This is a genomic window from Streptomyces sp. NPDC046308 (assembly GCF_055588065.1).
On sequence record NZ_JBVJFB010000011.1, the window covers coordinates 104,668 to 160,176 of the forward strand.

Here is a 55,509-nt window from a genome sequence, read left to right on the forward strand (position 1 = left end):
CGGACAGCCTCACCGTGGAGCGGCACACCCTCGAAGACGTGTTCCTGGAACTGACCGGTAAGGAGCTGCGCGCATGAGCGCCGGTACGTTCACCCCCAACCCGGGGGCCGCGCCCGTGTCCCGCATGATCCTCGCGCAGACGGCTCTGGAGACCCGGATGCTGCTGCGCAACGGGGAGCAGCTGCTGCTGACCGTGATCATTCCGGCGCTGCTGCTGACCCTCTTCTCCGCCGTCGACATCGTCAGCGTGCCCCTTCGGGAGGGGGGCGGCGAGAAGTCCGTGGACTTCCTCGCCCCCGGCGTCCTGGCGCTCGCCGTGATGTCCACCGCCTTCACCGGCCAGGCCATCGCCACCGGCTTCGACCGCCGCTACGGGGTCCTCAAGCGGCTCGGGGCCTCCCCGCTGCCGCGCTGGGCCCTGATGGCCGCCAAGACCCTGTCGGTGCTGGTCACCGAGGTGCTCCAGATCGCCCTGCTGACGGTGATCGCCCTCGCCCTGGGCTGGTCCCCGCACGGGAACCCGCTGTCGGTGGCCGCGCTGATACTGCTGGGCACCGCCGCCTTCTCCGGGCTGGGGCTGCTGATGGCGGGCACGCTCAAGGCCGAGATGACCCTGGCCGCCGCCAACCTGGTCTTCCTGCTGCTGCTGGTGGGCGGCGGGGTGATCGTGCCCCTGGAGAAGTTCCCCGAGGCCGCGCAGTCCGTCCTGGGCCTGCTGCCCATCGCGGCCCTGTCCGACGGCCTGCGCGAGGTGCTCCGGCACGGGGCCCCGCTGCCGTGGGGCGACGCGGCCGTGCTCGCCGGCTGGGCCGTACTCGGTCTGGGCGCCGCCGCGCGCCTCTTCCGCTGGGAATGAAACCCTTCCCCTCGCGCCGAGAATGCCGCGAGGATGGGCGCCTCCACACATGAAGCCGGGGGGCGGACATGGTGCAGCGGGAGGCCGTACTTCGGCTGGACGAGCAGTGGGCACAGGTGCGGTCGGGGGCGGCGCACGCGGAACCGGAGGAGCGCGAGCGGCTCCTCGACGAACTGATCGGCGCCCTGCGCCCCCTCGCGGACGACCCGCAGTGCGCCGCGCTGCTCGGGCTGCGCCTCGCCGACCGGGCCGCGCTGCGGTTCGCCGCGGGGGACCGCGCGGGAGCGCTGGCCACGATCGAGGAGGGGCTGCGCAGTTCCGAGCGCGCGGCCCGGTACTCCCCCGAGTTCGCCCGCTGGTACGCCCGCGGGCTGATCAACCACGGGGTGTGGCTGGCCTGGCCGCTGAGCGACGAGGCCCGGCTGCCGAAGCACCCGCTGGGTCCGGCCGGCGGTGAGGGGCCGAGCGCCATGGAGCGGGCGGCCGGTGAGCGCGCCCGCGACCTGACCCGGAGCGCGGTGGAGGTGTGGGCGGGCCTGGACCAGCGCGATCCGGTCAACCGGCGGGGCCTCGCCCAGGCCAAGGTGTTCCTCGGGGACCGCCTCGCCGAGCTGGGCTTCGCCGAGGACGCGGTGGCCTGGGCGGTGGACGCGGAGTCCGACTTCCGCCAGCTGCTGCTCGCGGATCCCGCCGCGGAGGCGTCGCAGGAGGCCGAGGAGGCCCTGGACCACATCGGGCGCCAGCTGGAACTGCGGCTGCGCTTCCTGACCTTCGAGTCCCTGGTCGGCCTGCGCGCGCGGGGGCTGATGCCCGAACGGCTGCTGCCGCAGGCCGTGGTGGCCGCCCGCATCCAGGGGGTGGAGGAATCCGAGGTGGCGGCCCGGCTGCGCCTCGATCCCGAACAGGTACGGACGATGCTGGAGGTCACGCCCTGGCTCGCGGTGTGGCGCGTCGAGGTGCGGGGCTCCGACGGGCTGTGGAACGTATTACCCCATCCCTGGCACAGCACGGCGGAAGTAAGGAATCGCACGGCCGAGGACGTAGCGGGCGAACTGCTGCGCGGGTTCGTCGGCTCGGCGGACTGCCCGGGCGACGGCGTCCCTTGGCGCATCCTCCTGTGGTGGCACGAGGAGGGCGAGCCCGCGGGAGCGAAGTACCGCCTGGTCGTCGGTCCCGACGCCGGCGTGGGCACCCCCTCGTGAAAGTTTGCACAAGGGGTCGCCTACGATATGGGGCGTGTTGAACCCCCTCGCCCACATCGCCAGCCGCTGGACCCCGTCACCCCGGACCGTCCAGCGGGCCGCACTCGCCGCGCTCGTCATGAGCGTGGTCATCGTCGTCACCGGCGGCGCGGTACGGCTGACCGGGTCCGGCCTCGGCTGCGACACCTGGCCCAAGTGCACCGACGACAGCCTGATCGTGACGCAGGAGCAGGGCTTCCACGGCGCCATCGAGTTCGGCAACCGCATGCTGACCTACGTGCTCAGCGCGGCCGTCGGCTGGGCGATCATCGCCGCCCGCTCGGCCAAGCCCTGGCGCCGCTCCCTCACGAAGCTCGGCTGGGTGCAGTTCTTCGTCGTGCTGGCGAACGCCGTGCTCGGCGGCATCACCGTCCTGACGGGGCTCAACCCGTACAGCGTGGCCGGGCACTTCCTGCTCGCCACCGCCCTGATCACCGTGACGACGCTCACCTGGCAGCGCACCCGCGAGGGCGACGGCTCCCCCAGGCCGCGCGTGCCCGGCCCGGTGCGCAAGCTGTCGTGGGCACTGCTCGCGACCGCCCTCGTCCTGATCGCGGCGGGCACCGTCGTGACCGGCTCCGGCCCGCACGCCGGTGACAGCAGCGAGATCCGGCGCATGCCCTTCGACTGGGAAGCCACCGCCCACGTGCACGCCGTCGCCGCCTGGCTGGTGTGCGCGCTCGCCGTCGCGATGTGGCTGGTCCTGCGGGTCGTCGACGCCCCGGCCGACACCCGGGCGCGCGCCCGCGACCTGCTGGTCGTGCTGCTCGCCCAGGGCGCCATCGGCTACGTGCAGTACGCCACCCAGGTCCCCGAGGCCCTGGTCGCCGCCCACATGCTGGGCTCCTGCCTGGTGTGGATCGCCGCGCTCCGGGTCGCGCTGAGCCTGCGCGAGCGGCCGGCCGAGGAGGCGGAGATCCCCTCCCAGGGCGACCCGCAGCTCTCCGCCGTCTGAGCCCCGGGCCCGTCAGAGCCCGTCAGAGCCCGCCGGGGCCGTCCAGCCGGTAGACGCGGCGGGCGTTGCCCGCCGCGACCAGGCCGGCCACCCGGTCCGCGTCCCGCCAGGACCAGGACCCCTCGGCGACCCAGCCGCCCAGCACCCGGCCCAGCGCCTCCCGGAACACCAGGGCGCCCACCGCGTGCAGTTCGGGCAGCTGCCGGCCGCCGCTGGAGAACAGCACCTTCCCGAACGGCGCCAGCTCCAGCAGTTCGGCCAGGACCGCCGCCGCCCGCGCCCCGGTCTGCCCGAGGGCCGCGCCGGCATCGGCGTAGACGTGGGGGAAGGCCGCGGCGAGCCGCGCCGTGTGCCGGTGGTGGGGGTATCCGCCGATCAGCACCAGCCGCGCGCCCAGGCCCGCGGTGGCCCGTACGAACTCCGTCAGCGGCGCGGGATCGGCGACGCCCGCGTGCAGCTGGAGCGGCAGCCCGGACGACACGGCGCTCCACAGCAGGTGCCGCAGGAGTACGGGGTCCCGTACGGCCGCGCCCCGGGGCCGCCCGGCCAGCCATCGTCCGGCCGCCCCGCGCACCTCCCCGGGACCGGGCGGATCGGGTACGAGAGCAGGGACGCCGACGCCGTCGAAGGCGGCCGCGCAGGTGAAGGCCGTGGCCCCGGCGGTGGCGTGGTGGACGGCCTCGGCGAGATTGGCGAGGAACGCGGACACCGTCCCGGAGGTGTCGGCGACCTGCTCGGCCAGTAACTCCAGCCGGACCGACTCGAAGGCCTCCGCGTCCCCGGCGAGCGCCAGCTCCTTGGGCCCGGTGACGTCCCCGCTCACCCCGGTGTCGACCAGGTACGCGGCGACCCCGGACCCCCTCAGCAGCCGCCGGGCCGACTCGGCGGCGCCCAGCTCGCGCCGCCGCGCCAGATAGCGGGCGGGGGCGGCGTGCGGCTCCAGCCCCAGCAGCGGCGGGCACCAGCGGCGCACCGCGAAACCGGTCTGGGTGTCGAAGAAGGTGGTGCCCGCGGCGGGCGGGCCGGCCGAGCGGATCAGCTTGGCCTCGAAGGTGCCCAGGCCCAGCTCCGTACGGAGTACTCCGTGGCAGTACTGGTCCACCAGGGGCGGCGTTTCGATCATCCGGGCATCCCGTTGCGGACGTGAGGAAGGGGCTTCCACACGTCCTAACGGGTGAGCGGGGTGTGAGGTGTTGCTCGCGCTGTTGACCGATCGCCCGGACAGGGTCTAGCTCTCGTGTCCGCCGAGCTGGATGCCGGCCATCCGCGTCCACTCGTACGGGCCGGTGCGCACCCGCGCGGCGAACTCGCCGTCGAACTCCTCGTGGAGGGTCAGCCCGGCCTTCTCGGCGGCCAGCTGCGCCGCCGCGAACGTCGGCGCGACCAGGTCGCCCCAGCCGCCGTCCGTTCCCACGAGCACGATCCGGGTGCCGGCCTGCCCGATGTGGGCGAGCTGGCCCTCGGCGCCTCCGTGCTTCTTGGCGAAGGCGCCGATCTGCTTGGCGAGCTTCGCCGCCGTACGGTCCTGCTTCTTGTCCGCGGCGCCTGCGGCGGCTGCGGTTTCTGCGGTTTCTGCGGTGTCTGCGGTGTCTCCCATGGAGGGCATGCTACCGGCGAGTAATCAGCGGAGGAAGGGATCCACGGCCACCGCCACGAACAGCAGCGACACGTAGGTGATCGACCAGTGGAACAGGCGCATCTCCTTGAGCTTCGCGCCCGTCACGCCCGCCTTGGCCCGCGCGTGCAGCGCGTGCGCCTCCCACAGCCACCAGCCGCCGGAGACCAGCGCGACCGAGGTGTAGAACCAGCCCGTGTACCCCATCGGGGTCAGCAGCAGCGAGACCGCCACCATCACCCAGCTGTAGAGGACGATCTGGCTCGCCACGGCCTTGTTGCCCGCCACGACGGGGAGCATCGGCACACCGGCGCGCGCGTAGTCGTCCTTCACCTTCATCGACAGCGGCCAGTAGTGCGGCGGCGTCCAGAAGAAGATGACGAGGAAGAGGACGACCGCGGCCCAGGAGACCTGGTTCGTGACCGACGACCAGCCGATGAGCACCGGCATGCAGCCCGCGATGCCGCCCCAGACGATGTTCTGGGCGGTGCGCCGCTTCAGCAGCATCGTGTAGACGACGACGTAGAAGAGGAGCGCGCCGAGCGACAGCGCCGCCGACAGCCAGTTGACGAGGAAACCGAAGAAGAGGGTGGAGACCACCGCGAGGGTGAGGCCGAAGGCCAGGCACTCGCGCGGGCTGACCATGCCGGTCACCAGCGGGCGCTGCGAGGTCCGGTCCATCAGCGCGTCGATGTCGCGGTCGATGTACATGTTCAGCGCGTTGGCGCCGCCCGCGGACAAGTAGCCGCCGAAGCAGGTCACGAGGACCAGCCACAGGGACGGCACGCCCTGCTCGGCCAGGAACATCACCGGCACTGTGGTGATCAGCAGAAGTTCGATGATCCGCGGCTTGGTCAATGCCACGAAAGCCATGACGCGGGCCCCGAACGGCCGGTGACCGGGGCTCGTCCCGAGCACCGCCGCTGGACGGGATTCGACGGCCGTCACGCACACCCCTGAGAGAGAATCCAGCAAGCCACGACCCGGGGCCGCCATCGACATGAGGGCCCGGTTGAGGCTTGCGCGTACCACGCCACTGTAGACGTTGCGCTTACGTCGCCCCGCGCCGGGGTCGCCTCGTGTTGGGCCGATCGGACCGTGCATACCTACGGGGGACGACGCGGTCGGAGCCCCCGCGGGCGGGTGAACACCGGTCGGCGGCGCGGTGACGGACTGAGTGCACTCGAATAGCTGCACGCCGTTGCGGGGGTAGGCTCGGAATCGCGCCGGTGCACCGTTCGTCACCGGGATTCATACATGTGGAGAGGAGCCCTGACCCACGGTGAGCACCAAGCCGACCACCACAGAGCTCGAGTGGACCGAACTGGACCAGCGGGCCGTCGACACCGCCCGCATCCTGGCCGCTGACGCGGTCCAGAAGGTCGGGAACGGCCACCCCGGTACGGCGATGAGCCTGGCCCCCGCCGCGTACACCCTCTTCCAGAAGGTGATGCGGCACGACCCGGCGGACCCCGAGTGGGTGGGCCGCGACCGCTTCGTGCTCTCCGCGGGGCACTCGTCCCTGACGCTCTACACCCAGCTGTACCTCGGCGGGTTCGGGCTCGAACTGGACGACCTCAAGGCGTTCCGCACGTGGGGTTCCAAGACCCCCGGCCACCCGGAGTACGGCCACACGGCCGGCGTGGAGACCACGACCGGCCCCCTCGGCCAGGGCGTCGCCAACGCGGTGGGCATGGCCATGGCGGCCCGCTACGAGCGCGGCCTGTTCGACCCGGAGGCCGCCCCGGGCACCTCCCCGTTCGACCACATGGTCTACGCGATCGCGGGCGACGGCTGCCTCCAGGAGGGCATCTCCCACGAGGCGTCCGCGCTGGCCGGCCACCAGAAGCTGGGCAACCTCGTCCTGCTGTGGGACGACAACCACATCTCCATCGAGGGCGACACGGAGACGGCCGTCTCCGAGGACACCCTCAAGCGCTACGAGGCCTACGGCTGGCACGTCCAGCGCGTCGCGCAGCAGGAGAACGGCGACCTCGACCCGAAGGCGCTCTTCGCCGCCCTCCAGGCCGCCAAGGCCGAGACCGGTCGCCCCTCCTTCATCGCGGCCCGCTCGATCATCGCCTGGCCCGCCCCGCACGCCCAGAACACCGAGGCCGCGCACGGCTCGGCGCTCGGCGACGACGAGGTCGCGGCCACCAAGCGCGTCCTCGGCTTCGACCCGGCGAAGAGCTTCGAGGTCTCCGACGAGGTCCTCGCGCACACCCGCGGCCTCGGCGACCGCGGCCGCGAGGCCAAGGCCGCCTGGGAGAAGGACTTCTCCGCCTGGCGCACGGCGAACCCGGAGCGCGCCGCCTCGTTCGACCGCATCAACGCCAACGAGCTGCCCGCGGGCTGGGAGGACGAGCTCCCCGTCTTCGAGGCCGGCAAGGACGTCGCCACCCGCGCCGCCTCCGGCAAGGTGCTCCAGGCCCTCGGCGCGGTCATCCCGGAGCTGTGGGGCGGCTCGGCCGACCTGGCCGGCTCCAACAACACCACCATCGACAAGAACTCCTCGTTCCTGCCGAAGGACAACCCGCTGCCGGAGGCCGACCCGTACGGCCGTACCGTCCACTTCGGCATCCGCGAGCACGCCATGGCCGCGACCATGAACGGCATCGCCCTGCACGGCCACACCCGTATCTACGGCGGCACCTTCCTGGTGTTCTCCGACTACATGCGCAACGCCGTGCGCCTGTCGTCCCTGATGCACCTGCCGGTGACCTACGTGTGGACGCACGACTCCATCGGTCTCGGCGAGGACGGCCCGACCCACCAGCCGGTCGAGCACCTCGCCTCGCTGCGCGCCATCCCGGGCCTGAACGTCGTCCGCCCGGCCGACGCCAACGAGACCGCGATCGCCTGGCGCGAGATCCTCAAGCGCCACACCAAGGTCTTCGGCAAGGGCGCCCCGCACGGTCTGGCGCTCACCCGCCAGGGCGTGCCGACCTACGAGCGCAACGAGGACGCCGCCAAGGGCGGGTACGTGCTCTTCGAGGCCGACGGCGGTCCCGCCCAGGTCGTGCTCATCGGCACCGGCTCCGAGGTCCACCTCGCCGTCGAGGCCCGCGAGCAGCTCCAGGCGCAGGGCGTCCCGACCCGGGTGGTCTCGATGCCGTCGGTCGAGTGGTTCGAGGAGCAGTCGCAGGAGTACAAGGACAGCGTCCTGCCGCCGTCGGTCAAGGCGCGCGTCGCGGTCGAGGCGGGCATCGGTCTGACCTGGCACCGCTACGTCGGCGACGCCGGCCGCATCGTCTCGCTGGAGCACTTCGGTGCCTCGGCCGACGCGAAGGTGCTGTTCCGCGAGTTCGGCTTCACCCCCGAGAACGTGGTGGCCGCCGCCAACGAATCCCTCGCCGCCGCCGCGCGCTGACGCCGCACGCAACCAAGTAGGAGATGTAATCACATGACAGACGCACTCAAGCGCCTCTCCGACGAAGGCGTGGCGATCTGGCTGGACGACCTGTCCCGCAAGCGCATCACGTCCGGCAACCTGGCCGAGCTCATCGACCAGTCGCACGTGGTCGGTGTCACCACCAACCCGGCGATCTTCCAGAAGGCGATCAGCGGCGGCGAGGGCTACGAGCAGCAGCTCACCGACCTCGCGACCCGCAGGGTCACCGTGGAAGAGGCCCTGCGCATGATCACCACGGCGGACGTCCGCGACGCCGCCGACATCCTGCGCCCGGTCTACGACCGCACCGACGGCCAGGACGGCCGCGTGTCCATCGAGGTCGACCCGCGCCTGGCGCACAGCACGCCGGCGACCATCGCCGAGGCCAAGCAGCTGGCCTGGCTGGTGGACCGTCCGAACACGCTCATCAAGATCCCGGCGACCAAGGCCGGCCTGCCGGCGATCACCGAGGTCATCGGCAAGGGCATCAGCGTCAACGTCACGCTGATCTTCTCGCTGCAGCGCTACCGCGAGGTCATGGACGCGTACCTGGCGGGCCTGGAGAAGGCCAAGGCCGCCGGCCTGGACCTGTCCCTGATCCACTCGGTCGCCTCCTTCTTCGTGTCCCGCGTGGACAGCGAGATCGACAAGCGCCTGGACGCGGTCGGCACCGACGAGGCGAAGGCCCTCAAGGGCAAGGCGGCGCTCGCCAACGCCCGTCTGGCCTACGAGGCCTACGAGGAGGTCTTCTCCTCGGACCGCTGGGCCGCCCTGGAGCGCGTCGGAGCCAACAAGCAGCGTCCGCTGTGGGCCTCGACGGGCGTCAAGGACCCGGCGTACAAGGACACCCTGTACGTGGACGACCTGGTCGCCCCGAACACGGTGAACACCATGCCGGAGGCCACCCTGGAGGCCACCGCCGACCACGGCCGGATCACGGGTGACACCGTGCGCGGCACCTACGAGCAGGCCCGTGCCGAGCTCGACGCGGTCGCGAAGCTGGGCATTTCGTACGACGATGTGGTGCAGCTGCTCGAGGACGAGGGCGTCGAGAAGTTCGAGGCGTCCTGGAACGACCTGCTCAAGTCGACCGAGGCGGAGCTTGAGCGCCTTGCCCCCACGGAGGCCTGAACACCTTGTCTGTGAACGGAGCGAACCCGCTTCGTGACGCACAGGACCGGCGGCTCCCGCGCATCGCGGGGCCGTCCGGCCTGGTCATTTTCGGCGTTACGGGTGACCTGTCGCGCAAGAAGCTGATGCCTGCCATCTACGACCTGGCCAATCGCGGCCTGCTCCCTCCGGGCTTCTCGCTGATCGGGTTCGCCCGCCGCGAGTGGGAGCACGAGGACTTCGCCCAGGAGGTGTACGAGGCCGTCAAGCAGCACTCGCGCACCCCCTTCCGGGAGGAGGTCTGGCAGCAGCTGGTGCAGGGCTGCCGGTTCGTACAGGGCGATTTCGACGACGACGCGGCCTTCGAGACCCTGAAGGCGACGATCGACGACCTGGACAAGGCGCAGGGCACGGGCGGCAACTTCGCCTTCTACCTGTCGGTCCCGCCGAAGTTCTTCCCCAAGGTGGTCCAGCAGCTCAAGAACCACGGGCTGGCGCAGAAGGAGGGCTCCTGGCGGCGTGCCGTCATCGAGAAGCCCTTCGGCCACGACCTGAAGAGCGCCGAGGAGCTCAACAAGGTCGTCCACGAGGTCTTCCCCCGGGACGAGGTCTTCCGGATCGACCACTACCTCGGCAAGGAGACCGTCCAGAACATCCTGGCGCTCCGCTTCGCCAACACCATGTTCGAGCCGATCTGGAACCGGTCGTACGTCGACCACGTGCAGATCACCATGGCCGAGGACATCGGCATCGGCGGCCGGGCCGGGTACTACGACGGCATCGGCGCGGCCCGTGACGTCATCCAGAACCACCTGCTGCAGCTGCTCGCGCTCACCGCGATGGAGGAGCCCGGCTCCTTCCACCCCAAGGCGCTGGTGGCGGAGAAGCTGAAGGTCCTCACGGCCGTCGAGCTCCCCGAGGACCTGGGCAAGCACACCGTGCGCGGCCAGTACTCGGCGGCGTGGCAGGGCGGCGAAAAGGTCGTCGGGTACCTCGAAGAGGACGGCATCGACCCCAAGTCGAAGACCGACACCTACGCGGCCGTCCGGCTGGAGATCAACAACCGCCGCTGGGCGGGCGTCCCGTTCTACCTGCGGACGGGCAAGCGCCTGGGCCGCCGGGTGACCGAGATCGCCGTGGTCTTCAAGCGTGCCCCGTACCTGCCGTTCGAGTCGGGCGCGACCGAGGAGCTGGGGCAGAACGCCCTGGTCATCCGGGTCCAGCCGGACGAGGGCGTGACGGTCCGCTTCGGTTCCAAGGTTCCGGGCACCTCCATGGAGGTCCGGGACGTCACGATGGACTTCGCCTACGGCGAGTCCTTCACGGAGTCGAGCCCCGAGGCGTACGAGCGGCTCATCCTCGACGTGCTCCTCGGCGACGCGAACCTCTTCCCGCGTCACCAGGAGGTCGAGCTGTCCTGGAACATCCTCGACCCGATCGAGGAGTACTGGGACAAGCACGGCAAGCCCGCGCAGTACCCCGCGGGCACCTGGGGTCCGGTCGAGGCGGACGAGATGCTCGCACGAGACGGACGGAGCTGGCGCCGGCCATGAAGATCGACCTCACGGAGACCAACTCCAGCAAGATCAACGCCGCGATGGTGCAGGCACGCCGGGACATCGGCACGCCGGCGGTCGGCATGGTCCTCACGCTGGTGATCGTGACCGACGAGGAGAACGCGTACGACGCGCTCAAGTCGGCGAACGACGCGTCCCACGAACACCCCTCGCGGATCGTCGTCGTCATCAAGCGGGCCAGCCGCTCGCCGCGCAGCCGCCGTGACGCCCGGCTCGACGCGGAGATCCGCGTCGGGGCGGACGCCGGCAGCGGTGAGACGGTCGTGCTGCGCCTTCACGGCGAACTGGTCGACCACGCCCAGTCGGTGGTTCTCCCGCTGCTCCTTCCGGATGCGCCTGTGGTCGTCTGGTGGCCGGACGGTTCTCCCACGGACCTGGCGGGCGATCCGCTGGGTGCGCTCGGGCAGCGCCGCATCACGGACACGTACTCCTGCGAACACCCGGTCGGGACGCTCGCCGCCCGGGCCGGCGCGTACGCACCGGGGGACACGGACCTTGCGTGGACCCGGATCACCCCGTGGCGCTCCATGCTGGCCGCGGCACTGGACCAGCAGGCCCTGACGGTCGTCTCGGCGACCGTCGAGGGCGAGGACGACAACCCGAGCTGTGAGCTGCTGGCCATGTGGCTGGCGGACCGGCTGCACGTTCCCGTCCGCCGCGAGCTGTCGCCGGGGCCGGGCCTGACCTCCGTACGCCTGGCGACGAAGGACGGCGACATCGTCCTGAACCGGGCGGACGGAGGGCTGGCCACGCTGTGCATGCCGGGGCAGCCCGACCGGAACGTGGCGCTCAAGCGCCGCGACACGGCCGAGCTCCTGGCGGAGGAGCTGCGCCGGCTGGACCCGGACAACACGTACGAGTCCGCGCTGAAGTTCGGCGTGTCGAAGCTCCACCCGTCTGCTGCGCCGGCTCCGGCCAAGCCCGAAGCCCCCGCCGAGGCGGAGGCCGAGCCCAAGCCGGAGGCCCCGAAGCCTGCGGCCAGGCCATCGAAGAAGGCCGCGAACAAGTAACCGGGCCCTGCCCGGAGGGGCGGGACGGGGACCGGCTCCGCGCAGCGGTTGCCCGTCCCCGCCCCACCCGCACTACCAAAGAAGGCGGCAGCACATGGGTATGACGACTCCCCAGGTCGTCGTCCACCGGGACAAGGAACTGATGGCCCAGGCCACCGCGGCCCGGCTCATCACGAAGATCGTGGACGCGCAGGCGGCCCGCGGCACCGCGTCCGTGGTCCTCACCGGCGGACGCAACGGCAACGGTCTCCTCGCCGCACTGGCCGCCGCCCCCGCCCGCGACGCCGTCGACTGGGCGCGCCTGGACCTCTGGTGGGGCGACGAGCGGTACGTCCCCGCCGACGACCCCGAGCGCAATCACACACAGGCCCGCGAGGCCCTCCTGGACTCGGTCCCGGTGGACCCCGCCCGCGTCCACGTGATGCCGGCTTCGGACGGACCGTACGGGGCCGATGTCGACGCGGCCGCGGCCGCCTACGCGGCCGAGCTGGCGAAGGCGGCCGGTCCGGAGGACCACGGCCCGGTCCCGCGCTTCGACGTGCTGATGCTGGGCGTGGGCCCGGACACGCACGTGGCCTCGCTGTTCCCGGAGCACCCGGCGGCCCGCGAGGGCGAGCGGACGGTGGTCGGCGTCCACGGCGCCCCGAAGCCCCCGCCCACCCGTATCTCGCTGACGCTCCCGGCGATCCGGGCGGCCCGCGAGGTCTGGCTGCTGGCGGCCGGCGAGGACAAGGCCGGAGCGGTCTCCATCGCCCTCGGCGGGGCCGGCGGGGTGCAGGCCCCGGCCGCGGAGGCGTACGGCCGCTCCCGCACCCTGTGGCTCCTGGACCGCGCGGCGGCGGCGAAGCTCCCGGCCGGGATGTACCCGCCGGCCTCCTCCTGACCCGTACGACGCGAAGGGCCCGCTCTCCCGAGGAGAGCGGGCCCTTCGTCCGTTCTGCCGTCAGATCCGGCCGCGCAGCTTCCGGTACGTGGCCACCAGGGCCTTCGTGGAGGGGTCGAGGCCCTCGACGTCCACGCCCTCGGTCAGGGCGGGCTCGACGCGCTTGGCGAGGACCTTGCCGAGCTCGACGCCCCACTGGTCGAAGGAGTCGATGTTCCACACCGCGCCCTGGACGAACACCTTGTGCTCGTACAGCGCGATCAGCTGGCCGAGCACCCCCGGGGTGAGCTCGGTCGCCAGAATGGTGGTCGTCGGGTGGTTGCCGTGGAAGGTCTTGTGCGGGACCAGCGATTCCGGGGCGCCTTCGGCGCGCACCTCGTCCGCCGTCTTGCCGAAGGCCAGCGCCTGGGTCTGCGCGAAGAAGTTGGCCATGAGCAGGTCGTGCTGGGCCGCGGGGGCCGCCTCCAGCTCGGCCACCGGCTTCGCGAAGCCGATGAAGTCCGCGGGGATCATCTTCGTCCCCTGGTGGATCAGCTGGTAGTAGGCGTGCTGCCCGTTGGTGCCGGGCGTGCCCCAGACCACCGGGCCCGTCTGCCACTCCACCGGATTGCCGTCGCGGTCCACGGACTTGCCGTTGGACTCCATGTCCAGCTGCTGCAAGTACGCGGTGAAGCGCGAGAGGTAGTGACTGTACGGGAGCACGGCGTGCGACTGGGCGTCGAAGAAGGCGCCGTACCAGATCCCCAACAGGCCCATCAGGAGCGGGGCGTTCTCCTCCGGCGGCGCCGTGCGGAAGTGCTGGTCCATCAGGCGGAAGCCGGCCAGCATGTCGCGGAAGGCGCCCGGACCGATCGCGATCATCAGGGAGAGGCCGATGGCCGAGTCGAAGGAGTAGCGGCCGCCGACCCAGTCCCAGAACTCGAACATGTTGGCCGGGTCGATGCCGAAGTCGGTGACCTTCTCGGCGTTGGTCGACAGCGCCACGAAGTGCCGTGCCACGGCCATCCGGTCTTCGCCGAGGCCGGCCAGCAGCCAGCCGCGCGCCGAGGTGGCGTTGGTGATGGTCTCGATGGTGGTGAAGGTCTTGGAGGCGATGATGAACAGCGTCTCGGCCGGGTCCAGGTCCCGCACGGCCTCGTGCAGGTCGGCGCCGTCGACGTTGGACACGAAGCGCACGGTCAGGGCGCGGTCGGCGAAGGCGCGCAGGGCCTCGTAGGCCATGGCCGGACCGAGGTCGGAGCCGCCGATGCCGATGTTGACGACGTTCTTGATGCGCTTGCCGGTGGAGCCGGTCCACTCCCCCGACCTGACCTGGTCGGCGAAGGCCGCCATCTTGTCCAGGACGGCGTGCACGCGGGGGACGACGTTCTCGCCGTCCACCTCGACGACGGCGTCCCTGGGCGCGCGCAGGGCGGTGTGCAGCACCGCCCGGTCCTCGGTCGTGTTGATCTTCTCGCCGCCGAACATCGCCTCGCGCAGCTCGGCCACCCCGGTGGCCGCGGCCAGCTCGCGCAGGAGCGCGAGCGTCTCGTCGGTGACGAGGTGCTTCGAGTAGTCGATGTGCAGGTCGCCGACCTGCAGGGTGTAGTCGGCGCCGCGGCCGGGATTCTCCTCGAACAGCTCCCGCAGATGCGTCTGCCCGAATTCCTCCCGGTGCTTGCCGAGTGCCAGCCACTCCGGCGTCCGGTTGAGCTTCGTCCTGCTGTCTGCGTTCATCTCGGACATCAACCCGTTTCTTCCGTCCTGTCGTGCCCCGCCGTTCACCAACTTAAGGGATCAGAAGCGGCGCAACGCACACAAAGAGGCCCGGCTCCGCAGGAGATGATTCCTGCGGAGCCGGGCCTCACGTCACACATGGGGGGGTGTCAGATCTCGCCGCGGAGTTTGGCGAGCGCCTCGGCGAGGATCGCCTCGCCGTCGGCGTCGGAGCGCCGTTCCCGTACGTACGCCAGGTGCGTCTTGTACGGTTCGGTGCGCGGCGGCGCGGGCGGGTTGTCCCGGTCCTGGCCGGCCGGGAACCCGCAGCGCGGGCAGTCCCAGGTGTCCGGCACCTGCGCGTCGCTGGCGAAGCTCGGCTGCGTCTCGTGCCCGTTCGAACACCAGAAGGAGATGCGCAGGCGGGGCGCGGACTCGCCGCGCTCTGCCTCACCCATCGGCCCCGCTCCGACCCGGCTGCCCCGGATCGCGTTGCCACTTGCCACGGTCGTAACTCCCTGCGTGATGGTGCCGCGGAGTGTGAGTGGAATTTCCGCCGCGGAGCGCCCAAGTCTACGTAAGGCCTAACGCACGTCCAGTGAGCGGAGTTACTGATTCCGCGCTAGGGACGCCGGACCTCATGATAGGCCGGGCACCACCGACAGGACTGCCGGAATGGCCAGAACGGTCAGCTGCTCGACTTCATGAGCAGACCGAGCGCGACGATGCACGCGAACCACAGCAGACCCACGACGACGGTGATGCGGTCGAGGTTGCGCTCCGCGACGGAGGAACCGCCGACCGACGACTGCATTCCGCCGCCGAACATGTCGGAGAGGCCGCCGCCCTTGCCCTTGTGCATCAGCACCAGCAGCATCAGCAGGGCGCTGAAGACGATCAGGGCGATCGAGAACCCCATAATCACGGCTGATTCCTACTTTCTGGCTTTTTCAGGCTTTCCGGCTTTGCGGGATGTGCGCGGGGGCCAGTGGCTGGTGGTTCAGCCCCTGGCCCCCGCAAGGGTACGACGGATCCGCCCTACCGCATACTCACTGGTCGCGGAAGCGGACGATCTTGACGAACTCCTCCGCGTCCAGTGCCGCGCCGCCGATCAGGGCGCCGTCCACGTCGGGCTGGGCCATGATCGCCGCGATGTTCCCGGACTTCACCGAGCCGCCGTACTGGATGCGGACCTTGTCGGCCAGCTCCTGCGAGTACAGCTCCGCGAGGCGGGTGCGGATCGCCCCGCAGACCTCCTGGGCGTCGTCGGGGGTGGCGACCTCGCCGGTGCCGATGGCCCAGACGGGCTCGTAGGCGATCACGATGGACTCGACCTGCTCGGCCGGGACGTCCTTGAGGCCGCCGTCGAGCTGGCTCAGCGTGTACGCGACCTGCTGTCCGGCCTTGCGGACGTCCAGGCCCTCGCCGACGCACAGGATCGGGGTGAGCCCGTGCCGGTAGGCGGCCTTGACCTTGGCGTTGCAGATCTCGTCGGACTCGCCGTGGTACTGCCGGCGCTCGCTGTGGCCGACGGCCACGTACGTGCACTTCAGCTTCGCCAGCATGGAGCCGGAGATCTCGCCGGTGTAGGCGCCGGAGTCCTGCGCGGACAGGTCCTGGGCACCGTACTTGATCTTCAGCTTGTCGCCGTCGACCAGGGTCTGGACCGAGCGGAGGTCGGTGAAGGGCGGCAGGACCGCGACCTCGACCGCGTCGTAGTCCTTGTCGGCGAGCGCGAAGGCGAGCTTCTGGACGTGGGCGATGGCCTCGAGGTGGTTGAGGTTCATCTTCCAGTTGCCCGCCATCAGCGGGGTACGGCCGTTCACAGCGTCAGACATAAGGGGTCAGCCCTCCAGGGCGGCGAGGCCGGGGAGCGTCTTGCCCTCGAGGTATTCGAGGGAGGCGCCGCCACCGGTAGAGATGTGGCCGAAAGCATTCTCGTCGAAGCCGAGGATGCGGACCGCGGCGGCGCTGTCTCCGCCGCCGACGACGGTGAAGGCGCTGCTGTCGAGCAGGGCCTGGGCGATGGCCGCGGTACCGCCGGCGTAGTCGGGGTGCTCGAACACGCCGACCGGACCGTTCCAGAAGACGGTCTTGGCATCGGCGATCTTCGACGCGTACAGCTTGCGCGTCTCGGGACCGATGTCCAGGCCCTCCTTGTCCTCCGGGATCGCGTCGGCGGCCACGGTGTCGAAGACGGCCGGGGTCTTGCCCTTCAGGTCCGGGAACTCCGCGGAGACCAGCACGTCGACCGGGAGGACCAGCTCGACGCCGGTCTTCTCGGCGCGCTCCATGTACTCCTTGACCTTCTCCACCTGGTCCTTCTGGAGCAGGGAGATACCGACCTCGTAGCCCTTGGCGTAGAGGAAGGTGTAGGCCATGCCGCCGCCGATGAGGATGCGGTCGGCCTTGCCGAGCAGCTCGTCGATGACGGCCAGCTTGTCGGAGACCTTGGCGCCGCCGAGGACCACGACGTAGGGGCGCTCGACCTCGGCGGTGAGCCTCTTCAGGACGCCGACCTCGGTGGCGATGAGGTAGCCGGCCGCGTGCGGGAGGCGCGCGGGGAGGTCGAAGACCGAGGCGTGCTTGCGGTGGACGGCGCCGAAGCCGTCGCCGACGTAGACGTCGGCGAGCTCGGCGAGCTGGTCCGCGAAGGCGCCGCGCTCGGCGTCGTCCTTCGAGGTCTCACCGGCGTTGAAGCGCAGGTTCTCGATGACGGCCACCTGGCCGTCGGTGAGGGCCGCGACGGTCGCCTTGGCGGAGGCGCCGACCGTGTCGCCGGCGAAGGCGACGTCCGCGCCGAGCAGTTCGCCGAGGCGGGTGGCGGCGGGGGCGAGCGAGAAGGCCGGCTCCACGCCGGTGCCCTTCGGGCGGCCCAGGTGCGAGGCCACGATGACGCGGGCGCCGGCGGCGGCGAGCTTCGCGATCGTGGGCTGGACGGCGCGGATGCGGCCGTCGTCGGTGATGCGGTCGCCGTCCAGCGGGACGTTCAGGTCCGCGCGGACGAAGACCCGCTTGCCCTTGACGCCCTCGGCGAGGAGTTCATCGATCGTCTTCATGTGTACCTACTCCTTTGTGCCCTTCGCTCGAAGGGCGAGGAAGGGAGAACGAGGCAAGCAACAGGGCCCGTGCGGCGCTTCGTCGCGCTGCTCGGACCCTGTGCTCACATCGTGGTGCCTTGCCTATGTGCTTAGAGCTGACCGCCGACGAAGACGGTGAGGTCGACGAGACGGTTGGAGTAGCCCCACTCGTTGTCGTACCAGCCGACGACCTTAACCTGCGTGCCTTCCTGGACCATGGTCAGGGAGGAGTCGAAGGTGCAGGACGCGGGCCAGTTCACGATGTCGGAGGAGACGATCGCGTCCTCGGTGTAGTCGAGGATGCCCTTCAGCTGCCCCTCCGAGGCCTTCTGGAAGGCCGCGTTGATCTCTTCCACCGTGGTCTCGCGGGAGAGCTCCAGGACCAGGTCGGTGACCGAGCCGGTCGGGACCGGGACGCGCATGGCGATGCCGTCCAGCTTGCCCTTGAGCTGCGGGAGGACCAGCGCGGTGGCCTTGGCGGCACCGGTGGACGTCGGGATGATGTTCTCGGCGGCGGCGCGGGCGCGACGCAGGTCCGAGTGCGGGAAGTCCAGGATGCGCTGGTCGTTCGTGTACGCGTGGACCGTCGTCATCATGCCCTTGACGATGCCGAAGTTCTCGTCGAGGACCTTGGCCATCGGCGCCACGCAGTTGGTGGTGCAGGACGCGTTGGAGATGACGTGGTGGTTGGCCGCGTCGTACTTGTCCTGGTTGACGCCCATGACGATGGTGATGTCCTCGTCCTTGGCCGGAGCCGAGATGAGGACCTTCTTCGCGCCGGCCGCGATGTGCTTGGCGGCGTCGGCCTTCTTGGTGAAGATGCCGGTCGACTCGATGACGATGTCGGCGCCCAGTTCACCCCAGGGGAGGTTCGCGGGGTCGCGCTCGGCGAAGGTCTTGAAGGTCTGGCCACCGACGGTGATGCTGTTGTCGGTGTGGCTGACCTCGTGCTTCAGCCGGCCCAGAATGGTGTCGTACTTGAGAAGGTGCACCAGGGTGGCGTTGTCAGTCAGGTCGTTGACACCGACGATCTCGATGTCCGCTCCCTGCTCCAGGAGCGCCCGGAAGTAGTTGCGGCCAATGCGGCCAAAACCGTTGATGCCTACGCGGATCGTCACGAACCGATCTCCTCGTTGGTGCGCCGGTTAGTGCGCCGGCGAGCTGAAATGGGATGTCCCCGACCGCTTACGACCCTACCTCTCCGTGAGCTTTTGGGTGACATCGGTCGGAGCCTGACACTCCCCCCGCTTCGTGGGGGACACACGCCCCGGCCCCGTTCCTGACGCTCCGGAACGGGACCGGGGGGACTTTGGTCCCCGTCACTCAGGGTGAGTGACGAAGGGCCGCCGATCAGCGGTTCAGTGTGCGCAGCGCCTTACCGACGAGTAGGGCGCGGTCGGCCGCGGCGGGCAGGTGTTCCAGTCCGAAGCCCAGCAGGACGGTGTCACGGGTGGTGACCGCCGCATAGGACTTGACCAGTTCGCCGGAACGGGACCAGCCGCCGGGGACGTCGGGGCTTCCGGCGGGTGCGCCCTGGACCGTCCAGACACCGAAGGAGGACTCGAAGCCGTCGACGGCCTGTTCCGCGCCGCCGACGGACAGGCGCGCCTCGTCCGCGAACACGCCGCGGCCGCCCGAGCCCGGGTCGGTGATGTAGGAGAGCGAGACCTCGACGGTCCTGCCCGCGTACGCGCTCAGGTCGAACGAGACCTGCTTCCAGCCGCCGGAGGAACCGGTGAAGCTGTTCCACTGGCCGCTGGTGCCCTGCGGGGTGCAGCCGCCCGCGTCGAGCGTGAGGTAGCGGCGCAGGAAGGGGTGGTCGTTCACGAAGAACCCGGCCGCGCACTCCTCCGGCACCGTGGTGCTGCTCAGACCGCCGCGGTCCGGCAGCGTGGTCCAGTCGTCGCCGCCGGCCGTACGGGCCTCCAGCGCGGCGTGGTCGTAGCCCTCCTCCGTGTTCCAGTTGAGGGCGAGCTTCAGCTGCGGCTGGTCGGCCGCGGTGACGCCGGTGAGGTCGATCGTGCGGACGAGGCGCTTCCAGTCGTCGTCCGCGTGCAGGGCCGAGGCCATCCCGGTGCCCGCGTAGGGGGCGTACGGGTTCACGACCCCGGTGAACTGGCCCGCCTGGGCGCTCTTGAACTGCGGGAACTGCGCGGGGGCCAGGCTCTCGGAGGTGACGGTGTAGCCGCCGGGGGCGTTCAGCGGGTTGCCGGCTGCGTCGCCGAGACCGCCCTTCGCCCCGGTCAGGGAGCCGGCGCCGGTGAAGCCGGTCGCGCCGGGCGTGCTGGTCCGGCTGTACGCGCCGAGCCAGTACTGGCTGAAGTCGTTGGTCACGGCGCGGCCGACCTGGGCGTTGCCGCCCGCCAGCTCACCGGCCTCGATCAGCTTGCCGCCCTCGTTCAGGAAGTCGCGCACCGCGAGCTGGGTGTCACCGCCGGGGGTCTTGGCCCCGGTGTAGTGAACGGCCGTACGGAAGTGCGAGAGCACGCCGAGGTGGTGCGGGGCACCCTGCGTCGCCACGTCCCAGACCGCCGCGGACCTCCCGTTGGCGCGCAGGGCGTCGACGTAGCTCTGGGCGTGCTGGGCCTTGGCTCCCTCCTCGGCGATCACCAGGACGTCCGCGCGTGGCCGCTCGGCCACCGTGTACGTGAAGTGCTCGCTGGAGACCTGCTTGCCGGCGCGGTCCCGGCCGGTGAACCAGACCTCCACCTTGTCGCCGGGCCTCGCGCCGTCCACCTTGGCGCGGTACTCGTCGAACCAGTTGTTGTCGTCGCCGCCGTAGGCCTCGCCGCCCTTCCAGGCCTTGAGGTCCTCGTCGTGCGTGCGGCCGCCGTTGATCCGGAAGTTGAGCTCCTTGTCCTTCAGCGCCTTGCGGGCCGTGACGGAGACCGTCTGGTCCTCGCCCCGGGCGACGTAGGAGGTGGTGAAGGGGTCGACGGTGAAGTCGGCGGCCTTCAGGCCCAGGGAGGACTTCGGCTGGTCCGGGTGCTCGGCGCTCTCGGCCACGGACAGCGCGAAGGGGACGTTCTTGGCGAACTCCGCCTGGATGAGCTTCTCGTCGTCCGGGAAGTTGAAGCCGGAGGCGCAGTCCTCGGGCCTCCACTGGTCGTTCGGGTCGGCCGCCGAGGCGGTCTGGCAGGTGGTCATCTCCGGCGTGAACATCATGATGCCGTTGACGTTGGAGGCGTGGCCGTCGGCCTCGCCGTTCGTCGTGTAGAGCTCGGAGGAGACCTGCGGGTAGTAGCCGGGGACCGCGGGGTTCTCCGGGGTGCCGGCGAGTGCCTTGTAGGCGACGTCGTCGGGGGTGGGGGTGGCCACCTGCCAGCCGACGCCGTAGAGCAGCAGCTCGGCGGCGGAGTGGTAGTTGATGGCGTAGTCGAAGCCGATGCGCTTCTCGAAGGCGTCGAGGGCGGTGGTCTCGGGCTCGGAGGAGGCCTTCGGGCCGCGGTAGGTCTCGCTCGCCTGGTTCGGGGAGGAACCCTCGTTGTCGTAACCCCACTTGTAGGCGAAGTTGCGGTTGAGGTCGATCCCGTCGCCGGCGGTGATCTTGCCGTCGCCGTTGTTGTCGCGCAGGTTCTTGCGCCACAGCCGCTCGCCGTCCGGGGCGTGCGTGAAGTCGTACCCGTCCGGGTTGGCGGAGAGCAGGAACCACAGCTCGGTGGAGTCCACCAGCCTGGTGATCCGCTGGTCCTTGCCGTAGTTGTCGATCGTGTGGTGCATCAGCCGCCGGGTCATCTCGGGGGTGATCCACTCACGGGCGTGCTGGTTGGACATGTAGAGCACGGAGGGCTTGTCGCCGTCCTTGGTCTTCTTGGCGTTCTTGCTGACCTTGAGGGCGAGGATGTCCTTGCCCCGGACGGTCTTGCCGATGGAGACGACCTTGGTGAGCCCCGGGTTCTCCTGCGCCGTGCGCAGGATCTCCTCCTGGAGGCCGCCCTTGCCGCTGTACGGGCGGAACACGCCGTCGCCGGCGGCCTTGGCACGGGCCAGCCCCTGCGCCCCGATCTTCCGCTCGGCGAGCTTGACGCCCTGGGCGGCGAGGTCCTTGGCCTGGCCGCCGGTGAGGAAGAGCTCGACCCGGGCGGTACCGCTCTCCGGGGCCCGCTCGCTGAGCTCGTGGGCGTCCTGGCCGGCGGCGAGGACGAGCGGGACCTGTTCCCGGGTGATGTCGGCGTCGTAGACCCGCACCTCGTCGGCGCCGGGTGCGGTGCCGGAACCGGGCTGGGCCTGGGCCGCCGCGGGTAGCGCGGCGAGTGTGCTTGCGAAGACGAGTGCGCTTGCGGCGAGGATCGATCTCGCGCGGTGCCTCATGTGCCCCCCTGGGCGTCGTCTGCCACGAAAGCGTTCGGACGCCAGACTCAAGACCGGCCCATGCTCATGTCAATGGGGCCTACGGCAAAGGGGCCCGCACGAGTGATCGCGCGAGCCCCTTTGCCGTACACGGACCGTCGGCTAACCGGCCATGTTGTCGGCCATCTCCTCGCTAAGGTCGAGGTTCGACTCGGTGCCCGGGATGCCGAGGTCCTGGGCCCGCTTGTCGGCCATCGCCAGCAGGCGGCGGATCCGGCCTGCGACGGCGTCCTTGGTCAGCGGCGGGTCGGCGAGCGCGCCCAGCTCCTCCAGGGAGGCCTGCTTGTGCTCCATGCGCAGCCGGCCGGCCGCGGCGAGGTGCTCGGGGACCTCCTCGCCGAGGATCTCCAACGCGCGCTGCACGCGGGCTCCGGCGGCCACCGCGGCCCGCGCCGAGCGGCGCAGGTTGGCGTCGTCGAAGTTGGCGAGGCGGTTGGCGGTGGCGCGCACCTCGCGCCGCATCCGCCGTTCCTCCCAGGCCAGCACGGACTCGTGGGCGCCGAGGCGGGTCAGCAGGGCGCCGATCGCGTCGCCGTCACGGACGACGACCCGATCGACCCCGCGCACCTCGCGCGCCTTGGCGGCGATGGAGAGCCTGCGGGCGGCGCCCACCAGGGCCAGGGCGGCCTCCGGGCCGGGGCAGGTGACCTCCAGGGAGGAGGACCGGCCCGGCTCGGTGAGCGAGCCGTGGGCCAGGAAGGCGCCGCGCCACGCCGCCTCGGCGTCACAGGTGGCGCCGGAGACCACCTGCGGGGGCAGGCCCCGGATGGGACGCCCGCGGCCGTCCACGAGGCCCGTCTGGCGGGCCAGCTGGTCGCCGCCGGCCACGACGCGGACCACGTAGCGGCTGCCGCGGCGCAGTCCGCCGGGGGCCATCACCACCAGGTCCGAGGAATGGCCGAAGATCTCCAGGATGTCCTTGCGCAGACGTCTGGCCGCGATCCCGGTGTCGAGCTCCGCCTCGATGACGATGCGGCCGCTCACCAGGTGCAGGCCGCCCGCGAACCGAAGGATCGCCGAGACCTCCGCCTTCCTGCAGCAGGTCCGGGTGACGGGAAGGCGGGAGATCTCATCCTTCACCGCGGGCGTCATCGCCATGGGCCGATCCTTCCATGCATCCGAAAAATACGGTCGTACGCGGCGGCCAGCAGCTCCGGGTCGTGCTTCGGAGAACCGTCCTGCCTGGCCACGGGGGCCAGCTCGACCGCGGCACCGAACCGTTTCGCGGCATCGGCGAGGGACTCGCGGTCGGGCACGGCGGCCTCGTCGGCCAGCACCACGTCCAGGGCGAGTTTAGGGGCGTGTCGGGCCAAAACCTCCAAATGACGCTGCGGAGAGAAGCCCTCTGTTTCGCCGGGCTGCGGCGCGAGGTTCAGCGAGAGGACCCGCCGGGCCTTCGTCTCGACCAGCGCGTCGAGCAGTTCCGGCACCAGCAGGTGCGGAATGACGGAGGAGAACCAGGACCCCGGGCCGAGAACCACCCAGTCGGCGTCCAGGACGGCCGCGACGGCCTCCGGCACGGCCGGCGGGTCGCTCGGCACCACCTGTACGGAGAGCACCTCGCCCGGAGTCAGCGCCACGGTGGCCTGCCCGCGGACGGTGTCCACGTCCTCGGGTCTGGCCGGATCGTGCCCCCTGACCAGGGCCTGGAGCTCCAGCGGCACCGCCGACATCGGCAGCACCCGGCCCTGGGCACCGAGCAGCCTGCCCACCAGGTCGAGGGCCTGGACGGGGTCGCCGAGCTGTTCCCACAGGGCGACGATCAGCAGGTTGCCGACGGCGTGCCCGTGCAGGTCGCCCTCGGACTGGAAGCGGTGCTGGATGACCCGGGCCCAGGTCTGGCCCCAGTCGTCGTCCCCGCACAGCGCGGCCAGCGCCTTGCGCAGGTCGCCGGGCGGGAGCACGCCGAGCTCCTCCCGGAGCCGGCCGCTGGATCCGCCGTCGTCGGCGACGGTGACCACGGCGGTGAGGTCACCGGTGATCCGGCGCAGGGCGGCGAGGGAGGCCGACAGGCCCTGGCCGCCGCCGAGCGCCACCACCTTGGGCGTGGCTCCGCGCCGGCGGCCGGAGCGGCCGGAGCGGCCCGCGCCGTCCTCGCCCCGTCCGGGGGTGAGGCGGCGCAGACGGCTCAGCCGCGGGGTCCGTGCGGTCACTCGCGCCCCATGTCCCGGTGGACGACGACGGTCTCGACTCCCTCGGAGGCGAGGCGGGCGGCGAGCTTCTCGGACATGGCCACGCTGCGGTGCTTGCCGCCCGTGCAGCCGACCGCGATGGTCACGTACCGCTTGCCCTCGCGGCGGTAGCCGGTGGCGATCAGCTGGAGCAGCTCGGTGTAGCGGTCGAGGAACTCCTTGGCGCCGGGCTGGCTGAAGACGTACCCCGACACCTCCTCGTTGAGCCCGGTGAAGGGGCGCAGCTCCGGGACCCAGTGCGGGTTCGGGATGAAGCGGCAGTCGACGACGAGGTCGGCGTCGACGGGGAGGCCGTACTTGTAGCCGAAGGACATGACGGTGGCCCGCAGCTCGGGCTCCTCGTCCCCGGCGAACTGGGCGTCCATCTTGGCGCGCAGCTCGTGCACGTTCAGGCTGGACGTGTCGATCACCAGGTCGGCGTCGCCGCGCAGCTCGCGCAGCAGGTCGCGCTCGGCGGCGATGCCGTCGGTGATGCGCCCGTCGCCCTGGAGCGGGTGCGGGCGTCGGACCGACTCGAAGCGGCGCACCAGCGCGTCGTCCGAGGACTCCAGGAAGACGATCCGGCGGGTGACGCCACGGCTGTCGAGGTCGGCGAGGGACTCGCGCAGGGCGTCGAAGAACTGGCGCCCGCGGACGTCGACGACGACGGCGATGCGTGCCACGTTGCCCTGGGAGCGGGCGCCGAGCTCCACCATGGTGGGGATCAGCGCCGGCGGGAGGTTGTCGACGACGAACCAGCCGAGGTCCTCCAGACACTTGGCCGCCGTACTGCGGCCGGCCCCGGACATGCCGGAGATGATCACCAGCTCGGGGATGGCCGCCTCGGCGGTCTCGCCGGGCTCCGCTGTCGTGCCCGTACTCACCTGTGCTCCGTCTCGGTCGTGCGTGGTCTCGTGCTCGGTCATTGCTCGGTCCCCCGTTCGGACGATGGCTCCCGGTTACGGCTGGGAGGTGCCCCCACCCGCGGGGGCGGGGTTCTCATCCTCAATGATCTCTCCTGTCGCCATGTTGACGGCAGGGCCGGCGGGGACCGCACCGGCGAGGGCCGCGGCCACGGTCTCGGCCGTCTTGCGTCCTATGCCCGGGACCTCGCAGATCTGGTCGATTGTCGCCTGTCTCAGCTTCTTCACCGAACCGAAGTGCTTGATCAGGGCTTGTTTGCGGCTCTCGCCGAGGCCGGGCACCTCGTCCAGGGGGCCGGACGTCAGGCGCTTGCCGCGCTTGTTGCGCTGGTACCGGATGGCGAAGCGGTGGGCTTCGTCACGCACCCGCTGGAGCAGGTAGAGGCCCTCGCTGCTGCGGGGCAGCACGACCGGATCGTCCTCGCCGGGCAGCCAGACCTCCTCCAGCCGCTTGGCCAGGCCGCACACGGCGACGTCGTCCACCCCCAGCTCCTCCAGGGCCCGCTTGGCCGCGGCGACCTGCGGCTGCCCGCCGTCGACGACGACGAGCTGCGGCGGGTACGCGAAGCGCTTGGGCCGCCCGTCGTCCTCGGGCACCGCGCCCTCGCCCTCCTCGGCCTCCCACTCGCCGGTCTTCAGCTTCTCCTGGAGGTAGCGGCGGAAGCGCCGCGAGACCACCTCGTGCATGGAGCGGACGTCGTCCTGCCCCTCGAAGGACTTGATCTGGAAGCGCCGGTACTCGCTCTTGCGGGCCAGCCCGTCCTCGAACACCACCATCGACGCGACGACGTCGTCCCCCTGGAGGTGGGAGATGTCGAAGCACTCGATGCGCAGCGGCGCGCTGTCGAGCTCCAGGGCCTCGGCGATCTCCTCCAGGGCCCGGGAGCGGGTGGTGAGGTCGCTGGCGCGCTTGGTCTTGTGCAGGGCGAGGGACTGCTGCGCGTTGCGGTGGACGGTCTCCATGAGGGCCTTCTTGTCGCCGCGCTGCGGTATCCGCAGGCTGACCTGGGATCCCCGGTGGTCGGCGAGCCACTGGCTCAGCGCGGCCGTGTCCTGCGGCAGCGCCGGGACCAGCACCTCCTTGGGGACGGCCTCGCCCTTCTCCTCGCCGTACAGCTGCTGGAGGGCGTGCTCGACGAGCCCGGCGGTGTCGACGGCCTCCACCTTGTCGGTGACCCACCCGCGCTGGCCGCGGACCCGGCCGCCGCGCACGTGGAAGATCTGCACCGCCGCCTCGAGCTCGTCCTCGGCGACCGCGATCAGGTCGGCGTCCGTGGCGTCGGCCAGCACGACGGCGTTCTTCTCCATGGCCCGGCGCAGCGCCCCCATGTCGTCGCGCAGCCGGGCGGCCTTCTCGTACTCCATCTCCTCGGCGGCCTCGTGCATCTCCCGCTCCAGGCGGGAGAGGTACGTCCCCGTCCGCCCGGCCATGAAGTCACAGAAGTCCTCGGCCAGTTCGCGGTGCTCCTCGGGGGTGACCCGGCCGACGCAGGGGGCGGAGCACTTGCCGATGTAGCCGAGCAGGCAGGGGCGGCCGATCTGGGCGGAGCGCTTGAACACTCCGGCGGAGCAGGTCCGCACCGGGAACACCCGGAGCATCAGGTCGACGGTCTCGCGGATGGCCCAGGCGTGCCCGTACGGACCGAAGTAGCGCACGCCCTTCTTCTTGGGCCCGCGCATGACCTGGACGCGGGGGTACTGCTCGTTCATGGTCACGGCGAGGGAGGGGTAGCTCTTGTCGTCCCGGTACTTGACGTTGAACCGGGGATCGAACTCCTTGATCCACGAATACTCCAGCTGGAGCGCCTCCACCTCGGTGGACACCACGGTCCACTCGACGGAGGCGGCCGTGGTCACCATGGTGGCGGTACGGGGGTGCAGGCCGGCGACGTCCTGGAAGTAGCTGGCCAGGCGCTGGCGCAGGCTCTTGGCCTTCCCGACGTAGATCACCCGGCGGTGCTCGTCACGGAACCGGTAGACCCCCGGGGAGTCGGGGATCTGTCCCGGCTGGGGGCGGTAGCTGGAAGGGTCGGCCATGCCAACCACCCTACTGGCGTGGTCCGACAACGTGCCGCAGCCCTCCGGGCAGGTGTGCGGATCCGGGCCGTCCGACAGCTCGGGGCTCCGCCCCGGACCCGTCGCCTCGAACGCCGGCGGGGCTGGATCTTCCAGCCCGTCCGGCGTTCGAGGACCGGGGTCCGGGGCGGAGCCCCGGGAAACGGCGAAAGGGCGGGGCGGGGAGAGCCGCCCGCAGGGCCCGGCCCCTGGCCTCGGCCGGACCCTGCCCGGGCGGGGGGGGCTACCCTGCGGCCACGGTCCGGCGGCGGCGCAGGGCCAGCAGCCCGGCTCCGCCCAACGTCAGCGCCGCCGCGCCTGCGGCGAACACCTCCACGGGAGTCCCGGCGGCGCCGGTCACGGCCGGCTCGGCGTAGCCGCCCGCCCCGCCCCGCGCGGCATAAGCGGAGCCGGGCAGCTTGTCCCCGTAGGCGGCGGTCACCCGGGCCCGGTACCCGTCCAGGCCTGCGCCCCCGGCGCCCACGGCCCGCACCGCGTCCTCGTCCAGCGGCAGCACCCGTCCGCCCCCGGCCACGTACCACGCGTCGATCTGCGGCTCCCGGAACACCGTCCCACCGGGCAGTTTCTCCGCGCCCAGCCGCGCGTAGCGGAATTCGTCGTCGCCGGTGGCGATGTTCACCACCTGCCAGCCCGCCTCGGTCCGGGCCGTCCACAGCGCGGCCTGCTGCCCGTCGGAGGAGACCGCCTTGCTGGCGAGGAACTCCAGGCGGGCGACGGGCGCCCCCGCCCGGCCCGCGACGAAGTCCGGGGAGAGGTGGTTGACCGGTATCGCCTCGCCCTCGATCCGGGGCTGCGCGGCCGTGAGGGAGACCTTGCCCTCCCGGGCGAAGAAGCGGGACAGCGTGGCGAGGGTGTCGGGTGCGGTGGCCGCCCGCGCGGCGGCGGCCCGGTTCTCGGCGGTGGCGGCCTCGGGCTGCGGCACGGGACCCCCGGTGGCCGCGGCGGCGAGCGGGGCGATCCCGAGGAGGGCGGTGGCGGCGAGGACCGCGGCGGCGGCGGTGGCGCGCAGGGTCATGGCGGTCACGCCCCGATCCGGTAGAGGGAGTGGGTCCAGGAGAAGGTGCTGTTGTTCACGTACCAGGCGTGCGAGGCCCAGTTGTAGCGGTCGCTGGAGGGCCAGGGGTCGCCCCAGTACACCCAGTTGCTCGCGGTGTCGTAGCCGTAGACGACGTGCATGTGGCCGCCGCCGTTCGACCACTGGATCCGGGTCTCGATCGGCCGGTTCGCGTTGATCTCGGTCTGGACGGTGGAGTACTGGAGCCAGCCGGTGACGTACGAACCGGGGTTGATGCCGGCCCAGCGCAGTCCGGTCTGGACGTTGCCGAGGGTGGCCTGGTTGTTGGGGCACTCGGAGCCCTGCTGGCGGTTGAAGGCGGCGTTGCAGAACTGGTTCTGGGAGTAGTTCCGGCCGAACCAGGTGGCGATGGTGTTGCCGCCGGCGGCCCAGCACCAGTTGGTCTTCTGCTGCGCCTGCATGGTGATGTTCAGGCGTTTGTAGGCCAGGGCGGAGTCGGTGCCGGTCTCGGCCGCCGTGGCGGTGGCGGCGGCGACGGGCAGGGTGAACAGCACGGCGGTCAGGAGGGCGGCCAGGGAAAGCCGCCGGTTTCGGGTGCGCATCGCGTTCCTCCCGTGGGGGGAGTGGGGGTGGAGGAGCGCGTCCGGACGCTGTGGAGGAGCATCGAACAGTTGTCGCGATCAGGTCAACACGCTTCAATACGCGGTGACGTTGCAGTGTGAACGGTGGGGCTGTGGTGTGAACGGTTGCTGTCGTTCCACCTGGTCCCCCGGAGCCTGCGGCCCGATCCTCCGCGCCGACGCGCGTGAACGTTCACAGAGGAGTCGTGATGGCGCCGACGGGGGACACGGCCGAACTCTGCCGGTTGCTGCGCGGCGGCCCCTTCCACCTCGCCCTGCGCGCCGCCCTCGCCGCGCGCGGGCTGCCCCTGCACCGGATCCAGCACCGGCTGGCGGCGCGGGGCATCAAGATCGGTGTCACCAGCCTCAGTTACTGGCAGCAGGGCGCCCGGCGGCCGCGCCACCCGGAGTCGCTGCGGGCCGTCACCGCCCTGGAGGAGATCCTGGAGCTGCCCGACGGCGCCCTCCTGCGGCTGCTCGCCGCGCCGGAACCCGGTCCGGGGCCGGCCCGTCCGGCCGCCCGCTCGTACCGGGCCCTGTTCAGCATGGGCGCCGCGGTGGAGCGGCTGCTGGACGGGATGGAGCTGCCGCCGGACGGCGGACTGCACTCACTCGGCCACCACGAGCGGGTCCGCATCGGCCCGGCGGGCGAGCTGCGGGTCCGCGAGTCGCAGCAGATCGTGCGCGCGCACCGCGACGGGGTCGACCGCTACCTCGCCGTCCACCACGGCGACCCGGGCTGCGACGTCTCCCGGATGCGCGTGGCGGCGTACGAGAACTGCCGCACCGGCCGGGTGCGCTGCCATCCGGAGGCCGGGATCGTGGTCGCGGAGCTGCTCTTCGACGCACGGCTGCGGCGCGGGGACACCTACGTCTTCGGCTACGGCATCGAGGACGGCACGGGCTCCCGCAGCGGCGAGTACGTGCGCGGCTTCAGCTACGCGGGCGGCCAGTACATGCTCCAGGTCCGCTTCGACGAGGCGGCCCTGCCGGTGCGCTGCCGGCGCTTCGCCCGGACCGGGCCGAGGGCCCCGCGCACGGGCCTGGTGGACCTCACGCCCAGTGGCCGGCACCGGGCGGTGCACCTGGTGGAACAGACGGTGCGGCGCGGGATCCTCGGGATCAGCTGGGACTGGGAGTGAGCCGTGGCCCTACGGGGTCAGCCCGCGATGAGCTTGCCGTTCTCGGCCCGGACGGGGACGGCGGGCAGCGGGGCGGACGCCGGGCCGCGCAGGACCTTGCCGGTGGCCGCGTCGAAGCGGCTGCCGTGGCAGGGGCAGTTGCCCTGACCCTCGACGATCTTGTCGAGGACGCAGCCCGCGTGCGTGCACTGGGCGCTGAAGGCCTGGTACCGGCCCTCCGCCGGGCAGCTGACGATCAGCTTCCGCTCCCGGTACAGCTTGGCGCCGCCCACCGGGACGTCGGCCGCAGCGCCGAGCTCCACCGGCGCGGTGGGCGTGGCGGGAGTGCCGCTCCCGCTGTCGGTCTCGGTGGAGCAGGCCGCGAGCGTCGCTGCGGCGCCGGCGGCCCCGGCGAGCGCGGCGGCGCCCTTGAGGACGGTACGGCGGGCGGCTGACTGCGGCGCGGACATGCGGTTCTCCTGAGGTGCGGGCACGGGGGGCGGGGTACGGGTACGGGCGCAGGCACGGGCCGTGGTGCGGGCGGGGGCCCGGCCGGGGCACCGGCCCACCCGACGATACCGCCGCCGCATGGGGTACCTTCCCCCGCGTGATCGTCGTCGGCGGAGAAGCCCTCATCGACCTGGTGCCCGTGGCGCGGCCGCCGGGCGCGCTGCTGCCCCGGCCGGGCGGCGGACCGTACAACACCGCGCTCGCCCTCGGGCGGCTCGGCGCCGAGGCGGCCTTCTGCTCGCGGGTCTCCGCGGACGGCTTCGGCGAGAGCCTGCTGGCCGGGCTGCGCGCGGCCGGGGTCGACGTGTCGCTGGTCCAGCGCGGACCGGAGCCGACCACGCTCGCCGTCCCCTCGCTGGCCCCGGACGGCTCCGCCTCGTACGGCTTCTACGTCGAGGGCACGGCGGACCGGCTGTTCACCCTGCCGCCCGCCCTCCCCGACGGGGTACGGGCCCTCGCGCTCGGCACCTGCTCGCTGGTCCTGGAACCGGGCGCGAGCGCGTACGAGGCCCTGCTGCGCCGGGAGTCGCGGCGCGGGCTGCTGACCCTGCTGGACCCCAACATCCGGCCGGCGCTGATCGCGGACCCGGCGGGGTACCGCGCGCGCTTCCTGGAGCGGCTGCTGCCGAGCACGACCGTCCTCAAGCTGTCCGAGGAGGACGCGGCCTGGCTGGGCGGCGGGGTCCGCGACTGGCTGGCGGCGGGGCCCTCGGCGGTGGTGCTGACCCGGGGCGCGGCGGGCCTGACCGTCTGGACGCGGGAGGGCGCGGAGCATTCGGTGGCCGCCCGCCGGGTCGCGGTGGCCGACACGATCGGGGCGGGCGACACCGTCAACGCGGCCCTGCTGCACCGGCTCGCCGGGGCGCCGGGGCAGCCGGTGGACTGGCCGGACGTCCTCGCCTACGCCGCCCACGCGGCGGCCCTGACCTGCACGCGGCCGGGCGCGGAGCCCCCGTACGCGGCGGAGCTCAGCGGATAGCGGCCCACAGGGTCCCGGCCACGGCCGGGGCGAACTCCTCCACCGGCTGGACCACGTGGGCGCCGGAGAAGTGCAGGAAGAAGGCCCGCTGGAAGCAGGCGCCGAGCAGCAGGGCGGCGGCCGCCGCCGGATCGGCGTCGGCCCGCAGCCGGCCGGCGTCGAGCTCCCGCCGCAGCCGGCCGGCCAGCGCGTCGAGGACCACGTGGGGCCCGGAACCGATCTCCCGCACGCCCTCGCGGTGCCGGATCAGCAGGGCGGGTTCGGCGAAGAGCGAGGCGGCGATGGGCATGGCGTCGGCGTAGAAGAGCGAGGCGTGCCGGGCGATGTCGGTGAGCACTTCCTCGACCCCCTGCTCCGCCGGATCGGGATCGGCGTCCAGGGCGGCCATGAGCGGGCCCGCGTTGGGGGTGCGCTCCATCAGCACGCGGACGAACAGCTCCTCCTTGTTCGCGAAGTACTTGTAGAGCGCGGCCTCCGAGCAGCCGGCCTCGCGGGCGATGGCCTTGGTGGTGGCGTTGGCCAGGCCGCTGGTGCGCATCAGCTTCTCGGCGGCGTCGAGCAGCCGCTCGGGGGTGGGACGGCTTGACTTCGGGGTGAGCATTCACTCACTCTAAGGGCAGGCAGAGGTGAGTAAACACTCACCCACCCCCCTTTCCCCTAGGTCCCGGGAGCCAGGATGAAACTCACGGTGTTCGGAGCCACGGGCGGCGTCGGCCAGGAGGTCGTCAAGCAGGCGCTGGCCGCTGGGCACGAGGTCACGGCGGTCGTCCGCGACCCGGCCCGGCTGCCGGTGCCGGCCCATGACCGCCTCCGGGTGGCCGTCGTCGCCGATCTGACGGACGAGGACGCGCTGGTCCCCGTACTGGCGGGCCGGTCCGCGGTGATCTCGGCGCTCGGCGCGGCGAGCAACAAGCAGGCCAAGGCGGCCCCGGTGACGGGCCCGGCGGTACGGGCCGTCCTCGCGGCGATGGACCGGGCGGGCGTGACCCGCCTCTCGGTCGTCAGCGCGGCCCCGGTCGGCCCGCCGGCGCAGGGCGAGAGCGTGCTCACCCGGGCGGTGGTCTACCCCCTGCTGCGCCGACTGCTGCGCGACCTGTACGCGGACCTCGCGGTCATGGAGGCGGAGCTGAGCGCGAGCGGAGCCGAGTGGACGGTCATCCGCCCGCCGATGCTCCGCGACAAGCCGCGCACGGGCACGTACCGCCGTGCGCTCGACGCCAATGTCCGCGGCGGCCGCGCCATCCCCCGGGCGGACGTCGCCGATGCCCTCCTGACCACCCTCACCGACCGGGCCTACATCGCTCACACGCTGGGCGTCGCCTCCTAACGGCGCTCCGCTCCCGCGCCGATCTCAGCCCCGCCGGCGTGTGAGGCGCTGGGGGTCCCCCCGGACGAAGTCTGGGGGAGTCCGGGGGCAGAGCCGCCGGCAGCGGCGCCGCAGACGAAGAGGGGCCCGGCCGCAGCCGAGCCCCTCCTGTCCGGCTTCGCGCAGCGGCTACGCCTTGCGGGCCCGCGACGCCGTCTTCTTGGCCGGGGCCGCCTTCTTCGCGGCGGCGGTCTTCTTGGCCGGAGCCTTCTTCACCGCGGCCCGCGCCGGAGGCGTCCCGTCGGAGACCCGGTCCGCCCCCAGGATGTCCCGCAGGAACTTGCCGGTGTGGCTGGCCCCCACCGACGCCACCTGCTCCGGCGTGCCCTCGGCCACCACCAGACCGCCGCCGTAGCCGCCTTCCGGGCCCATGTCGATGACCCAGTCCGCGGTCTTGATGACGTCGAGGTTGTGCTCGATGACGATCACCGAGTTCCCCTTGTCGACCAGCCCCGACAGCACCTTGATCAGCTTCGAGATGTCCTCGAAGTGCAGACCCGTCGTCGGCTCGTCCAACACGTACACCGTCCGGCCCGTCGACCGCTTCTGCAGCTCGGAGGCCAGCTTGACGCGCTGCGCCTCACCGCCCGACAGCGTCGGCGCCGACTGGCCGAGGCGGACGTAGCCCAGCCCGACCTCGTTCAGCGTCTTCAGGTGGCGGGCGATCGTCGGCACCGCCTCGAAGAAGCCCAGCGCCTCCTCGATCGGCATGTTCAGGACCTCGGCGATGGACTTGCCCTTGTAGTGGACCTCCAGCGTCTCCCGGTTGTACCGGGCGCCGTGGCACACCTCGCACGGGACGTAGACGTCCGGCAGGAAGTTCATCTCGATCTTGATCGTGCCGTCGCCCGAGCAGTTCTCGCAGCGGCCGCCCTTCACGTTGAAGGAGAAGCGGCCCGGCAGGTAGCCGCGCACCTTCGCCTCCATCGTCTCCGCGAAGAGCTTGCGGACGTGGTCGAAGACGCCGGTGTACGTGGCCGGGTTGGACCGCGGGGTCCGGCCGATCGGCGACTGGTCGACGTGCACGACCTTGTCGACGAGGTCGTCCCCGTCCACCCGGGTGTGCCGCCCGGGCACCGAGCGGGCGCCGTTCAGCTCGCGCGCCAGGTGCGTGTAGAGGATGTCGTTGACCAGCGTCGACTTGCCCGAGCCGGACACGCCGGTCACGGCCGTGAGGACGCCCAGCGGGAAGGACACGTCGATGTCCCGCAGGTTGTTCTCCTTGGCACCGTGGACGGTGAGCCTGCGCTCTCCGTTCACGGGCCGGCGCACGTCCGGGATCGCGATGGAGCGCTTGCCCGACAGGTACTGCCCCGTCATCGACTCGGTGTTCTTCAGCAGGTCCTTCAGCGAACCGCTGTGCACCACCTTGCCGCCGTGCTCACCCGCGCCCGGACCGATGTCCACGACCCAGTCGGCCACCTTGATGGTGTCCTCGTCGTGCTCGACCACGATGAGCGTGTTGCCCATGTCCCGCAGCCGGACCAGCGTCTCGATCAGCCGGTGGTTGTCCCGCTGGTGCAGGCCGATGGAGGGCTCGTCCAGCACGTACAGCACGCCGACCAGGCCGGAGCCGATCTGTGTGGCGAGCCGGATGCGCTGGGCCTCGCCGCCCGAGAGGGTGCCGGCGGCCCGGTTGAGCGAGAGGTAGTCGAGACCGACGTCGACGAGGAAGCGGAGCCGCTCGTTGACCTCCTTCAGGACCCGCTCGGCGATCTTCTTGTCGCGGGCGTCGAGGCGCAGCCGTCCCAGGAAGTCCGCGCACTCGCTGATCGACATGGCGGCGACCTCGGCGATGGACTTCTCCATCACCGTCACGGCGAGGACGATCGGCTTGAGGCGGGTGCCCTGACAGGTCGGGCAGGGCACCTCGCGCATGTAGCCCTCGAAGCGCTCGCGGCTGGCGTCGCTCTCCGATTCCGCGTGCCGGCGCTTGACGAACGGCACGGCGCCCTCGAAGGCCGTCGTGTAGGCCCGTTCGCGTCCGTACCGGTTGCGGTAGCGGACCTCGATCTGCGTCTTGTGCCCGTAGAGCAGGGCCTTCTTGGCGCGCGCCGGCAGCCCGGCCCACGGGATGTCGGTCCGGAAGCCGAGCTCCCCGGCGAGCGCGCCGATCAGCCGCTGGAAGTAGTCCTTGGTGTGGCCGAGCGACCACGGCGAGACGGCGCCCTCGTCCAGGGACTTGTCCTCGTCCGGAATGATCAGCTCGGGGTCGACCTCCATGCGCGTGCCGATGCCGGTGCACTCGGGGCAGGCGCCGAAGGGCGAGTTGAAGGAGAAGGAGCGCGGCTCCAGCTCCTCGAAGGAGAGGTCGTCGTACGGGCAGTAGAGGTGCTCGGAGAACATCCGCTCACGCTCGGGGTCGTCCTCGGCGAGGTCGACGAAGTCCAGGATCACCATGCCGCCGGAGAGGCCGAGGGCGGTCTCCACGGAGTCGGTGAGCCGGCGCTTGGCGCTGTCCTTGACGGTGAGGCGGTCGATGACCACCTCGATCGTGTGCTTCTCCTGCTTCTTCAGGGTGGGCGGCTCGGAGAGCTGGATGGTCTCCCCGTCCACCCGGGCCCGGCTGTAACCCTTGGTCTGCAGGTCGGCGAAGAGGTCGACGAACTCGCCCTTGCGCTCGCGCACCAGCGGCGAGAGCACCTGGAAGCGGCTGCCCTCGGGGAGCGCGAGCACCTTGTCGACGATCGCCTGCGGGGACTGCCGCGAGATGGGGCGGCGGCACTCGGGGCAGTGCGGCTTGCCGATGCGGGCGAAGAGGAGGCGGAGGTAGTCGTAGACCTCGGTGATGGTGCCCACGGTCGAGCGCGGGTTGCGCGAGGTCGACTTCTGGTCGATCGAGACGGCCGGGGAGAGGCCCTCGATGAAGTCGACGTCGGGCTTGTCCATCTGCCCGAGGAACTGGCGTGCGTACGACGAGAGCGACTCGACGTAGCGGCGCTGGCCCTCGGCGAAGATCGTGTCGAAGGCCAGGGAGGACTTGCCCGAGCCGGAGAGTCCGGTGAAGACGATGAGCGAGTCGCGGGGCAGGTCGAGCGAGACGTTCTTGAGGTTGTGCTCGCGAGCGCCACGAACGATGAGACGGTCGGTCACGCCGGTCCGCACCTTTCTTGAGAGAGCGGGGGCACGGGCCCCCGTCCCAGGGTATGGGGGGCGCCACTGCGGTGGAGATGGAGTCTGGACTTCGAGCGTATAGCACGCACATTCGATTTACGGCACTCCGAAGACCTCTTCACCCGATCGTGTGGCCGAACCCCCGGGAGCACTAGGCTCGACTCATGACTGATCATGTGCACGACCTGCGATCTGTACGTGAAGCCACGGACCGGCTGCTGACCGCAGTCGCGAAAATGGACAACGCGGCCCTCGCCGAGGAGTCACATCTCCCCGGCTGGACGCGCGGCCACGTCCTGGCCCACCTCGCGCGCAACGCCGACGCCCTCGTGAACGTCTTCGAGGGGCGCCCGATGTACGAGAGCGCCTCCGCCCGCGACGCGGACATCGCACGCGACGCCGGCCGGCCCCTGGAAGAACACCTCGCGGACCTCCGTGATTCCGGGGCCCGCTTCCTCGCCACCACGGAGCCCGACCAGGACTGGTCCCGCACCGTCGAACTGCGCAACGGCATCACCGACCTCGCCGCCAACGTGCCGTTCCGCCGCTGGGTCGAGGTCGACCTGCACCACGTCGACCTGAACATCGGCTACGAGCTCGACGACCTGCCCGCGGAGTTCATCGACCGCGAGATCACCTTCCTCGCCGACCGCTGGTCGGCGCGCCCGGAAGTGCCGCCGACGGCCCTGGTCACCGCCGACGGGCGGACCTGGCGCACCGGCTCCGCCGGGGAGCCCGCCGTGACCGTGTCCGGCACCGCCGCCGGGCTGCTGGCCTGGCTGGCCGGCCGCGGCGACAAGGGCGCCTCCCTGACCACCACCGGCGGCCCCCTGCCCGAGCTCCCGCCGCTCTAGGATCACCTCATGACGTACACCGGAGAGGTCAAGGTCGGCGGTCCGGCCGACGTGCACGAGCTCGCGGACCTGATGATTTCCAAGGTCGCGGTGGGCCCCATGAACAACAACGCGTACCTGCTGCGCTGCCGGGCCACCGACGAGCAGCTGCTCATCGACGCGGCCGCCGAGGCGGACACGCTGCTGAGCCTGATCGGGGACGACGGCATCGCGTCCGTCGTCACCACCCACCGGCACGGCGACCACTGGGGCGCGCTCGCCGAGGTCGTCGCGGCGACCGGCGCGCGGACCTACGCGGGCGCCCAGGACATCGAGGGCATCCCGGTGGCGACCGACGTGGCCGTGGCGGACGGGGACACGGTCCAGGTCGGGCGGGTCACGCTGACCGCCCGCCACCTGGTCGGACACACCCCCGGCTCGATCGCCCTGATCTACGACGACCCGCACGGCCACGCGCACGTGTTCACCGGCGACTGCCTCTTCCCCGGCGGCGTCGGCAACACCCAGGGCGACCCGAAGGCCTTCGCGAGCCTGATCGACGACGTGCAGCACAAGCTCTTCGAGCAGCTGTCGGACGAGACCTGGGTCTACCCGGGCCACGGCAACGACACCACGCTCGGCGCGGAGCGTCCGCACCTGGCCGAATGGCGCGAGCGCGGCTGGTAGCCGGGGCGGCGCGTCAACTTCGGTACGCGACGCACTCCTTCCGGTCGTTGACGGCCGAACGCACGTCCCGAGGGGTGGGGAACGGGGTAATTGGTGCACCATGCACCAAGACCCCTCCCCGCCCCTCGCGTCCTCCCCCGCTCCCTCCCCCGCTCCCTCCCCCGCCTCCGGGGCCGACGACGCGACCCGCCCCGGCATGCTGCGGCTCGCCTCGGCCTCCCTCGCCGGTACCGCGATCGAGTTCTACGACTTCTTCGTGTACGGAACGGCCGCCGCCCTCGTGCTCGGCCCGCTCTTCTTCCCTTCCTTCTCCCCGCTCGCCGGGACCCTCGCCGCGTTCGGCACCTTCGCCGTCGGCTTCCTCGCCCGCCCGCTCGGCTCGGCGGTCTTCGGCCACATCGGCGACCGCCACGGCCGGCGCCCGGTGCTCCTCGCCTCCCTGCTCCTCACGGGCCTCGCCACGGTCGCCGTCGGCTGCGTGCCCACGTACGGCTCGATCGGCGTGGCCGCGCCCGTTCTGCTGCTCCTGCTGCGCTTCCTGCAGGGTCTCGGGCTCGGCGGCGAGTGGGGCGGCGCGGTGCTGCTGACCGCCGAGCACGCGCCGGAACAGCGGCGCGGGCTGTGGTCGAGCTTCCCGCAGATCGGCCCGCCGGTGGGCTTCCTGCTGGCCAACGGCCTGATGCTGGGGCTGTCCGCGTCGCTGAGCGACGCGCAGTTCACCTCGTGGGGGTGGCGGGTGCCGTTCTGGGCCGCCGGGCTACTGGCCCTGGCCGGGCTGTGGCTGCGCCGCTCCGTGGAGGAGACCCCGCAGTTCAAGGCGCTGACCGAGACCGGGCGGCGGGCCGAGGCACCCGTGGCCGAGGTGTTCCGGAGTCACTGGCGGCTGCTCCTGCTGACGGGCGGGGCCCTCGCCGTGGCCTACGCCGTCTTCTACACGGTCACCACCTGGGCCCTCGCCTACGCCACCGAGCGCCTGGGAATGGGGCGGACGGTGGTGCTGGCCTGCATCATGGGCGCCGTCGCGCTGATGGGCCTGGCGACCCCGCTGGTGGCGGTGCTCGGCGACCGCCACGGCCGGCGGCCGCTGTGCCTGGCCGGGTGCACGGCCTGCGTCCTGACGATGTTCCCGCTGGTGGCGCTGCTCGGTACGGCCGATCCGCTGCTGATGACGGCGGGCTTCGCGGTGGCGCTGCTGGCCATGGTGACGATGTTCGCGGTGGTGGGCGCGTACCTGCCGGAGCTGTACGCCCCGCGCATCCGCTGCACCGGCGCGGCCGTCGGCTACAACCTGGGCGGGGTGCTGGGCGGGGCGCTCACCCCCGTCGTGTCGACGGCGCTCGCGGACGGCCCGGGTCCGCCCTGGGGCGTCGCGGTGTACCTGACCGGGATCGCCCTGGTCAGCCTGGGCTGCTTCGCGCTGCTGCCGGAGACCGGTCCGCTGGTCGTGCGGGCGGGATCGGGCGCCGGCGGGGAAACGGAAGCGGGGGCGGCCGAAGCGGCCGCCCCCGCGTAGCCCCGTAGCCGCGGTTACGCGTCGATGCTCTCCTGGCGGGCGGCGGCCTCGGCCGCCGCCTGCTTCTTCGAGGCCATCAGGCTGGTGATCGTGGTGATGACCAGGACACCGCAGATGACGCCGAGGGAGACCGGGATCGAGATCACCGGGACGTGCACCCCGTTCTCGTGCAGGGCGTGGAGCACCAGCTTGACGCCGATGAAGCCCAGGATGATGGACAGGCCGTAGCTGAGATGGACCAGCTTCTTCAGCAGGCCGCCGATGAGGAAGTACAGCTGGCGCAGGCCCATCAGGGCGAAGGCGTTGGCGGTGAAGACGATGTACGGGTCCTGGGTGAGGCCGAAGATCGCGGGGATCGAGTCCAGGGCGAACAGCACGTCGGTGGTGCCGATGGCGAGCATGACGACCATCAGCGGGGTCAGCACGCGCTTGCCGTTGTCGACGATGAAGAGCTTGGTGCCGTGGTACCGGTCGGCGACGCCGAACTTCTTCTCGACGGACTTGAGAAGACGGTTCTCCTCGAACTCCTCCTCGTCCTCGTCCTTGCGGGCCTCCTGGATCAGCTTCCACGCGGTGTAGATCAGGAACGCGCCGAAGATGTAGAAGACCCAGGAGAAGCTGGCGATGATCGCGGCGCCGGCCGCGATGAAGACCGCGCGCAGGACCAGGGCGATCAGTACGCCGATGAGCAGCACGCGCTGCTGGAGGTGGGACGGCACCGCGAACTTCGCCATGATCAGGACGAAGACGAAGAGGTTGTCGACGCTCAGCGACTTCTCGGTGATGAAGCCCGCGAAGAACTCCTGGGACGCCTGCGGGTTGCCGAAGAACCACAGGCCGAGGCCGAAGAGCGCGGCGAGGACGATCCAGACGACCGTCCAGGTACCGGCTTCCTTGATCGATACGTCGTGCGGCTTGCGACCGATGAAGAAATCGGCACCGATGAGGAGGGACAGACCGAGAATGGTCGCGGCCCACAGGGCCCAGGAAACTTCCATGGTGAACACGCCTCCGGCGGATGGCTCAGGACTACGTCAGCGTCATCGCTGCCGGAGGTCTCTTCCACCCGGGCGGCCTGGAGGCCGTGGGCCGGCGCCCCGGGACCGACCGCGCTCACATCACCGCGGTGGTCCGTATTGACGGGTACGCCGTAGCAGGAAAGCAGGAATACTCCCCTCCGCAGACACGAGCATACCCATCAAGGGCCGAAAAGGTAAAGGAAATGCCAAGCGATGGTCACGGGCGGGTAGTGCGCCGGGCCTCCGCCACCCGGTCCAGTGCCTGTTCGAGGACTCGGCTGCCCTGCGGCGGCAGGTCCGGTTCGAAGGTCCAGGCATGGTGGACCCAGGGATCGGCGAGGTGGCTGTCCGGAACCGGCGACAGCCGCATCAGCGAGCGCCACAGCGGGTCGAGCAGCGGCCCGTAGGCCGAGGCCTCGTCGCGGTCGGCGACCATCAGCAGGTGCACGCCGACCGCCGGGCCCTCGTCGGCGAGGTAGCGCAGCTGGGTGACGGCGCGGTCGTCGAAACCGTGCGGGAAGTCGTGCACGATCAGCAGCTGCTCGGCCGTGTCCACGTCCGGCGGCAGGTCCTCGGGCGCACCGGCCCGCAGCGCCATCTGTACGAGGTCGACCCGCCGGGTCAGGCCCGCCAGCGTCTGGGTGACCCCGTGGGCCCCCGCGGCGGGCGGCGCGGCGAGCACCCCGGCGCGGACGAGGGGCGCCAGGGAGGCGGTGCCGGCCCCGGCCGCGTCGATGACGTGGACGGAGAACCGGTCGGCCGGGTGGACCGCGAGCAGCCGCACCGCGTGCGCGACGGCCATGTCCATGGCGGCCCGGCGCAGCCGGTCGGTGTCCATGGCCATCGCGGCCTCCGAGCCGGTACGGCCGTTGTCGATCCAGATCCCGCGCTCCAGCGGGACCCGCATCAGCATGGGGATCCGCAGGTCGGGGCGCTCGGGCAGGCTGAGGTCGCCCAGGCGCAGGGCCAGCGGGTTCTCCTCGGGCGCCGCGGTCGCCCGGCTGTCGTGCCAGACCGGGTTGCCCCAGCGGGCGTACGCGGGCGGCAGCGCGGGCTCGACCACCTCCGATTCGGCGATCAGCTGGGCGAGGTCCCGGTCGAGCACGGCCTGGGCCTGGGCGACGAGCTCCTCGCGGCGGGCCCGGGCGGTGTCGCGGGCGGCGTTGCCGGAGCCGCCGAGGCGGTGGCGCGGGTCCGAGAGGGCTTCGTCGAGCTCGCGGTCCATGCGGGAGTCGGCGAACTCCACGGCGCTGCGGTAGGCGGCCACCGTGCGGGCCAGGTCCTCGAACATGCCCCAGACCTGGTTGTAGAGCCGCTCCTCCAGGGACCAGCCGCTGGCGTCACCGGCGACGGGCCGAGGGGGCTGTCCGGGCTCCTGCGGCGCGGCGGCCCGGGGCGCGGGCTCGGGCGGCTCGGTGCTGGTGCGGCGGCGCCGCGGGTGCGCGTAGTCGATGGTGGGCGGCGAGCCCCCGGTGTCGCCGCCGGGCACGGGTCCGGGCACGGCGGCGTACGGGACCCCGGAGACGGGGACCGGGCCGGGCGGCTCGGGGGTGGCCGCGGGACCGTGAGCCGGGTCCTGGGCCGGCGTCTGCGGGGCGCGCAGGTCACCGGCCAGGGTCCGCAGGGCCGCGCGCGTGGCGTCGCCCTGCGCGGCGGGGGCGGCCGTGCGCAGCGCGGCGGCGGCCAGGGCCGCGGCCTCCGCCGCGGGCAGTCCGCCGTCGGCCAGCAGGGCGCCGAGGCCGTCGGCGTAGCCCTGGCCCACGGCACGGACCTTCCAGGCGCCCTGGCGCCGGTACAGCTCCAGGGCGACCACGGCGGTCTCGGCGTCGAGCCCGGTCAGGGTGTAGCAGGCCAGCTCACCGCCCGCCGGGTCGGCCACCGCCACGTAGGAGGCCGGGACGGAGCCGAAGCGCACGGGGCCGCCGGGCGGCAGGACGAGCAGCACGCCGATCCGGTGGACGTCCGCCGCGACCGCGTCGAGGTCGACGGCGAAGGTGTGCCGGTCGGCGAGCTCCCCGGGCGCCTGCACGCCGGGGAGGGACCTGGCCCCCGGGTGGGCCAGTACCGCGTCGCCGGCGAACCGGCCCTGTTCGTCGGCGAGCGAGGCCAGGGCGAGCACGGCCGTGCCCGCCGAGACCCTGATTTCCACCCGGCTGTGGGACACGGGGTGGTTCTGCCCCCGGACCAGTTCGGCCGTCATCGTGCAGCCCCTCCCCCGTGCCTTGTTCTCTCGTGCCTTCGTCTCGTCCGGTACTGCTACAGGTGCGGCAGGATCGCCGGCATGAGGTCCTGGAAGGTGCGGCCGTTGGCCGGGTTTCCGAGGGCCGTCATCTGCCAGCCCCCGCCCACGCGCGACACCTTCGCCATGATCTGCGCGGTGTACTGACCGCCGCCGTCGAGGGTGTAGCGGGCCAGCTCCTGGCCGTTGGTCTCGTCGACGATGCGGCAGAACGCGTTCTGCACCTCCTGGAACGTCTGGCCGGTGAAGGAGTTCACCGTGAAGACGATCTGGTCGATGTGGACCGGCACGCGCTGGAGGTCGACGAGGATGGCCTCGTCGTCCCCGCCCTGGCCGACCCCGCCGACGAGGTTGTCACCGGTGTGCCGGACGGAGCCGTCGTCGCTCTGCAGGTGACGGAAGAACACGACGTCCACCGGCTGCTTGTCGGCGAAGAGCACGGCCGAGGCGTCGAGGTCGATCTCCCGCGTCCGCGAGCCGAACAGTCCGCGGCGCTTCGCCGCCTGCCAGCCGAGGCCCATCCGGACCGCGGTCAGCGTTCCCCCGTCCGCCTTCTGCAGACTGATGGCCTGACCCTTGGTCATATTGACCGTCACGTGCTGTCCCCTCTCCATGGCCCGCCCCAATAACGGGCGCGCAGGGTGTACCTGCGGCTGTGATTCAACCCTACTGACCCGCTCGGGGTCAGGCGAGGCCCGCTTCCTTCATCTGACGCAACTCCTTCTTCAGCTCGCCGACCTCGTCCCGGATCCGGGCCGCGACCTCGAACTGCAGCTCCGCGGCCGCCCCGCGCATGCGCTCGGTCATCTGCTCGATGAGCGCGGTCAGCTCCTCGGCGGGCCGGTCGGTGAGCGCCACGGCCCCCTTGGCGGCCTTGGCCCCCTTCGCGCCCTTGCCGCCCGCCTTGGTGTGGGCGGCCCGGCCGCCGAGCGCCGGCACCGGCGCCTTGGCCCCCTTGCCGTCCTTCGCCTGCCGGTACCCGGTGCCGAGAAGCTCCTCGGTGTCGAGCTCCTCACGGGCGATCGTGGCGACGATGTCGTTGATCTTCTTGCGCAGGGGCTGCGGGTCGATGCCGTTCGCCGTGTTGTAGGCGATCTGCTTCTCCCGGCGCCGGTTGGTCTCGTCGATGGCCTTCTCCATCGCCGGGGTCATCTTGTCCGCGTACATGTGGACCTGGCCCGAGACGTTGCGCGCCGCGCGGCCGATGGTCTGGATCAGGGAGGTCCCGGAGCGGAGGAAGCCCTCCTTGTCGGCGTCGAGGATCGCCACCAGGGACACCTCGGGCAGGTCGAGGCCCTCGCGAAGCAGGTTGATGCCGACCAGGACGTCGTACTCGCCGGCCCGGAGCTCGCGCAGCAGCTCGATGCGGCGCAGGGTGTCCACGTCGCTGTGCAGGTAGCGGACCTGGATGCCGAGCTCCAGGAAGTAGTCGGTGAGGTCCTCGGCCATCTTCTTGGTGAGGGTGGTGACGAGGATCCGCTCGTCCTTCTCCACCCGCTGCCGGATCTCGTGGACCAGGTCGTCGATCTGGCCTTCGGTGGGCTTGACCACGACCTCGGGGTCGATGAGGCCGGTGGGGCGGATGATCTGCTCGACGAAGCCGTCGCTGCGCGAGAGCTCGTACTTCCCGGGGGTCGCGGACAGGTAGACGGTCTGGCCGATGCGTTCCTGGAACTCCTCCCACTTCAGCGGACGGTTGTCGAGGGCCGACGGCAGCCGGAAGCCGTGGTCGACCAGGGTCCGCTTGCGGGAGGCGTCGCCCTCGTACATGGCGCCGATCTGCGGCACGGTCACGTGCGACTCGTCGATGACCAGGAGGAAGTCCTCCGGGAAGTAGTCGATGAGGGTGTTCGGTGCGGAGCCGCGCTCGCGGTCGTCCATGTGCAGCGAGTAGTTCTCGATGCCGGAGCAGGACCCGATCTGCCGCATCATCTCCAGGTCGTACGTGGTGCGCATGCGCAGCCGCTGCGCCTCCAGCATCTTGCCCTGCTTCTCCAGCTCGGCGAGGCGTTCGGCCAGCTCGGCCTCGATGCCGTTGATCGCCTTCTCCATGCGCTCGGGGCCGGCGACGTAGTGGCTGGCGGGGAAGACGTACAGCTCGCGGTCCTCGCTGATGACCTCGCCGGTCAGCGGGTGGAGGGTGGAGAGGGCCTCGATCTCGTCGCCGAACATCTCGATGCGGACGGCCAGTTCCTCGTAGACCGGGAAGATCTCGATGGTGTCGCCGCGCACCCGGAAGGTGCCGCGGGTGAAGGCCACGTCGTTGCGCGTGTACTGGATGTCGACGAAGCGGCGCAGCAGCTGGTCCCGGTCGATCTCCTCGCCGACCTTGAGGGAGACCATCCGGTCGACGTACTCCTGCGGGGTGCCGAGGCCGTAGATGCAGGACACGGAGGCGACGACGATCACGTCGCGCCGGGTCAGCAGCGAGTTGGTCGCGGAGTGGCGCAGCCGCTCCACCTCCTCGTTGATCGAGGAGTCCTTCTCGATGTACGTGTCCGACTGCGGTACGTACGCCTCGGGCTGGTAGTAGTCGTAGTACGAGACGAAGTACTCGACGGCGTTGTTCGGCAGGAGCTCGCGGAACTCGTTCGCCAGCTGGGCGGCGAGCGTCTTGTTCGGCGCCATCACCAGGGTGGGGCGCTGAAGCTTCTCGATCATCCAGGCGGTCGTCGCCGACTTGCCGGTGCCTGTCGCACCCAGCAGGACGACATCCTTCTCACCTGCGCGGATGCGCTTCTCCAGGTCGGCGATGGCCGCCGGCTGGTCGCCGCTGGGCTGGTAGGGGCTGACGACCTCGAAAGGCGCCACCGTGCGTTCGATCTTCGATACGGGCCGCATGACTCAACCGTACGACCCCCCACTGACACTCACGCGTCCCCGCCGGTCCGCGGCGCGCTCCGGCGGCTCCGGACGCCGCGGGACCCTGTCATCCGTTCTGGTCCGTTTGTCGTAGTTCGGTGGCGGCTCTGTGATCTTCAACCCCATGATCGCGGTGAAGTGCATCGCCACAACGTCTGCCGCTCCGCACCCGTCTGACGCAGGAACAGGGCTACGACCCGAGGAGAACGCACATGTACGTCCGACCCGCCGCCGCGGCCGCCGCCGCATTCCTGGGCTTCACCCTCACCCTGCTGGGCGGGACGGCCTCGTACGCCGCCAGCGGACCCGGATCCGCCGCCGACCGGGCAGCGCTGGGGGAACCAGTCGTGTACGCGCACCGGGGGGCCTCGGCGTACGCCCCGGAGAACACCCTGGCCGCGATCGACCTGGCCATGCGGCTGGGCTTCGACTGGGTCGAGAACGACGTGCAGCGCACCAGCGACGGCGAGCTGGTGGTGATCCACGACGACACCCTGGCCCGGACCACGAACGTCGAGCAGGTGTTCCCCGGCCGCTCCCCCTGGAAGGTCAAGGACTTCACGGCGGCCGAGATCGCCCTGCTGGACGCGGGCACCTGGTTCGGCGAGGAGTACGCGGGCGCGCGCGTGCCCACCCTGCGCCAGTACCTCAACCGGGTACAGCGCAACCAGCAGAAACTGCTGCTGGAGATCAAGAAGCCGGAGCTCTACCCGGGGATCGAGGAGCAGACCCTGAAGGTGCTGGGCGACGCCGGCTGGCTCGACGAGCGGCACATCGCGCGGCGCCTGGTGGTGCAGAGCTTCAGCGCCGACTGCGTGCGCCTCGTGCACCGGCTGCGCCCGGACCTGCTGACGGCCTTCCTGGGCACCCCCACCGTGGCGGACCTGCCGCGGTACGCGGAGTTCACCGACCGGATCAACCCCTGGCACACCACGATCTCGGCCGACTGGGTCGCCGCCGTGCACGGCCTGCTGGGGGCCCACGGCAAGGCCATGGAGGTGGACACCTGGATCGTGGACGACGCGGCGACCGCCCGGAAGGTCCAGGACATGGGCGTGGACGGGATCATCACCAACGCCCCGGACGTGGTGCAGGAGGCGATCGACGGGTTCTGAGCCCGCCGACGTGCCGCGGCGGGCGTGGGTGACGCGGGTGGTGTGGTGCGGGTGAGGGGGCGATGCGGCCGAAGCGGCCGGCGTTGTCAGGGGGGAGCCGTACGGTGGACGGGTGGACAGCACCGAGCGGCCCCGCGGGCCGCACCTCGAATGGACCGTCGTCGCCAGCGACATCGGCCCCCTGCTCCTGGCCGCGACCCCGGAGGGTCTGGTCCGGGTCGAGTTCCATGCCGCCCCGGACCGGGTCGAGAAGATGATCGGCCCGCTGGTCTCCCGGCTGGGCGCCGACGCGCGCCGTCCCGCGCCGGGCGAGGAGGCCCTGCTCGCCGAGCCCATACGCCAGCTCAAGGCGTACTTCGCGGGTGCGCTGCGCCGCTTCGAGCTGCCGCTGGACTGGCGCCTCAGCTCCGGGTTCAACCGGCAGGTGCTCCAGGAGCTGGACCGCACCGTGCCCTACGGATCGGTCGTCGGCTACGGGGAACTGGCCGCCCGCGCCGGACAGCCCGGCGCCGCCCAGGCCGTGGGCAACGCCATGGGCTCGAACCCGCTGCCGCTGGTGGTGGCCTGCCACCGGGTCGTGGAGAACGACGGGGGCATCGGGGGCTTCGGCGGCGGGGTGGAGACCAAGCGGCAGCTGCTCGCCCTGGAGGGCGTGCTTCCGCAGCCGCTGTTCTGAGCGGGCTCCTGACCTGCGGGCCGGCCGGTACGCCGGGACGGTTCCGCCAGGCGGTAAGGGGTGGCACACTGCGGCGGTGACTACTGCTGCCGCCGCATCCGGCTCTCTCGCGCCCTCCGGGCCCCGCGTCACGCACCCGCGGAAGCGGGGTGCGGCATGACGGCCTCCCCCGGCACGGACCGGCCGGCTCCGCCGCTCGACCTCCCGGACGTGGCCCGGCTGCAGCGGCGCACCTCCTGGGTCCTCATCGCCGGGCAGATCCTCGGCGGGCTCGGCGTGCCCATCAGCATCGCCCTGGCCCCCGTGCTCGCCACCGAGATCAGCGGCACCGAGGCCATGTCCGGCCTCGCCTCCACCGCCGCGGTGATCGGCACCGCCCTGGTCTCGCTGCCGCTCGCCGCCCTGATGACCGCGCGCGGCCGACGCCCCGGCCTGGTCCTCGCCTACGCGATCGGGGCCGTCGGGGCGGGACTCGTCGTCCTGGCCGCGACGATCCGGAACTTCCCGCTGCTGCTGCTCGGCATGGCCGCCTTCGGCGCGGCCTCCTCCGCCAACCTGCAGGCCCGCTTCGCCGCCGCCGACCTCGCCGCCCCGGACCGCCGGGCCCGGGCGATCTCCGTCGTCGTGTGGGCCTCCACCCTCGGCGCGGTGCTCGGCCCCAACCTCTCCGCGCCGGCCAGCCGCAGCTTCGCCGGAACCGCGATACCCGAGACGGCGGGCCCCTTCGTGTGGGCCGCCGTCGTCTTCCTGCTCACCGGCACGCTGATCGGCGTACTCCTGCGACCCGACCCGCTGCTGACGGCCCGGGCGCTCGCCGCTCCGGCGGAGCAGACCCGCGAGGGCCGCTCGCTGCGCGCCGGGTTCGCCGCCGTGCGGGCCTCCCCTCGGGCCCGGCTCGCGCTCGTCACCGTCGCCGTGTCACACACCGTCATGGTCTCGATCATGGTGATGACCCCGATGGACCTGGGCCACCACGGCGCCGGCCTGGAGCTCATCGGGCTGGTCATCAGCATCCACATCGCGGGCATGTTCGCCTTCTCCCCGCTGATGGGGTGGCTCGCGGACCGGCTCGGACGGCTGTCCGTGATCGGCCTGGCCGCCGGGCTCCTCTCGGTCGCCGCGCTGCTCGCCGGGACGGCCGGGCCCAGCCACGGCCGGAGCATGCTCGGGCTGTTCCTGCTCGGGCTCGGCTGGTCCGCCGGGATGGTGTCCGGCTCGGCCCTGCTGACCGACTCGGTGCCGCAGCCCGCGCGGGCCGCCGTACAGGGTCTGAGCGACCTCACGATGAACGCGTCCGCGGGGGTGGGCGGCGCGGCCGCCGGCCTGGTCATGTCCCAGGCCGGCTACGGCTGGCTGAACGCCGTCGGCGCCGCGCTGCTGCTGCCGATGGCGGCGCTCGCCCTGTTCACGGCACGCCGCCACCCCGTCGCCGCGAAGGCCGTCGGCGGCTGACGGGCCTCTGGGGGCTGGCGCCGGCGGGGGCCTCAGTAGCTGATGTGGTAGGCCTTGCGGAGCGTCTCGTGCACGGTCCAGGTGGTCTTGTCGCCCTCCCGCAGGACGCAGGCGGAGCCGGGACCCACCTCCAGGGTGTCGCCGCCCTCGACCTCGACGGTGGCGCGGCCGCTGACCACCACGAACAGCTCGTCGGCCTCGGTGTCGGTGACCACGCCCGGGGTGATCTGCCAGATCCCGCGCACCTGGCGGCCGTCCGGCGACTCCCAGAGCACCTTGCCCGTCACGACGGGCTCCCCGGAGACGATCTGGTCGGGGTCGAGGTCCTCGGGCTCCAGTTCCACGTCCGCGACGGAGACGGAGAAGGAGGCGGGGGCGGCGGAGTGATCACTGGTGCTCATGGCGCGCCAGCCTAGACCGGCCCGCCCCTGCGGCGCGGTGACCACAGCGTCCAGGAACGGCCCGGCCCACGAGTCACCCTGTCCAGTCGGACCCGGGCGGCGGGGGCGGGCGGCGGGCGGTGAGGACCGGCTGGTGGAACCCGGTGTCCGCCGGCGCGTGCCAGACCGGGTCGCGCAGGCCGGTCTCCCGGGCGAACTCGGCGGTCCGCTCCTGCGGCAGCGCCCAGTACGTCGCCGTCGACGTCCTTGTGGTCCAGGTGTCGCCGGCCGGCAGCAGCTGGAAGAGCTCCAGGTCGTAGCGCTCCCCGTCGGCGTGCCAGTGCCACAGCTGGAAGGTGATGGTCCGCCCGTCGGGGCCGGTGCGCACGTGCGGGGCCTCGCTCTGCGGGCGGGCCCGGCGCAGTTCCCCGTACGGGCGGGTGGAGAGCAGCAGCAGTCCGCCGGGGCGCAGGACCCGCCGGGTTTCGGCCAGCGCGGCGCACACGTCCCGAGCGGTGAGCAGGTGCGGCAGCGCGTTGTCGGCGCAGACCACGGCGTCGAAGGAGGCGTCCGGGAAGGGCAGGGCCCGCATGTCGGCGGCGGCGACGGACAGGTCGAGTCCCCGGCCGACGGCCTCCCGGGCGGCGCGGGCCGCGGAGGCGGGGCTCAGGTCGGTCCCGGTGACCCGGTGGCCCAGGGCCGCGAGGCCCAGGGCCTGGGTGCCGATGCCGCAGGCGTTGTCGAGGACGGTGTGCGGCCCGGGGCCCAGCGCGGTGGTGAGGAGGGCGTCGAGGGCCCGGCCCTGCCGGGTGACGGAGGCCTGCCAGTCCGCGTACAGGAGGTCGTAGCGATCGGCCAGATCGTCGTAGAACCCGCGCGTGTCCACGGGGGAACGCTACTCGGACAGGTGGGGACGGGTGTGGCGGGAGTGCGTTTGGGGGCGTGGATCCCGTGCCATGGATGGGGACATGTCACAGCACACAGATACTGCACCCCTGTCGGGCGGACCGGTCCTGTCAGAAGAGGTACGCGACGCACTCGCCCGGGGCAGGCCCGTGGTGGCCCTGGAGTCGACGATCCTCGCGCACGGCCTGCCGCGTCCCCGCAACCTGGCCGTGGGACTCGAACTGGAGGCGCTGGTCCGCGCGGAGGGTGCGGTCCCGGCGACGGTGGCGGTCGTGGACGGGGTGGCGTACGCGGGCCTGGACAAGGCGCGGCTGGAGCGGATCGCGGGCGGCGACGGCGTGCGCAAGCTCGGCCACCGGGACCTGGCCCCCGCGCTGGCGACGCGGGCGACCGGGGCGACGACGGTGTCCGCGACGGCCTTCCTGGCCGCGCGGGCGGGCCTGCGGGTCTTCGCCACGGGCGGGCTGGGCGGCGTACACCGGGAGTGGGCGCAGACGCAGGACGAGTCCGCGGACCTCGCGCTACTGGCGCGGACCCGGATCACGGTGGTGTGCGCGGGGGTCAAGTCGATCCTGGACGTGCCGGCCACGCTGCAACGGCTGGAGACGCTGGGGGTCGGGGTCCTCGGGTACGGGACCGACCGCTTCCCGGGGTTCTACCTGGCCGACTCCGGCGAACCGGTGGACTGGACGGTGCACCGGCCCGAGGAGGTCGCGGCGGTGATGGCCGCTCAGGACGCCCTGGGCGGGGCGGAGTCGGCGCTGCTGGTGGCCAATCCCGTGGCCGAGGCGGAGCAGCTGGACCCGGAGCTGCACGACCGGGTGCTGGCGGAGGCGCTCGCGGAATGCCGTGAGCAGGGGATCACGGGGCAGGCGGTGACCCCGTTCCTGCTGGGGTTCCTGGTACGGGCCACCGGTGGCGCCTCCCTGGAGGCCAACCTGGCGGCGGTACGCGGCAATGTGCGGCTCGGGGCCCGGATCGCGGGAGCCTGGGCGGCGCGGGGATGACCGCGCCGGGAGCGCTGGTCGTCGTCGGCGACGTGGTGACGGACGTGGTGGCGATACATCCGGAGCCGCTCGCCCCGGCCACGGACACGGCCGCCCGCATCCGCACCCTGCCGGGCGGTGCCGGCGCCAACGCCGCCTGCTGGGCGGCCCGTACGGGGACCGCGGAGGTACGCCTCCTCGCGCGGGTGGGCGGCGAGTCGGCGCGGTGGCACGAACGTGCACTGGTGGACGCGGGGGTGCGGCCCCGGCTGGTCATCGACCCGGAGGAGCCGACCGGGACGGTGGTCGCGCTGGTGGGCAAGGACGCGGAACGCACCTTCCTGACCGACAGCGGGGCCTCGCTGCGGCTGTGTCCCGCCGACTGGGCCCCGTCGCTGCTGGACGGGGCGGCCCACCTCCACCTGTCCGGCTACCTGTTCTTCGCCGACAGCAGCCGGGAGCTCGCCCTGGTCGCGCTGCGGGCGGCACGGACCCGGGGGGTGCCGGTGAGCGTGGACCCCGCCTCGGCCGGGTTCCTGGCCGCCCTGGGCCCGCGGCGCTTCCTGGACGCGGTGGCGGGGGCGGAGATCCTGCTGCCCAACGAGGACGAGGCCCGGCTGCTGGCCGGGCTGCCGGAGCCGGCCGGGGTGGCCCGCGCGGCGGTGGAACTCAGCCGGCGGACACCGCTGGTGGTGGTGACGTTGGGCTCGGCCGGCGCGCTGGTCGCCGAGCGCGGCCGGATCACCGCCGAGGTCGCCGCCGAGCCGGCCGAAGCGGTGGACTCCACCGGCGCCGGAGACGCCTTCACCGGCGGCTTCCTCGCAGCCCGCCTCCAGGGCGCGGACCCCACGGAGGCCACCCGCGCCGGCTGCCGCACCGCCGCCCTCGCGATAACCCGCCCAGGCGGCCGCCCCTAGCCCGCTGGCAAACGCCGGCCCCGCCGACGTTTGAGGCGCGGGGGTCCGGAGCCCCGATCCTCCAGCCCACCCCGCACCATCCAGCGCCTCCGGCCGTTCCAGCCCCGCCGGCGTTTGAGGCGCGGGGTCCGGGGCGGAGCCCCGATCCTTCAGCCGCACCGACAACTCCGGCCGCACCAACCCCCTCCAGCCCACGCCGCACCATCCAGCGCCTCCGGCCATTCCAGCCCCGCCGGCGTTTGAGGCGCGGGGGTTCGGGGGCAGCCCCCCCCGGCTACGGCGCCGGGCCCGCGCCCGCGTTACCGCCTCCGGACCCCCGTCCACGCCGGATGCCGGGAATCGTCGGCCCGGACCACCACGTCCGCCCCAGCCGCCGGGTCCACCTCCGCCTCGTACCGCGCGAACGCCGCCACCGTCCACCGCTGCGCCTCCTCCGTCCGACGGCCCATCGCCCCCGGCGACAGCCGGATGTGGACGCTCAGGTCGAAGGGGAACCACTGCCCGAGCAGCAGCGGGCCGTGCACCAGCAGCACCCCTCCGGCCGGGAGTTCGGCGTACGGGCTGCGCGTCGCCCGGTCGGTCACCGGGTCCCACAGGTCCGGCAGCACCCGCCCGGTCCCGCCGGGATCGGTCGGGCCGAACACCTCACGCCAGAGCGCGGCCGTGTCGTACCAGCCGCCGAGGTACGCGTCCACGTCCTGCCGCCCGAACTCAAAGCGGAGGGAGGCGGGCCGCAGGAACCCCTCCGTCGCCACCACCAGCACCGCCCGCCCGCGCCCGCGCAACGCCTCCGCGAGCTCCTCCGCGAGCACGCCGGTTCCGGCGGCCGGCGCTCCGTCAATGCCGACCCGCTGCCAACTGCCCTGCTCGGGCCGGTTCTCGGGGTCGTCGAGGTGACCGGCGAGCCGCTCGGCCATCCGCTGCCATGTGATCGCTTCCCACTTCACCGGCCCATTGTCAGTGGTGGGACTTAGCGTTTTTCACGAGGGATCACCGGCGGAAACGGAGCCGGCGGCCCGGCCTTCGGGGAGGGGTTTGTCATGGCTCGGGAGACGACGTATCTGGAGCTGTCGCAGGACGGCGGCGGGGCGCACAAGTTCTACGAGGTGACCGTCGACGGCACGGCCGTCTCCGTGCGGTACGGACGCATCGGCGCGGACGGCCAGCTGCAGAGCTCCTCCTTCCCTACCGCCGAGAAGGCCCGGGCGGCCGCCGCGAAGAAGATCGGCGAGAAGGTCCGCAAGGGGTACGCCCCGGCGGTGCGGGGGCAGCGCGCCGCCCGCTCGGTGACTCGCCGCCAGGTGACGTCGGCGCCGTCGACGGCGCGGGCGGTGGCCCCGGTGCTGTGGCGTTTCCGCACCGGCTCCTCCGCTTTCGGGATCCACGTGGACGAGGACCGCTGCTGGGTCGGCAACCAGGCCGGCGACGTCTACACGCTGAGCCACGGCGGTGAGGTGCTGGCCCGGTATGCGCTGCCGGACGGCGTGAAGTGCCTGGTGGCGGACGAGTTCTGGATATACGCGGGCTGTGACGACGGCACGGTGTACGACCTGTCGTCGAAGGTTCCCTTCGGTGCCTACGACATCGCGGAGGACGTGGACATCTTCTGGCTCGACATCCGCGAGGGCGTCCTGAACGTCTCGGACCGACGCGGCGGGCTGACGGTCATCGACCACGAGGACGAGTTCCAGTGGTCGAGGCGCTCGGCCGGCTCCAACGCATGGATGGTCCGGGCGGACGCGGACGCCGTCTACCACGGCCACAGCAAGGGGGTGACGGCGTACGCGCCGGACGGCGGCCGGGAGCTGTGGCACACCGCGACCAACGGCTCGGTGCTGTTCGGCTGGCAGGAGGACCACGCGGTGTACGCGGGCACCGGGCGGAACACCGTGCAGCGGCTGTCGAAGGCGACGGGCGCGGTGGAGGCGACCTACCGGTGCGACGCGGCGGTGTACTCGTGCGCGACCTCGCCGGACGGACGGCACGTCTTCGCCGGCGACCTCTCCTCCTCGGTGTACTGCTTCGACGCCGACGGGCAGCGGCTGTGGAAGCTGGGTACGGGCAGCGGGTCCGCGCTGTCCATGCAGTACCTGGACGAGCGGCTGTACCTGGTCACCACGGACGGTTCGCTGGTCTGCGTGGATGCGAGCGGGCAGGCGATCGCGGCGGCCCAGCAGGGCTCGGTGCCGACTGCGGTGGACGTGAAGTCGGCGGCGGCCCTGCCGGTGTTCACCCCGGCCGCTTCGGCCTCGGCGGTGGCGACGGTCTCCATGGCCGTGGTGGCCTCGGAGCCGGCCGGCGGTGTGGTGGTGGAGTGCGTCCGGCAGGGCGGCCGGATGCGGGTGCAGGTGGTGTCGGACGGCTTCGAGCCTTCGTGGAACGTGCAGTTCCCGCGCGGGATACGGGAGCCGGGCGCCCGGTACGTGGTCGAGGGGCTGCACGCGGCCTCAGGTGGCTTCTACCGGGTCCGTGGAGAAATACGACGGCTTGTGTGAGCGGCAGGCCGCCGGGTTGGCGCCGGCCGGGGCCGGTGTGGGTATCGCGAAGGGCGTTCCCTCGGGAAGTGCGGGGGTCACGTGGAGCACGACCGGTTCGGTGCCCAGGTTGTGGCCCAGGTGGATGTGTCCGATGCCCGCGGGTTCCACGAAGGTGGTCCCGGTCCGGTGGACCACGACGGTGCGGTCGTGCAGGACCCGGGTCAGGGTTCCGGCGAGCACCACGGCGTCCAGCCGGACCCGGTGGAAGTGCCAGCCGGTGCAGCCGCCGGGTGGGATGACGATCTTCCGGCCCGACGGGGCCGCGGCACCACATGCCCTGCCCGCCCGCGCCGTCGTCGCCTGCCGTCCACCCATGAGCCCTCCTCCGCGGACCGGCCTCCGGCCCACGGCCCCACCGTAGAAGGCGTCCCGGTATCCAGGAAGAGTTGGTGAAACATCAACCGCCCCTTGCCACCAGGTGATATGAGGCCCCTACGGCGGTATCACCCCTGTATGAGCCTGGTGGTTTTCGAGTCTCTGAAGCAGATCCACTGCGCCGAGTGCCGGCGGGGCCCGCTCCGGCACCTCGTGCGCGAGGCGGGCGTGCCGCGCTGTCTGGACTGCGCCGATCTGGGGCACCTGGTCTACCTGCCGCGCGGGGACGCCGCGCTCACCCGCCGTTCCCGCGAGGCCAGTTCGCTCTCGGCCGTCGTCGTCCGCTTCCACAGGCGCCGCCGCCGGTACGAGCGCCTGGGGCTCCTCGTGGAGGACGCCGCCCTGGCGCGGGCGGAGCGCGACTGTCTCGCGGACTCCGAGGCACGGGCGCGCCGGCGGGAGCGCGACCGGCTGCGGCGCGCGGCCGAGGACACCCGGTTCACGGCGGCCTTTGCCGCCGAGATAGTGCGGCTGTTCCCCGGGTGTCCGGCCGACCGGGCCGTGGCGATCGCCCAGCACGCCTCGGTGCGCGGCAGCGGCCGGGTGGGCCGCACCGCGGCCGGCCGGGCCCTCGACGAGTCGGCCGTCTCGGTCGCGGTACGGGCGGCGGTGCGGCACACCGACACCGAGTACGACGCCCTGCTGATGGCGGGCGTCCCCCGGTTCGCGGCCCGCGCCCGGCTGGCCGCGCGGATCGACGCCATCCTCGACGGGTGGCGTTCCCCGCCTAGTTGAGGCGGAAGCGGCGGTAGAGGAGGACACCGCCGAGCAGGAGGGCTCCGCTGCCGGGCAGCAGGTATCCGAGGCCGTCGGCTCCGGTGTGGGCGAGGGCCTCGGTGTGCCGCGGCGGGGCGGGCGGGGCGGGCGGGGTGACCGGCCGTTCGGTGACGGGCGGTTCGACGACCGGAGGCTGGGCGGGCTTGCCGCCGGTGGGTTCCTCGCCGTTGACGGAGGTGTTGCCGTGCGAGGAGTTGCCGACGCCGACGACGCTCACGGAATTGCCGCTGAGGTTCAGCGGGAGCTCCACGGGAAGCTGCAGGCCGTTGCCGGACAGCACTCCGGGTGAATCCTTTCCGCGCCCTTCCGCCACGGCCCCGGCCCCGGCACCTCCCCCGTTTCCCGCTCCCGGTTTCGACGGATGTGACGAGGTCCCCTGCCCGGGATGCCCGCCACCGCCTCCCGGTGTCTCGTTGGCACAGCGGTTGCCGGCAGCCGAGTTGAGTACGCCGACCACGCTCACGGTGTTCCCGCACACGTTCACCGGGACGTGCACGGGCAGCTGCACCAGATTCCCGGACAACAGCCCGGGCGAGCCTTCGGCCCGGCCGCCCGCGTCCGCATCGGCGTAGGCGAA

The 55,509-nt window shown here is 72.0% G+C and carries 50 protein-coding genes (2 of these 50 cut by a window edge); 22 read left to right on the forward strand and 28 right to left on the reverse strand.

Annotated elements, in window-relative coordinates; translation table 11 throughout:
• The 4 genes from ACZ6JT_RS33425 to ACZ6JT_RS33440 all read left to right on the forward strand — a co-directional run.
• Positions 1–77: the 3' end of an ABC transporter ATP-binding protein gene (locus ACZ6JT_RS33425; protein ID WP_469215670.1), read on the forward strand. It extends 850 nt beyond the left edge of the window; the window shows 77 of its 927 coding nt (coding positions 851–927); its start codon lies off the left edge, out of view; its stop codon occupies positions 75–77.
• Positions 74–856, forward strand: coding sequence for an ABC transporter permease (locus tag ACZ6JT_RS33430; RefSeq protein WP_469215671.1), 783 nt, complete (start codon positions 74–76; stop codon positions 854–856). The genes ACZ6JT_RS33425 and ACZ6JT_RS33430 overlap by 4 nt, the downstream gene beginning before the upstream one ends.
• Before the next feature lie 68 nt (positions 857–924).
• The gene (locus ACZ6JT_RS33435) at positions 925–2,058 is read left to right on the forward strand and encodes a hypothetical protein (protein WP_469215673.1); all 1,134 of its coding nucleotides are present in this window, start codon (positions 925–927) and stop codon (positions 2,056–2,058) included.
• Between the two features lie 4 nt (positions 2,059–2,062).
• Positions 2,063–3,052 (forward strand): COX15/CtaA family protein, encoded by a 990-nt coding sequence (locus tag ACZ6JT_RS33440; protein WP_469215674.1) that lies wholly within the window; start codon positions 2,063–2,065, stop codon positions 3,050–3,052.
• Positions 3,053–3,074: 22 nt separating this feature from the next.
• Here the strand turns inward: ACZ6JT_RS33440 and ACZ6JT_RS33445 are convergent, their stop codons facing one another.
• From ACZ6JT_RS33445 to ACZ6JT_RS33455, 3 genes are all read right to left on the reverse strand, one after another.
• A complete protein-coding gene (locus tag ACZ6JT_RS33445; protein WP_469215676.1) occupies positions 3,075–4,175 on the reverse strand; it encodes an amidohydrolase family protein in 1,101 nt (366 codons plus the stop codon).
• Between the two features lie 105 nt (positions 4,176–4,280).
• Positions 4,281–4,658 carry a hypothetical protein gene (locus ACZ6JT_RS33450; protein ID WP_469215680.1) on the reverse strand — a complete coding sequence of 126 codons (378 nt, stop codon included), beginning with the start codon at positions 4,656–4,658 and terminating at the stop codon, positions 4,281–4,283.
• A 15-nt stretch (positions 4,659–4,673) separates the two neighbouring features.
• The gene (locus ACZ6JT_RS33455) at positions 4,674–5,621 is read right to left on the reverse strand and encodes a heme o synthase (RefSeq protein ID WP_469215817.1); all 948 of its coding nucleotides are present in this window, start codon (positions 5,619–5,621) and stop codon (positions 4,674–4,676) included.
• Between the two features lie 328 nt (positions 5,622–5,949).
• Here ACZ6JT_RS33455 and tkt point away from each other — a divergent pair, with 328 nt between their 5' ends.
• From tkt to pgl, 5 genes are all read left to right on the forward strand, one after another.
• Positions 5,950–8,037: a transketolase gene (tkt, locus tag ACZ6JT_RS33460; protein WP_469215682.1), complete on the forward strand. Its 2,088-nt coding sequence runs from the start codon at positions 5,950–5,952 to the stop codon at positions 8,035–8,037.
• A gap of 33 nt (positions 8,038–8,070) precedes the next feature.
• Positions 8,071–9,189 carry a transaldolase gene (gene tal, locus ACZ6JT_RS33465; RefSeq protein ID WP_469215684.1) on the forward strand — a complete coding sequence of 373 codons (1,119 nt, stop codon included), beginning with the start codon at positions 8,071–8,073 and terminating at the stop codon, positions 9,187–9,189.
• Between the two features lie 5 nt (positions 9,190–9,194).
• Positions 9,195–10,721, forward strand: a complete 1,527-nt coding sequence (zwf, locus tag ACZ6JT_RS33470) for a glucose-6-phosphate dehydrogenase (protein ID WP_469215685.1) — start codon at positions 9,195–9,197, stop codon at positions 10,719–10,721.
• Entirely contained in the window at positions 10,718–11,755 is a 1,038-nt protein-coding gene (gene opcA / locus ACZ6JT_RS33475) for a glucose-6-phosphate dehydrogenase assembly protein OpcA (RefSeq protein ID WP_469215687.1), read from the forward strand. The genes zwf and opcA overlap by 4 nt, the downstream gene beginning before the upstream one ends.
• Positions 11,756–11,855: 100 nt before the next feature.
• Positions 11,856–12,638: a 6-phosphogluconolactonase gene (pgl, locus tag ACZ6JT_RS33480; protein ID WP_469215689.1), complete on the forward strand. Its 783-nt coding sequence runs from the start codon at positions 11,856–11,858 to the stop codon at positions 12,636–12,638.
• Positions 12,639–12,698: 60 nt separating this feature from the next.
• Here the strand turns inward: pgl and pgi are convergent, their stop codons facing one another.
• The 13 genes from pgi to ACZ6JT_RS33545 all read right to left on the reverse strand — a co-directional run bounded on the left by pgi (position 12,699) and on the right by ACZ6JT_RS33545 (position 28,550).
• Entirely contained in the window at positions 12,699–14,354 is a 1,656-nt protein-coding gene (gene pgi, locus ACZ6JT_RS33485) for a glucose-6-phosphate isomerase (protein ID WP_469215818.1), read from the reverse strand.
• Positions 14,355–14,503: 149 nt separating this feature from the next.
• Positions 14,504–14,839: an RNA polymerase-binding protein RbpA gene (locus ACZ6JT_RS33490; RefSeq protein WP_010352468.1), complete on the reverse strand. Its 336-nt coding sequence runs from the start codon at positions 14,837–14,839 to the stop codon at positions 14,504–14,506.
• Positions 14,840–15,021: 182 nt separating this feature from the next.
• Positions 15,022–15,252 carry a preprotein translocase subunit SecG gene (gene secG, locus ACZ6JT_RS33495; RefSeq protein WP_030388924.1) on the reverse strand — a complete coding sequence of 77 codons (231 nt, stop codon included), beginning with the start codon at positions 15,250–15,252 and terminating at the stop codon, positions 15,022–15,024.
• Positions 15,253–15,382: 130 nt separating this feature from the next.
• On the reverse strand, positions 15,383–16,159 hold the full coding sequence (gene tpiA, locus ACZ6JT_RS33500) for a triose-phosphate isomerase (RefSeq protein WP_469215820.1): 777 nt from the start codon (positions 16,157–16,159) through the stop codon (positions 15,383–15,385).
• Positions 16,160–16,177: 18 nt separating this feature from the next.
• Entirely contained in the window at positions 16,178–17,392 is a 1,215-nt protein-coding gene (locus ACZ6JT_RS33505; protein ID WP_469215691.1) for a phosphoglycerate kinase, read from the reverse strand.
• A 131-nt stretch (positions 17,393–17,523) separates the two neighbouring features.
• On the reverse strand, positions 17,524–18,531 hold the full coding sequence (gene gap / locus ACZ6JT_RS33510) for a type I glyceraldehyde-3-phosphate dehydrogenase (RefSeq protein WP_030707022.1): 1,008 nt from the start codon (positions 18,529–18,531) through the stop codon (positions 17,524–17,526).
• 232 nt (positions 18,532–18,763) lie between these two features.
• Positions 18,764–21,724 carry a M14 family metallopeptidase gene (locus tag ACZ6JT_RS33515; protein WP_469215693.1) on the reverse strand — a complete coding sequence of 987 codons (2,961 nt, stop codon included), beginning with the start codon at positions 21,722–21,724 and terminating at the stop codon, positions 18,764–18,766.
• A 141-nt stretch (positions 21,725–21,865) separates the two neighbouring features.
• The gene (whiA, locus tag ACZ6JT_RS33520; protein WP_030009075.1) at positions 21,866–22,861 is read right to left on the reverse strand and encodes a DNA-binding protein WhiA; all 996 of its coding nucleotides are present in this window, start codon (positions 22,859–22,861) and stop codon (positions 21,866–21,868) included.
• A complete protein-coding gene (locus ACZ6JT_RS33525) occupies positions 22,852–23,916 on the reverse strand; it encodes a gluconeogenesis factor YvcK family protein (protein ID WP_469215694.1) in 1,065 nt (354 codons plus the stop codon). Before ACZ6JT_RS33525 ends, whiA begins: the two co-directional genes overlap by 10 nt.
• Positions 23,913–24,860: an RNase adapter RapZ gene (rapZ, locus tag ACZ6JT_RS33530; protein WP_388836148.1), complete on the reverse strand. Its 948-nt coding sequence runs from the start codon at positions 24,858–24,860 to the stop codon at positions 23,913–23,915. Before rapZ ends, ACZ6JT_RS33525 begins: the two co-directional genes overlap by 4 nt.
• Before the next feature lie 33 nt (positions 24,861–24,893).
• Entirely contained in the window at positions 24,894–26,894 is a 2,001-nt protein-coding gene (gene uvrC, locus ACZ6JT_RS33535) for an excinuclease ABC subunit UvrC (RefSeq protein WP_469215696.1), read from the reverse strand.
• A gap of 262 nt (positions 26,895–27,156) precedes the next feature.
• Positions 27,157–27,948 carry a hypothetical protein gene (locus ACZ6JT_RS33540; RefSeq protein ID WP_469215822.1) on the reverse strand — a complete coding sequence of 264 codons (792 nt, stop codon included), beginning with the start codon at positions 27,946–27,948 and terminating at the stop codon, positions 27,157–27,159.
• 5 nt (positions 27,949–27,953) lie between these two features.
• On the reverse strand, positions 27,954–28,550 hold the full coding sequence (locus tag ACZ6JT_RS33545) for a papain-like cysteine protease family protein (protein WP_469215697.1): 597 nt from the start codon (positions 28,548–28,550) through the stop codon (positions 27,954–27,956).
• A 227-nt stretch (positions 28,551–28,777) separates the two neighbouring features.
• Between ACZ6JT_RS33545 and ACZ6JT_RS33550 the strand changes: the two genes are divergently transcribed.
• Positions 28,778–29,710, forward strand: coding sequence for a hypothetical protein (locus ACZ6JT_RS33550; RefSeq protein ID WP_469215699.1), 933 nt, complete (start codon positions 28,778–28,780; stop codon positions 29,708–29,710).
• Between the two features lie 17 nt (positions 29,711–29,727).
• On the opposite strand, the gene ACZ6JT_RS33555 is transcribed toward ACZ6JT_RS33550, so the two are convergent.
• A complete protein-coding gene (locus ACZ6JT_RS33555; protein ID WP_469215701.1) occupies positions 29,728–30,159 on the reverse strand; it encodes a Rieske (2Fe-2S) protein in 432 nt (143 codons plus the stop codon).
• Positions 30,160–30,296: 137 nt separating this feature from the next.
• Here ACZ6JT_RS33555 and ACZ6JT_RS33560 point away from each other — a divergent pair, with 137 nt between their 5' ends.
• Complete coding sequence (locus tag ACZ6JT_RS33560; RefSeq protein WP_469215702.1) at positions 30,297–31,178, forward strand: carbohydrate kinase family protein; 882 nt, start codon at positions 30,297–30,299, stop codon at positions 31,176–31,178.
• On the opposite strand, the gene ACZ6JT_RS33565 is transcribed toward ACZ6JT_RS33560, so the two are convergent.
• Positions 31,168–31,779: a TetR/AcrR family transcriptional regulator gene (locus ACZ6JT_RS33565; RefSeq protein WP_469215704.1), complete on the reverse strand. Its 612-nt coding sequence runs from the start codon at positions 31,777–31,779 to the stop codon at positions 31,168–31,170. The genes ACZ6JT_RS33560 and ACZ6JT_RS33565 overlap by 11 nt on opposite strands.
• A gap of 75 nt (positions 31,780–31,854) precedes the next feature.
• On the opposite strand from ACZ6JT_RS33565, the gene ACZ6JT_RS33570 reads away from it, so the two are divergent.
• Positions 31,855–32,505: an NAD(P)-dependent oxidoreductase gene (locus ACZ6JT_RS33570; protein ID WP_469215706.1), complete on the forward strand. Its 651-nt coding sequence runs from the start codon at positions 31,855–31,857 to the stop codon at positions 32,503–32,505.
• A 168-nt stretch (positions 32,506–32,673) separates the two neighbouring features.
• Here ACZ6JT_RS33570 and uvrA read toward each other — a convergent pair whose 3' ends face one another.
• Positions 32,674–35,637 carry an excinuclease ABC subunit UvrA gene (gene uvrA, locus ACZ6JT_RS33575; protein ID WP_469215708.1) on the reverse strand — a complete coding sequence of 988 codons (2,964 nt, stop codon included), beginning with the start codon at positions 35,635–35,637 and terminating at the stop codon, positions 32,674–32,676.
• A 185-nt stretch (positions 35,638–35,822) separates the two neighbouring features.
• On the opposite strand from uvrA, the gene ACZ6JT_RS33580 reads away from it, so the two are divergent.
• The 3 genes from ACZ6JT_RS33580 (at position 35,823) to ACZ6JT_RS33590 (ending at position 38,691) form a co-directional block, all read left to right on the forward strand.
• Positions 35,823–36,512, forward strand: coding sequence for a maleylpyruvate isomerase family mycothiol-dependent enzyme (locus tag ACZ6JT_RS33580; protein WP_469215710.1), 690 nt, complete (start codon positions 35,823–35,825; stop codon positions 36,510–36,512).
• A gap of 9 nt (positions 36,513–36,521) precedes the next feature.
• Complete coding sequence (locus tag ACZ6JT_RS33585; protein ID WP_469215712.1) at positions 36,522–37,178, forward strand: MBL fold metallo-hydrolase; 657 nt, start codon at positions 36,522–36,524, stop codon at positions 37,176–37,178.
• Between the two features lie 196 nt (positions 37,179–37,374).
• Positions 37,375–38,691: an MFS transporter gene (locus tag ACZ6JT_RS33590; RefSeq protein ID WP_469215824.1), complete on the forward strand. Its 1,317-nt coding sequence runs from the start codon at positions 37,375–37,377 to the stop codon at positions 38,689–38,691.
• Between the two features lie 14 nt (positions 38,692–38,705).
• Here ACZ6JT_RS33590 and ACZ6JT_RS33595 read toward each other — a convergent pair whose 3' ends face one another.
• The 4 genes from ACZ6JT_RS33595 to uvrB form a co-directional block, all read right to left on the reverse strand.
• Positions 38,706–39,689, reverse strand: a complete 984-nt coding sequence (locus tag ACZ6JT_RS33595) for a TerC/Alx family metal homeostasis membrane protein (protein ID WP_469215714.1) — start codon at positions 39,687–39,689, stop codon at positions 38,706–38,708.
• 238 nt (positions 39,690–39,927) lie between these two features.
• A complete protein-coding gene (locus ACZ6JT_RS33600; RefSeq protein ID WP_469215716.1) occupies positions 39,928–41,910 on the reverse strand; it encodes a TerD family protein in 1,983 nt (660 codons plus the stop codon).
• Positions 41,911–41,966: 56 nt separating this feature from the next.
• Positions 41,967–42,545, reverse strand: coding sequence for a TerD family protein (locus ACZ6JT_RS33605; protein WP_030707055.1), 579 nt, complete (start codon positions 42,543–42,545; stop codon positions 41,967–41,969).
• Positions 42,546–42,633: 88 nt separating this feature from the next.
• Positions 42,634–44,790, reverse strand: coding sequence for an excinuclease ABC subunit UvrB (uvrB, locus tag ACZ6JT_RS33610; RefSeq protein ID WP_469215729.1), 2,157 nt, complete (start codon positions 44,788–44,790; stop codon positions 42,634–42,636).
• Between the two features lie 233 nt (positions 44,791–45,023).
• Here uvrB and ACZ6JT_RS33615 point away from each other — a divergent pair, with 233 nt between their 5' ends.
• The 3 genes from ACZ6JT_RS33615 to ACZ6JT_RS33625 all read left to right on the forward strand — a co-directional run bounded on the left by ACZ6JT_RS33615 (position 45,024) and on the right by ACZ6JT_RS33625 (position 48,054).
• Entirely contained in the window at positions 45,024–45,926 is a 903-nt protein-coding gene (locus ACZ6JT_RS33615; protein WP_469215731.1) for a glycerophosphodiester phosphodiesterase, read from the forward strand.
• 112 nt (positions 45,927–46,038) lie between these two features.
• Positions 46,039–46,602, forward strand: a complete 564-nt coding sequence (locus ACZ6JT_RS33620) for a methylated-DNA--[protein]-cysteine S-methyltransferase (protein WP_469215733.1) — start codon at positions 46,039–46,041, stop codon at positions 46,600–46,602.
• A 156-nt stretch (positions 46,603–46,758) separates the two neighbouring features.
• A complete protein-coding gene (locus ACZ6JT_RS33625; protein WP_469215734.1) occupies positions 46,759–48,054 on the forward strand; it encodes an MFS transporter in 1,296 nt (431 codons plus the stop codon).
• A gap of 32 nt (positions 48,055–48,086) precedes the next feature.
• Here the strand turns inward: ACZ6JT_RS33625 and ACZ6JT_RS33630 are convergent, their stop codons facing one another.
• Together ACZ6JT_RS33630 and ACZ6JT_RS33635 are read right to left on the reverse strand one after the other, a co-directional pair.
• Positions 48,087–48,455: a cupin domain-containing protein gene (locus ACZ6JT_RS33630; protein WP_469215736.1), complete on the reverse strand. Its 369-nt coding sequence runs from the start codon at positions 48,453–48,455 to the stop codon at positions 48,087–48,089.
• A gap of 73 nt (positions 48,456–48,528) precedes the next feature.
• Positions 48,529–49,320 carry a class I SAM-dependent methyltransferase gene (locus ACZ6JT_RS33635; protein ID WP_469215737.1) on the reverse strand — a complete coding sequence of 264 codons (792 nt, stop codon included), beginning with the start codon at positions 49,318–49,320 and terminating at the stop codon, positions 48,529–48,531.
• Positions 49,321–49,402: 82 nt separating this feature from the next.
• On the opposite strand from ACZ6JT_RS33635, the gene ACZ6JT_RS33640 reads away from it, so the two are divergent.
• Both ACZ6JT_RS33640 and ACZ6JT_RS33645 read left to right on the forward strand, forming a co-directional pair.
• Positions 49,403–50,347: a pseudouridine-5'-phosphate glycosidase gene (locus tag ACZ6JT_RS33640; RefSeq protein ID WP_469215739.1), complete on the forward strand. Its 945-nt coding sequence runs from the start codon at positions 49,403–49,405 to the stop codon at positions 50,345–50,347.
• A complete protein-coding gene (locus ACZ6JT_RS33645) occupies positions 50,344–51,243 on the forward strand; it encodes a carbohydrate kinase family protein (RefSeq protein WP_469215740.1) in 900 nt (299 codons plus the stop codon). Before ACZ6JT_RS33640 ends, ACZ6JT_RS33645 begins: the two co-directional genes overlap by 4 nt.
• A 299-nt stretch (positions 51,244–51,542) precedes the next feature.
• On the opposite strand, the gene ACZ6JT_RS33650 is transcribed toward ACZ6JT_RS33645, so the two are convergent.
• Positions 51,543–52,190: a nucleoside/nucleotide kinase family protein gene (locus ACZ6JT_RS33650; RefSeq protein ID WP_469215742.1), complete on the reverse strand. Its 648-nt coding sequence runs from the start codon at positions 52,188–52,190 to the stop codon at positions 51,543–51,545.
• Between the two features lie 93 nt (positions 52,191–52,283).
• Here ACZ6JT_RS33650 and ACZ6JT_RS33655 point away from each other — a divergent pair, with 93 nt between their 5' ends.
• Positions 52,284–53,738, forward strand: coding sequence for a WGR domain-containing protein (locus ACZ6JT_RS33655; protein ID WP_469215744.1), 1,455 nt, complete (start codon positions 52,284–52,286; stop codon positions 53,736–53,738).
• Here the strand turns inward: ACZ6JT_RS33655 and ACZ6JT_RS33660 are convergent.
• Positions 53,691–54,095 (reverse strand): cupin domain-containing protein, encoded by a 405-nt coding sequence (locus ACZ6JT_RS33660; protein ID WP_469215747.1) that lies wholly within the window; start codon positions 54,093–54,095, stop codon positions 53,691–53,693. The genes ACZ6JT_RS33655 and ACZ6JT_RS33660 overlap by 48 nt on opposite strands.
• 138 nt (positions 54,096–54,233) lie before the next feature.
• Here ACZ6JT_RS33660 and ACZ6JT_RS33665 point away from each other — a divergent pair, with 138 nt between their 5' ends.
• Positions 54,234–54,890 carry a DUF2293 domain-containing protein gene (locus ACZ6JT_RS33665; protein ID WP_469215749.1) on the forward strand — a complete coding sequence of 219 codons (657 nt, stop codon included), beginning with the start codon at positions 54,234–54,236 and terminating at the stop codon, positions 54,888–54,890.
• Here ACZ6JT_RS33665 and ACZ6JT_RS33670 read toward each other — a convergent pair.
• A protein-coding gene (locus ACZ6JT_RS33670) for a chaplin (protein WP_469215751.1) crosses the window boundary here: on the reverse strand, positions 54,883–55,509 show its 3' portion. 78 nt of this gene lie beyond the right edge of the window; 627 of the gene's 705 nt are visible here — the last part of the coding sequence; its start codon lies off the right edge, out of view — the gene reads right to left on this strand; its stop codon occupies positions 54,883–54,885. The genes ACZ6JT_RS33665 and ACZ6JT_RS33670 overlap by 8 nt on opposite strands.

What these genes read in the sequence shown, in the direction of transcription:
- ACZ6JT_RS33585 (WP_469215712.1), top strand. Translation starts at nt 36,522, where the DNA reads ATGACGTACACCGGAGAGGTCAAGGTCGGCGGTCCGGCCGACGTGCAC.
- tal (WP_469215684.1), top strand. Translation starts at nt 8,071, where the DNA reads ATGACAGACGCACTCAAGCGCCTCTCCGACGAAGGCGTGGCGATCTGG.
- opcA (WP_469215687.1), top strand. Translation starts at nt 10,718, where the DNA reads ATGAAGATCGACCTCACGGAGACCAACTCCAGCAAGATCAACGCCGCG.
- ACZ6JT_RS33550 (WP_469215699.1), top strand. Translation starts at nt 28,778, where the DNA reads ATGGCGCCGACGGGGGACACGGCCGAACTCTGCCGGTTGCTGCGCGGC.
- ACZ6JT_RS33435 (WP_469215673.1), top strand. Translation starts at nt 925, where the DNA reads ATGGTGCAGCGGGAGGCCGTACTTCGGCTGGACGAGCAGTGGGCACAG.
- whiA (WP_030009075.1), bottom strand. Translation starts at nt 22,861, where the DNA reads ATGGCGATGACGCCCGCGGTGAAGGATGAGATCTCCCGCCTTCCCGTC.
- uvrB (WP_469215729.1), bottom strand. Translation starts at nt 44,790, where the DNA reads ATGCGGCCCGTATCGAAGATCGAACGCACGGTGGCGCCTTTCGAGGTC.
- ACZ6JT_RS33555 (WP_469215701.1), bottom strand. Translation starts at nt 30,159, where the DNA reads ATGTCCGCGCCGCAGTCAGCCGCCCGCCGTACCGTCCTCAAGGGCGCC.
- ACZ6JT_RS33595 (WP_469215714.1), bottom strand. Translation starts at nt 39,689, where the DNA reads ATGGAAGTTTCCTGGGCCCTGTGGGCCGCGACCATTCTCGGTCTGTCC.
- pgl (WP_469215689.1), top strand. Translation starts at nt 11,856, where the DNA reads ATGACGACTCCCCAGGTCGTCGTCCACCGGGACAAGGAACTGATGGCC.
- ACZ6JT_RS33600 (WP_469215716.1), bottom strand. Translation starts at nt 41,910, where the DNA reads ATGACGGCCGAACTGGTCCGGGGGCAGAACCACCCCGTGTCCCACAGC.
- ACZ6JT_RS33615 (WP_469215731.1), top strand. Translation starts at nt 45,024, where the DNA reads ATGTACGTCCGACCCGCCGCCGCGGCCGCCGCCGCATTCCTGGGCTTC.
- pgi (WP_469215818.1), bottom strand. Translation starts at nt 14,354, where the DNA reads ATGAACGCAGACAGCAGGACGAAGCTCAACCGGACGCCGGAGTGGCTG.
- ACZ6JT_RS33665 (WP_469215749.1), top strand. Translation starts at nt 54,234, where the DNA reads ATGAGCCTGGTGGTTTTCGAGTCTCTGAAGCAGATCCACTGCGCCGAG.
- ACZ6JT_RS33545 (WP_469215697.1), bottom strand. Translation starts at nt 28,550, where the DNA reads ATGCGCACCCGAAACCGGCGGCTTTCCCTGGCCGCCCTCCTGACCGCC.
- rapZ (WP_388836148.1), bottom strand. Translation starts at nt 24,860, where the DNA reads ATGACCGAGCACGAGACCACGCACGACCGAGACGGAGCACAGGTGAGT.
- ACZ6JT_RS33505 (WP_469215691.1), bottom strand. Translation starts at nt 17,392, where the DNA reads ATGAAGACGATCGATGAACTCCTCGCCGAGGGCGTCAAGGGCAAGCGG.
- ACZ6JT_RS33565 (WP_469215704.1), bottom strand. Translation starts at nt 31,779, where the DNA reads ATGCTCACCCCGAAGTCAAGCCGTCCCACCCCCGAGCGGCTGCTCGAC.
- ACZ6JT_RS33655 (WP_469215744.1), top strand. Translation starts at nt 52,284, where the DNA reads ATGGCTCGGGAGACGACGTATCTGGAGCTGTCGCAGGACGGCGGCGGG.
- ACZ6JT_RS33630 (WP_469215736.1), bottom strand. Translation starts at nt 48,455, where the DNA reads ATGAGCACCAGTGATCACTCCGCCGCCCCCGCCTCCTTCTCCGTCTCC.
- ACZ6JT_RS33445 (WP_469215676.1), bottom strand. Translation starts at nt 4,175, where the DNA reads ATGATCGAAACGCCGCCCCTGGTGGACCAGTACTGCCACGGAGTACTC.
- ACZ6JT_RS33580 (WP_469215710.1), top strand. Translation starts at nt 35,823, where the DNA reads ATGACTGATCATGTGCACGACCTGCGATCTGTACGTGAAGCCACGGAC.
- ACZ6JT_RS33450 (WP_469215680.1), bottom strand. Translation starts at nt 4,658, where the DNA reads ATGCCCTCCATGGGAGACACCGCAGACACCGCAGAAACCGCAGAAACC.
- ACZ6JT_RS33660 (WP_469215747.1), bottom strand. Translation starts at nt 54,095, where the DNA reads ATGGGTGGACGGCAGGCGACGACGGCGCGGGCGGGCAGGGCATGTGGT.
- ACZ6JT_RS33540 (WP_469215822.1), bottom strand. Translation starts at nt 27,948, where the DNA reads ATGACCCTGCGCGCCACCGCCGCCGCCGCGGTCCTCGCCGCCACCGCC.
- secG (WP_030388924.1), bottom strand. Translation starts at nt 15,252, where the DNA reads ATGGGGTTCTCGATCGCCCTGATCGTCTTCAGCGCCCTGCTGATGCTG.
- ACZ6JT_RS33515 (WP_469215693.1), bottom strand. Translation starts at nt 21,724, where the DNA reads ATGAGGCACCGCGCGAGATCGATCCTCGCCGCAAGCGCACTCGTCTTC.
- uvrC (WP_469215696.1), bottom strand. Translation starts at nt 26,894, where the DNA reads ATGGCCGACCCTTCCAGCTACCGCCCCCAGCCGGGACAGATCCCCGAC.
- ACZ6JT_RS33430 (WP_469215671.1), top strand. Translation starts at nt 74, where the DNA reads ATGAGCGCCGGTACGTTCACCCCCAACCCGGGGGCCGCGCCCGTGTCC.
- ACZ6JT_RS33590 (WP_469215824.1), top strand. Translation starts at nt 37,375, where the DNA reads ATGCTGCGGCTCGCCTCGGCCTCCCTCGCCGGTACCGCGATCGAGTTC.
- ACZ6JT_RS33640 (WP_469215739.1), top strand. Translation starts at nt 49,403, where the DNA reads ATGTCACAGCACACAGATACTGCACCCCTGTCGGGCGGACCGGTCCTG.
- ACZ6JT_RS33645 (WP_469215740.1), top strand. Translation starts at nt 50,344, where the DNA reads ATGACCGCGCCGGGAGCGCTGGTCGTCGTCGGCGACGTGGTGACGGAC.
- ACZ6JT_RS33570 (WP_469215706.1), top strand. Translation starts at nt 31,855, where the DNA reads ATGAAACTCACGGTGTTCGGAGCCACGGGCGGCGTCGGCCAGGAGGTC.
- ACZ6JT_RS33625 (WP_469215734.1), top strand. Translation starts at nt 46,759, where the DNA reads ATGACGGCCTCCCCCGGCACGGACCGGCCGGCTCCGCCGCTCGACCTC.